This window comes from Streptomyces cylindrosporus, from assembly GCF_022698165.1.
Classification (GTDB): Bacteria; Actinomycetota; Actinomycetes; order Streptomycetales; family Streptomycetaceae; genus Streptomyces; species Streptomyces cylindrosporus.
The window spans coordinates 560,848-617,152 of record NZ_JALDAY010000007.1; the positions used below are offsets into that span (position 1 = coordinate 560,848).

General features: G+C 71.7%; 49 protein-coding genes (2 of these 49 running past the window's edge). 18 read left to right on the plus strand and 31 right to left on the minus strand.

What is annotated here, in order from left to right; genetic code table 11:
• Both MQP27_RS25305 and MQP27_RS25310 read right to left on the minus strand, forming a co-directional pair.
• Positions 1-122, minus strand: the 5' end (the start) of a protein-coding gene (locus tag MQP27_RS25305; protein WP_242767720.1) for a hypothetical protein. 832 nt of this gene lie to the left of the window's left edge; 122 of the gene's 954 nt are visible here — the first part of the coding sequence; its start codon is at positions 120-122; the stop codon falls past the left edge of the window.
• A gap of 13 nt (positions 123-135) precedes the next feature.
• On the minus strand, positions 136-1,608 hold the full coding sequence (locus MQP27_RS25310) for an FAD-binding protein (protein ID WP_242767721.1): 1,473 nt from the start codon (positions 1,606-1,608) through the stop codon (positions 136-138).
• A 185-nt stretch (positions 1,609-1,793) separates the two neighbouring features.
• Here MQP27_RS25310 and MQP27_RS25315 point away from each other — a divergent pair, with 185 nt between their 5' ends.
• The 3 genes from MQP27_RS25315 (at position 1,794) to MQP27_RS25325 (ending at position 4,526) form a co-directional block, all read left to right on the plus strand.
• Positions 1,794-3,005 (plus strand): glycosyltransferase, encoded by a 1,212-nt coding sequence (locus MQP27_RS25315; RefSeq protein ID WP_242767722.1) that lies wholly within the window; start codon positions 1,794-1,796, stop codon positions 3,003-3,005.
• 94 nt (positions 3,006-3,099) lie between these two features.
• Positions 3,100-3,678, plus strand: coding sequence for a carboxymuconolactone decarboxylase family protein (locus tag MQP27_RS25320; protein ID WP_242767723.1), 579 nt, complete (start codon positions 3,100-3,102; stop codon positions 3,676-3,678).
• Positions 3,675-4,526 carry an RNA polymerase sigma-70 factor gene (locus tag MQP27_RS25325; protein ID WP_242767724.1) on the plus strand — a complete coding sequence of 284 codons (852 nt, stop codon included), beginning with the start codon at positions 3,675-3,677 and terminating at the stop codon, positions 4,524-4,526. The genes MQP27_RS25320 and MQP27_RS25325 overlap by 4 nt, the downstream gene beginning before the upstream one ends.
• Before the next feature lie 17 nt (positions 4,527-4,543).
• Here the strand turns inward: MQP27_RS25325 and MQP27_RS25330 are convergent, their stop codons facing one another.
• Entirely contained in the window at positions 4,544-4,966 is a 423-nt protein-coding gene (locus MQP27_RS25330; RefSeq protein WP_242767725.1) for an OsmC family protein, read from the minus strand.
• Positions 4,967-5,073: 107 nt separating this feature from the next.
• On the opposite strand from MQP27_RS25330, the gene MQP27_RS25335 reads away from it, so the two are divergent.
• The 3 genes from MQP27_RS25335 to meaB are packed head-to-tail and all read left to right on the plus strand — an operon-like array spanning position 5,074 to position 10,057.
• Positions 5,074-6,882, plus strand: coding sequence for a methylmalonyl-CoA mutase family protein (locus MQP27_RS25335; RefSeq protein WP_242767726.1), 1,809 nt, complete (start codon positions 5,074-5,076; stop codon positions 6,880-6,882).
• Complete coding sequence (gene scpA / locus MQP27_RS25340) at positions 6,882-9,074, plus strand: methylmalonyl-CoA mutase (protein ID WP_242767727.1); 2,193 nt, start codon at positions 6,882-6,884, stop codon at positions 9,072-9,074. The genes MQP27_RS25335 and scpA overlap by 1 nt, the downstream gene beginning before the upstream one ends.
• A complete protein-coding gene (meaB, locus tag MQP27_RS25345; protein WP_242767728.1) occupies positions 9,071-10,057 on the plus strand; it encodes a methylmalonyl Co-A mutase-associated GTPase MeaB in 987 nt (328 codons plus the stop codon). Before scpA ends, meaB begins: the two co-directional genes overlap by 4 nt.
• A 6-nt stretch (positions 10,058-10,063) precedes the next feature.
• On the opposite strand, the gene MQP27_RS25350 is transcribed toward meaB, so the two are convergent.
• Positions 10,064-11,011 carry an MIP/aquaporin family protein gene (locus tag MQP27_RS25350; protein ID WP_242767729.1) on the minus strand — a complete coding sequence of 316 codons (948 nt, stop codon included), beginning with the start codon at positions 11,009-11,011 and terminating at the stop codon, positions 10,064-10,066.
• 176 nt (positions 11,012-11,187) lie between these two features.
• On the opposite strand from MQP27_RS25350, the gene MQP27_RS25355 reads away from it, so the two are divergent.
• From MQP27_RS25355 to MQP27_RS25370, 4 genes are all read left to right on the plus strand, one after another.
• Positions 11,188-12,426, plus strand: coding sequence for an EfeM/EfeO family lipoprotein (locus MQP27_RS25355; RefSeq protein ID WP_372511301.1), 1,239 nt, complete (start codon positions 11,188-11,190; stop codon positions 12,424-12,426).
• Positions 12,423-13,640: an iron uptake transporter deferrochelatase/peroxidase subunit gene (gene efeB / locus MQP27_RS25360; protein WP_242767730.1), complete on the plus strand. Its 1,218-nt coding sequence runs from the start codon at positions 12,423-12,425 to the stop codon at positions 13,638-13,640. The genes MQP27_RS25355 and efeB overlap by 4 nt, the downstream gene beginning before the upstream one ends.
• 209 nt (positions 13,641-13,849) lie before the next feature.
• Positions 13,850-15,727, plus strand: coding sequence for a phospholipase C (locus MQP27_RS25365; RefSeq protein ID WP_242767731.1), 1,878 nt, complete (start codon positions 13,850-13,852; stop codon positions 15,725-15,727).
• 123 nt (positions 15,728-15,850) lie between these two features.
• Positions 15,851-17,386, plus strand: coding sequence for an AMP-binding protein (locus MQP27_RS25370; RefSeq protein ID WP_242767732.1), 1,536 nt, complete (start codon positions 15,851-15,853; stop codon positions 17,384-17,386).
• Between the two features lie 11 nt (positions 17,387-17,397).
• On the opposite strand, the gene MQP27_RS25375 is transcribed toward MQP27_RS25370, so the two are convergent.
• The 3 genes from MQP27_RS25375 to MQP27_RS25385 form a co-directional block, all read right to left on the minus strand.
• On the minus strand, positions 17,398-18,087 hold the full coding sequence (locus MQP27_RS25375) for a M24 family metallopeptidase (protein ID WP_242767733.1): 690 nt from the start codon (positions 18,085-18,087) through the stop codon (positions 17,398-17,400).
• 35 nt (positions 18,088-18,122) lie between these two features.
• Entirely contained in the window at positions 18,123-19,400 is a 1,278-nt protein-coding gene (locus tag MQP27_RS25380; protein WP_242767737.1) for a methyltransferase domain-containing protein, read from the minus strand.
• A 215-nt stretch (positions 19,401-19,615) separates the two neighbouring features.
• Complete coding sequence (locus tag MQP27_RS25385; protein ID WP_242767739.1) at positions 19,616-20,995, minus strand: ABC transporter substrate-binding protein; 1,380 nt, start codon at positions 20,993-20,995, stop codon at positions 19,616-19,618.
• 392 nt (positions 20,996-21,387) lie between these two features.
• On the opposite strand from MQP27_RS25385, the gene MQP27_RS25390 reads away from it, so the two are divergent.
• The gene (locus MQP27_RS25390; RefSeq protein WP_242767740.1) at positions 21,388-22,500 is read left to right on the plus strand and encodes a PP2C family protein-serine/threonine phosphatase; all 1,113 of its coding nucleotides are present in this window, start codon (positions 21,388-21,390) and stop codon (positions 22,498-22,500) included.
• On the opposite strand, the gene MQP27_RS25395 is transcribed toward MQP27_RS25390, so the two are convergent.
• The 7 genes from MQP27_RS25395 to MQP27_RS25425 all read right to left on the minus strand — a co-directional run bounded on the left by MQP27_RS25395 (position 22,487) and on the right by MQP27_RS25425 (position 30,763).
• Complete coding sequence (locus MQP27_RS25395; protein WP_242767741.1) at positions 22,487-23,413, minus strand: GNAT family N-acetyltransferase; 927 nt, start codon at positions 23,411-23,413, stop codon at positions 22,487-22,489. The two genes, MQP27_RS25390 and MQP27_RS25395, sit on opposite strands and share 14 nt — an antisense overlap.
• A gap of 40 nt (positions 23,414-23,453) precedes the next feature.
• A complete protein-coding gene (locus MQP27_RS25400) occupies positions 23,454-25,340 on the minus strand; it encodes a DUF2264 domain-containing protein (RefSeq protein WP_242767742.1) in 1,887 nt (628 codons plus the stop codon).
• On the minus strand, positions 25,337-26,356 hold the full coding sequence (locus MQP27_RS25405; protein ID WP_242767743.1) for a hydroxyacid dehydrogenase: 1,020 nt from the start codon (positions 26,354-26,356) through the stop codon (positions 25,337-25,339). The genes MQP27_RS25400 and MQP27_RS25405 overlap by 4 nt, the downstream gene beginning before the upstream one ends.
• Positions 26,357-26,385: 29 nt before the next feature.
• Positions 26,386-27,249, minus strand: a complete 864-nt coding sequence (locus tag MQP27_RS25410) for a carbohydrate ABC transporter permease (RefSeq protein WP_242767744.1) — start codon at positions 27,247-27,249, stop codon at positions 26,386-26,388.
• The gene (locus tag MQP27_RS25415; RefSeq protein WP_242767745.1) at positions 27,246-28,226 is read right to left on the minus strand and encodes a carbohydrate ABC transporter permease; all 981 of its coding nucleotides are present in this window, start codon (positions 28,224-28,226) and stop codon (positions 27,246-27,248) included. The genes MQP27_RS25410 and MQP27_RS25415 overlap by 4 nt, the downstream gene beginning before the upstream one ends.
• A 26-nt stretch (positions 28,227-28,252) precedes the next feature.
• Positions 28,253-29,581, minus strand: coding sequence for an ABC transporter substrate-binding protein (locus MQP27_RS25420; protein ID WP_242767746.1), 1,329 nt, complete (start codon positions 29,579-29,581; stop codon positions 28,253-28,255).
• A gap of 90 nt (positions 29,582-29,671) precedes the next feature.
• A complete protein-coding gene (locus MQP27_RS25425; RefSeq protein WP_242767747.1) occupies positions 29,672-30,763 on the minus strand; it encodes a substrate-binding domain-containing protein in 1,092 nt (363 codons plus the stop codon).
• 264 nt (positions 30,764-31,027) lie between these two features.
• Between MQP27_RS25425 and MQP27_RS25430 the strand changes: the two genes are divergently transcribed.
• On the plus strand, positions 31,028-32,485 hold the full coding sequence (locus MQP27_RS25430) for an MFS transporter (protein ID WP_242767748.1): 1,458 nt from the start codon (positions 31,028-31,030) through the stop codon (positions 32,483-32,485).
• A 122-nt stretch (positions 32,486-32,607) separates the two neighbouring features.
• Here MQP27_RS25430 and MQP27_RS25435 read toward each other — a convergent pair whose 3' ends face one another.
• The 6 genes from MQP27_RS25435 to MQP27_RS25460 all read right to left on the minus strand — a co-directional run bounded on the left by MQP27_RS25435 (position 32,608) and on the right by MQP27_RS25460 (position 37,612).
• Positions 32,608-33,549, minus strand: coding sequence for an SDR family NAD(P)-dependent oxidoreductase (locus tag MQP27_RS25435; RefSeq protein ID WP_242767749.1), 942 nt, complete (start codon positions 33,547-33,549; stop codon positions 32,608-32,610).
• A gap of 82 nt (positions 33,550-33,631) precedes the next feature.
• Complete coding sequence (locus MQP27_RS25440; protein WP_242767750.1) at positions 33,632-34,867, minus strand: cytochrome P450; 1,236 nt, start codon at positions 34,865-34,867, stop codon at positions 33,632-33,634.
• A 59-nt stretch (positions 34,868-34,926) separates the two neighbouring features.
• Positions 34,927-35,121, minus strand: a complete 195-nt coding sequence (locus MQP27_RS25445; RefSeq protein WP_242767751.1) for a ferredoxin — start codon at positions 35,119-35,121, stop codon at positions 34,927-34,929.
• Between the two features lie 19 nt (positions 35,122-35,140).
• Positions 35,141-36,346: an NAD(P)/FAD-dependent oxidoreductase gene (locus tag MQP27_RS25450; protein ID WP_242767752.1), complete on the minus strand. Its 1,206-nt coding sequence runs from the start codon at positions 36,344-36,346 to the stop codon at positions 35,141-35,143.
• A 54-nt stretch (positions 36,347-36,400) separates the two neighbouring features.
• On the minus strand, positions 36,401-37,141 hold the full coding sequence (locus tag MQP27_RS25455) for an SDR family NAD(P)-dependent oxidoreductase (protein WP_242767753.1): 741 nt from the start codon (positions 37,139-37,141) through the stop codon (positions 36,401-36,403).
• Between the two features lie 75 nt (positions 37,142-37,216).
• Positions 37,217-37,612: a carboxymuconolactone decarboxylase family protein gene (locus tag MQP27_RS25460; protein WP_242767754.1), complete on the minus strand. Its 396-nt coding sequence runs from the start codon at positions 37,610-37,612 to the stop codon at positions 37,217-37,219.
• Between the two features lie 180 nt (positions 37,613-37,792).
• On the opposite strand from MQP27_RS25460, the gene MQP27_RS25465 reads away from it, so the two are divergent.
• Positions 37,793-39,430 (plus strand): flavin-containing monooxygenase, encoded by a 1,638-nt coding sequence (locus tag MQP27_RS25465; RefSeq protein WP_242767755.1) that lies wholly within the window; start codon positions 37,793-37,795, stop codon positions 39,428-39,430.
• A 64-nt stretch (positions 39,431-39,494) separates the two neighbouring features.
• On the opposite strand, the gene MQP27_RS25470 is transcribed toward MQP27_RS25465, so the two are convergent.
• Positions 39,495-39,887 (minus strand): nuclear transport factor 2 family protein, encoded by a 393-nt coding sequence (locus MQP27_RS25470; protein ID WP_242767756.1) that lies wholly within the window; start codon positions 39,885-39,887, stop codon positions 39,495-39,497.
• Between the two features lie 228 nt (positions 39,888-40,115).
• Between MQP27_RS25470 and MQP27_RS25475 the strand changes: the two genes are divergently transcribed.
• Entirely contained in the window at positions 40,116-41,162 is a 1,047-nt protein-coding gene (locus MQP27_RS25475) for a cyclase family protein (protein ID WP_242767757.1), read from the plus strand.
• 80 nt (positions 41,163-41,242) lie between these two features.
• Here MQP27_RS25475 and MQP27_RS25480 read toward each other — a convergent pair whose 3' ends face one another.
• Complete coding sequence (locus tag MQP27_RS25480; protein ID WP_242767758.1) at positions 41,243-43,237, minus strand: alpha-ketoacid dehydrogenase subunit alpha/beta; 1,995 nt, start codon at positions 43,235-43,237, stop codon at positions 41,243-41,245.
• 129 nt (positions 43,238-43,366) lie between these two features.
• On the opposite strand from MQP27_RS25480, the gene MQP27_RS25485 reads away from it, so the two are divergent.
• On the plus strand, positions 43,367-44,074 hold the full coding sequence (locus MQP27_RS25485) for a TetR/AcrR family transcriptional regulator (RefSeq protein WP_242767759.1): 708 nt from the start codon (positions 43,367-43,369) through the stop codon (positions 44,072-44,074).
• A gap of 40 nt (positions 44,075-44,114) precedes the next feature.
• Here MQP27_RS25485 and MQP27_RS25490 read toward each other — a convergent pair whose 3' ends face one another.
• The 3 genes from MQP27_RS25490 to MQP27_RS25500 form a co-directional block, all read right to left on the minus strand.
• Positions 44,115-45,269 carry an acyl-CoA dehydrogenase family protein gene (locus MQP27_RS25490; RefSeq protein WP_242767760.1) on the minus strand — a complete coding sequence of 385 codons (1,155 nt, stop codon included), beginning with the start codon at positions 45,267-45,269 and terminating at the stop codon, positions 44,115-44,117.
• A 5-nt stretch (positions 45,270-45,274) separates the two neighbouring features.
• Positions 45,275-46,330: a 2,3-butanediol dehydrogenase gene (locus tag MQP27_RS25495; protein ID WP_242767761.1), complete on the minus strand. Its 1,056-nt coding sequence runs from the start codon at positions 46,328-46,330 to the stop codon at positions 45,275-45,277.
• Between the two features lie 70 nt (positions 46,331-46,400).
• Positions 46,401-47,180, minus strand: a complete 780-nt coding sequence (locus MQP27_RS25500; RefSeq protein WP_242767762.1) for an enoyl-CoA hydratase/isomerase family protein — start codon at positions 47,178-47,180, stop codon at positions 46,401-46,403.
• A 170-nt stretch (positions 47,181-47,350) separates the two neighbouring features.
• On the opposite strand from MQP27_RS25500, the gene MQP27_RS25505 reads away from it, so the two are divergent.
• Together MQP27_RS25505 and MQP27_RS25510 are read left to right on the plus strand one after the other, a co-directional pair.
• Complete coding sequence (locus MQP27_RS25505) at positions 47,351-48,883, plus strand: acyl-CoA synthetase (protein WP_242767763.1); 1,533 nt, start codon at positions 47,351-47,353, stop codon at positions 48,881-48,883.
• Between the two features lie 3 nt (positions 48,884-48,886).
• A complete protein-coding gene (locus MQP27_RS25510; protein ID WP_242767764.1) occupies positions 48,887-49,657 on the plus strand; it encodes an SDR family NAD(P)-dependent oxidoreductase in 771 nt (256 codons plus the stop codon).
• A 49-nt stretch (positions 49,658-49,706) separates the two neighbouring features.
• Here MQP27_RS25510 and MQP27_RS25515 read toward each other — a convergent pair whose 3' ends face one another.
• The 4 genes from MQP27_RS25515 to MQP27_RS25530 form a co-directional block, all read right to left on the minus strand.
• Positions 49,707-50,507, minus strand: a complete 801-nt coding sequence (locus MQP27_RS25515; protein ID WP_242767765.1) for an IclR family transcriptional regulator — start codon at positions 50,505-50,507, stop codon at positions 49,707-49,709.
• 142 nt (positions 50,508-50,649) lie between these two features.
• A complete protein-coding gene (gene dmpG / locus MQP27_RS25520) occupies positions 50,650-51,666 on the minus strand; it encodes a 4-hydroxy-2-oxovalerate aldolase (protein ID WP_308289985.1) in 1,017 nt (338 codons plus the stop codon).
• The gene (locus tag MQP27_RS25525; RefSeq protein ID WP_242767766.1) at positions 51,663-52,625 is read right to left on the minus strand and encodes an acetaldehyde dehydrogenase (acetylating); all 963 of its coding nucleotides are present in this window, start codon (positions 52,623-52,625) and stop codon (positions 51,663-51,665) included. Before MQP27_RS25525 ends, dmpG begins: the two co-directional genes overlap by 4 nt.
• Positions 52,622-53,455 carry a 2-keto-4-pentenoate hydratase gene (locus tag MQP27_RS25530; protein WP_242767767.1) on the minus strand — a complete coding sequence of 278 codons (834 nt, stop codon included), beginning with the start codon at positions 53,453-53,455 and terminating at the stop codon, positions 52,622-52,624. The genes MQP27_RS25525 and MQP27_RS25530 overlap by 4 nt, the downstream gene beginning before the upstream one ends.
• Positions 53,456-53,725: 270 nt before the next feature.
• Here MQP27_RS25530 and MQP27_RS25535 point away from each other — a divergent pair, with 270 nt between their 5' ends.
• The gene (locus MQP27_RS25535; RefSeq protein WP_242767768.1) at positions 53,726-55,324 is read left to right on the plus strand and encodes an FAD-binding protein; all 1,599 of its coding nucleotides are present in this window, start codon (positions 53,726-53,728) and stop codon (positions 55,322-55,324) included.
• Between the two features lie 52 nt (positions 55,325-55,376).
• Here MQP27_RS25535 and MQP27_RS25540 read toward each other — a convergent pair whose 3' ends face one another.
• Both MQP27_RS25540 and MQP27_RS25545 read right to left on the minus strand, forming a co-directional pair.
• Positions 55,377-55,934 carry a TetR/AcrR family transcriptional regulator gene (locus MQP27_RS25540; RefSeq protein WP_242767769.1) on the minus strand — a complete coding sequence of 186 codons (558 nt, stop codon included), beginning with the start codon at positions 55,932-55,934 and terminating at the stop codon, positions 55,377-55,379.
• Positions 55,935-55,942: 8 nt separating this feature from the next.
• On the minus strand, positions 55,943-56,305 hold the final stretch of the coding sequence (locus MQP27_RS25545; RefSeq protein ID WP_242767770.1) for an alpha/beta fold hydrolase. 498 nt of this gene lie beyond the right edge of the window; only the last 363 of its 861 coding nucleotides appear in the window; the start codon falls outside the window, past its right edge — the gene reads right to left on this strand; its stop codon occupies positions 55,943-55,945.

The following is a 56,305-nucleotide window of genomic DNA, read 5'->3' on the forward strand; positions in this document are numbered from 1 at the left end:
GGCAGGAACCTCGGGTCGTCCGAGGAGAGGGGGCTCGGGTCGGCGGTGGGCGGGTCGTCCTGCTGTCCGCAGCCCGCGAGGACGAGGACACCGGTGGCGATCAGCAAGGCGGTTCTTCGCATCGGGCGGCCCGCCTCAGAAGATGCCCTGGCCGGGGACCAGGATCCGTCGGGGGTCGTACGTCCGTTTCGCCGCCTCCAGCCGCGGCCACTCGGCGCCGAAGTGGGCGCGCCAGTCGGCGTGGGTGAAGGGGATGCTGCCGACCGGGTACTGGGTTCCGCCGGTCGCCGCGGCCGCGTCGTAGGCCTCGCGGTTGGCCGTCAGGAGACGGTCGACCGTGGCCGTGTCCTCGGGCGGGGTCGTGCGCAGGACGGCGAAGAGGTAGGGGACGGGGTCGTCGGGGGCGCTGAAGAGCGGTGTGGTGAGGCGCTCGCGCAGGATCGGGTAGACGAGGACGACGCCGGGGCCCAGGTCGGCCGGGGTGAGATCGGCCAGCATGCGGGCCGTGAGGGCGGCGGCAGAGTCGCCGGGGAGCAGCAGGTTGAGCCACGGATGGGCGTACGTCCAGAGACCGGCCTCCTTCAACTCGGCGACCGTGGGCGCCAGTCGGTCCAGGAAGTCGTAGTAGGCGAGGTCGGTCTTCTCGACGCCCGAGGGGTCGTGGCGCAGGCCGCGCAGCAGGAGCGTGTCGTCCGGGGCGGGGCCGGCCGGCGGGCCGTAGGCCACCGCCTCCAGGGTGAAGACGCGGAACGCTCCGCCGGGGTCCGCCGAGACCAGGCCCTCGACATAGTCGAAGCGGCCCTCCTCGACCAGGGTGCGCTGGTCGGCGAGGAAGGTCTCCAGGTCGTCGTAGGGCAGGAGGTAGTGGCGTACGGTCTCCGGCGCGCGCACCAGGCGGACGGTGGCGGCGACGACGATCGCGCACTGGCCGAGACCGGCCGACACGGCGTGGAAGAGGTCGGGGTGCCGGGACGGGGAGCAGCGGACGAACTCGCCTGCTCCGGTGACGACCTGGAGTTCGGTGACGTTGTCGACCTGGGCGCCGTGCCGGTGGGTCTGGCCGCCGAGGCCGCCGACGGACAGGGTGCCGCCGACGGAGAGTTCGAGGTAGTCGGTGAACACGGGCGGGGTGCGGCCGTGGGCGAGCGCGGCCTTGGCCACCTCGCTCCACCGGGCGCCCGCCCCGACGGTGACGGTGGTGGCGTCCGGGGCCACGGGGCCGATGTCGGCCAGGGTGGCTGTCTCGATGACGAGGCCGCCCTGGACCTGTGCCTGGCCGGAGGTGGCGTGTCCCTGGCCGCGCGGCGCGACCCGCACCCGGTGCTCGTTGCAGAACCGGACCATGACGACGACGTCCCGCACCGATCCGGGGCGCAGCACGGCGACGGGGCGCCGGTGCACGATGTGGCCGTAGTCCTCGGCGGCGGCCGTGAGCGACGGGTCGTCCATGACGAGCGTGCCGTCCAGCCGGGGAATCCGCGCGAGGTCCGGGCCGCTTCCGGTGCCGGACGCGGCCCAGCCGCGGGCAGCGGGGTCGAAGCCGGTCACGGCCGCTCCGGTGACGGTGAGTCCGCGCAGGACGGTACGTCGTGACGGGGTGCGGGGCATGCGGGCGTCCACCTCACAAAGTGCCTGGAATGACCAAGTTCAGGCGACTGTAAGGGAGTTGCACTCCGCGGAGCCGCTGCTTCCCACCCTCAACGTATAGCTCACCGGGGGGCTTGCCACAAGGCCCGGGTGGTGCCGCAGAATCACCCGCCGAGGCCGTCACCTGGGGAAACGGGAGTCACTTGATGCGTGTGCTGTTGTCGACGTACGGGTCGCGCGGGGACGTCGAGCCGATGGTGGGACTCGCCGTCCGGCTGCGGGAGCTGGGCGCCGAGGTGCGGGTGTGCGCGCCGCCGGACGACGACTTCGCGCGGCTGCTCGCCGGGGTCGGTGTGCCGCTGGTGCCGGTCGGCCCGTCGGCCCGCGCGCTCACGAAGGCGGCGCTGCCGGCGTCCTCGTTGCCGCAGCGCGCGGCCCAGCTGATCGCCGGTCACCTGGAAGTCGTCACCCCGGCGGCCGAGGGGTGCGACGTTCTGGTGGCGGCTGCGGGCCTGTTGCCGGCCGCGGCGGGTGCGCTGTCGGTGGCCGAGAAGCTGGGCATCCCCGCCGTGTCGGTCGCCTTCCAGCAGGTCACCCTGCCGTCGCCGCGGCGCAGGCCGCTGGAGTATCCGGGCCGGCCGCTGCCCGCCGAGGAGACCGACAACCAGGTGCTGTGGGACTTGGACGCGCGGAACATCGACGCGCTGTTCGGCGAGGCGCTCAACGCCAACCGTGCGTCGGTCGGCCTGCCCCCGGTGGCGGGCGTCCGCGACTACGTGATCGGCGGCCGGCCGTGGCTGGCGACCGATCCGGTGCTGGACCCGTGGCTGGGGACGCCGGGCCTGGACGTCGTACAGACAGGGGCGTGGATCCGGCTGGACGAACGCCCCCTGCCGGACGACCTGTCCGCCTTTCTGGAGGCCGGTGAGCCGCCGGTGTACGTGGGCTTCGGCAGCATGCCGCTGCACGAGTCGCGGGACGCGGGCCGGGTGGCCGTCGAGGCGGTCCGCGCGCACGGGCGCCGGGTGCTGGTCGCGCGTGGCTGGGCCGACCTGGACCTGATCGACGACCGGGGCGACTGCTTCGCCGTCGGCGAGGCCAACCACCAGGCCCTGTTCCGGCGGGTGGCCGCGGTCGTGCACCACGGCGGCGCGGGCACCACGACGACGGCGGCCCGGGCGGGTACGCCCCAGGTGGTGGTGCCGCAGCTGGCGGACCAGCCGTACTGGGCGGGCCGGGTGGCCGACCTGGGCATCGGCGCGGCCCACGACGGCCCGACCCCCACCGTCGACTCCCTGTCGGCGGCGCTGGACACGGCCCTGGCCCCCGAGACCGGCGTCCGGGCGAAGGCCGTGGCCGACACCGTGCGCGGCGACGGGGCGTGGGTGGCGGCGAAGCTGCTGCTCGACCGGGCGTAGCGCCCCTCTGTCACACACGCGCGTCCGCCGGTGTCTTCATGCCGGACGGCCGGACAGGCCGACGTACGAACACTCCATGGGCGAGGAGATCACCATGACACTGCGCGTTCCCAAGGCCGAGCTCGACGCCGAGCTCCGTGACAACCTGATCCGGCAGCTCGGCGCGGTGCCCGAGCCCGTCGAAGTGCTGTGGAACCATCCCGAACTCGCCCTGGCCAACCAGGAGTTCTCGGCGAGGGTGGGGCAGTGGGACAAGGCGGACGCGGGGCTGAAGACGTTCGCGCACATGGCCGTCGCCGCTCGGGTCGGCTGCGGCTGGTGCCTGGACGTCAACTACTTCCTCGCCCTCAACCAGAACCTGGACCCGGCGAAGGCGAGCCAGGTGCCGCGGTGGCGGGAGTCGGAGGTGTTCACGCCGCTGGAGCGGGACGTCCTGGAGTACGCGGAGGCGATGACGGACACGCCGACGACCGTCACCGACGAGCTGTCGCGGCGGCTCCTCGACGCGCTCGGCCCGGCCGCGATGGTCGAGCTGACCGTGCACATCGGCTTCGCCAACTTCGCGGCCAGGTGCAACACCGCGCAGGGCATCACCTCGCAGGGCTACTCCGACGCCTGCGAGATCCCCCTCACAGCGCGCCCCGAGCCGTCCGGCGCGGCGTCGACGGCATGAGCGAGGACCCCTTCGTCGCCCACCGCGGCCTGCTGTTCACGGTCGCCTACGAGATGCTCGGCTCGGCGGCCGACGCGGAGGACGTGCTCCAGGAGTCCTGGCTGCGGTGGGCCGGCGTCGACCGGACCCGGGTGCGCGACCCGCGCGGCTACCTCGTCCGCACCGTCACCCGGCAGGCCCTCAACCGGCTGCGCACGATGGCGCGCCGCCGCGAGGAGTACGTCGGCGAATGGCTGCCGGAACCCCTGCTGACCAGCCCCGACGTCGCCGAGGACGTCGAGCTCGCGGAGAGCGTCTCGTTCGCGATGCTGACGGTGCTGGAGACCCTCGGGCCGACCGAGCGTGCGGTGTTCGTGCTGCGTGAGGTCTTCGACGTGCCGTACGAGGAGATCGCCGAGGCGGTCGGGAAGTCGGCAGCGGCGGTGCGGCAGATCGCGCGGCGGGCCCGCGAGCACGTGGCGGCCCGGCGGCCCCGGGTGGCGGTGAGCCGGGCGGAGCAGCAGGCCGTGGTGGAGCGGTTCCTGGCCGCGCTGCGCACCGGCCGGCTCCAGGAGCTGCTGGACGTGCTGGCGCCGGACGTGGTCCTGATCGCCGACGGCGGCGGGCTCGCGGGCGCCGCGCCGGCCCCGGTGCACGGGGCGGACGTGGTCGCGGCGCTGCTCGCCCGGCCGGACCGGCTGGTGTCCCCCGTGTGGCTCAACGGCGCGCTCGCGGGCCGCATCGAGCTGAACGGGCAGGTCGCCGCGGTGAGCGTGGTGGTGGCGGACGGGAAGGTCACCCGGATCCACGCGGTGGCCAACCCGCGGAAGCTGACGCGGCTCGACGAGCCGGCTCAACTCGCCCGGTAGGCAGGGCCGTTCGGGTGTCAGGCCACCGTCACGGTGACCGGCGTACCCGCCTCGACCGTGCGGCTGACGGTGCAGAGGCGGTCGTGGGAGGTCTTCACCGCCCGGGGCAGGATCGCGCGGGCGCGGTCCCCCTCGGCGCCGTCCGGGAAGGCGACGGTGAAGGTGACGGCGAGGTCGGTCATACGGTTGCCGGCCTCGTCGGCGACCTTGTTGCCGGTCACCGTGACGGTGAACTCCGTGGGCTCCACGTGCCGCGCGGTGGCGACGTCCACGTCGGCCGCGGAGCAGCCGCCGAGCGCGGCGAGCAGCAGCTCGACCGGCGTGAAGTCGCTCCCCTCGCCGGTGCCGAATTCGATCGTGCCGCCGCGGGCGTTCTCCGCGGTGAAGTGGCCGGTGGCGGTCCGCCGGACGGTGACCGAGCGCAGCGTGTCGTCTGTCATGCCACGAGCCTATTACGGCAAGGAGGCCGAGGTCACAGCCGCGGAGAGGGCAAGGTCACAACGCGTCCCCCTGCTGCTCCTTTGCGTCTCTGACCTAACATCCGGGCATGACGGTCCTGCCTGACGACGGGCTCGAGTTGGCCGGCGAGTTCCCTGACGTGTCCCACGAGCAGTGGCAGCGCCTCGTGGCGGGTGTCCTGCGCAAGTCGGGCAAGGACGTCGAGGGTGCCGCGGCCGAGGAAGCCCTGTCCACCGCGTTGGAGGACGGGTTGCGCACCCGTCCCCTGTACACCGCGCGCGATGCCGCGCCCGAGCCGGGCTTCCCGGGGTTCGCGCCGTTCGTGCGCGGCAGCCGCCCCGCGGGGAACGCCACCGGCGGCTGGGACGTACGGCAGCGGCACGCCACCGCGGAGGGCGGCTCGGTCCTCGCCGACCTGGAGAACGGCGTCACCTCGCTGTGGCTGGTCGTCGGCGAGGGCGGCATCCCCGTCTCCTCGCTCGCCCGCGCCCTCGACGGCGTCTACCTCGACCTCGCGCCGGTCGCGCTCGACGCGGGCGCCGACTTCGAGCCCGCCGCCGAGGAGTTGCTGCGGCTGTACAAGGAGCGCGGCGTCGCCAAGGAGGCGGCCCGCGGCAGCCTCGGCGCCGACCCGCTGGGGCACGAGGCCCGCACCGGGCGGCCGTACGCCTTCGCATCCGTGCTCGGGCTCGCCCGGCGGTGCGCCGAGGAGTACCCGGGGCTGCGCGCGCTGACGGTGGACGCGCTGCCGTACCACGAGGCCGGCGGCTCGGCCGCGCAGGAGCTGGGCGCCTCGCTCGCGACCGGTGTGGCGTATCTGCGGGAGCTCACCGAGGGCGGGCTCTCCGTCGAACAGGCCTGCGCCCAGCTGGAGTTCCGCTACGCGGCCACCGCCGACCAGTTCCTGACCATCGCCAAGCTGCGGGCCGCGCGCCGACTGTGGGCGCGGGTCGCCGAGGCCTGCGGGGCCCCGGACGCGGGGGCGCAGGTGCAGCACGCGGTCACCTCGCCGGTGATGATGTCGCGCCGCGACCCGTGGGTGAACATGCTCCGCACGACGATCGCCACGCTGGCGGCCGGGGCGGGCGGCGCCGACGCGGTCACCGTGCTGCCCTTCGACGACGCCCTGGGCCTGCCGGACGCGTTCGCGCGGCGCATCGCCCGCAACACCTCGACGATCCTCATCGAGGAGTCGCACCTGTCCCGGGTCATCGACCCGGCAGGCGGCTCCTGGTACGTGGAGCGGCTCACCGACGAACTCGCCCACGCGGGCTGGGAGTTCTTCCGGCGCATCGAGCGACTCGGCGGCCAGGCGGCCGCGTTGCGCTCGGGCGAGCTCGGCCGGATCCTGGCCGACACCTGGGCGGAGCGCTCCAAGAAGCTGGCCAAGCGGCGCGAACCCATCACCGGCGTCAGCGAGTTCCCGTATCTCGCGGAGAAGCCCGTGGTCCGCGAGAGGGCGCCCGAGCCGCGCTCCGGCGGGCTGCCGCGGGTGCGGCGCGACGAGGCGTTCGAGGAGCTGCGCGCCCGCTCCGACGCCCATCTGGCCGCGACCGGCTCCCGGCCGCGTGTCTTCCTGGCCGCGCTCGGCCCGGCCGCCGCGCACACCGCCCGGCTCACCTTCGCCTCGAACCTCTTCCAGGCGGGCGGCATCGAGCCCGTCACCGAGGGCACCTTCGAGGAGAGCGGGGCCGCCGAGGCCTGTCTGTGCTCCAGCGACGCCCTCTACGAGGAGCAGGCCGAGTCGGTGGCCGCCCAGCTCAAGGCAGCCGGTGCCGCGCACGTGTTCCTCGCCGGGCGCCCCGCCGAGCACGCCGGTGTCGACTCGTACGTCTTCGCGGGCTGCGACGCCGTGGCCGTCCTGTCCGCCGCCCTCGACCGCATGGGAGTGTCCTGATGACCGCCGCTTCCGGCCCCTCCGTCCCCGACTTCTCCGGGATCGAGCTGGGGACCCCGTCCGCGGCCGGCAACGCCGACGAGTGGCGCACGGCCGTCAAGCGGGCCGCCGGCGGGGACGACCTTCTGTGGGAGACCCCGGAGGGCATCCCGGTCAAGCCGCTCTACACCGGGCGTGACCTGGAGGGCCTCGACTTCTTGGACACCCGCCCGGGCGCGGCGCCGTACCTGCGCGGCCCGTACCCGACGATGTACGTCAACCAGCCGTGGACGATCCGGCAGTACGCCGGGTTCTCGACCGCCGAGGAGTCGAACGCCTTCTACCGCCGCAACCTCGCGGCCGGTCAGAAGGGCCTGTCGGTCGCCTTCGACCTGCCCACGCACCGCGGCTACGACAGCGACCATCCGCGGGTGACGGGTGACGTCGGCATGGCGGGCGTGGCCATCGACTCCATCTACGACATGCGGCAGCTCTTCGACGGCATCCCGCTGGACCGGATGACCGTGTCGATGACGATGAACGGCGCGGTGCTGCCGGTGCTCGCGCTGTACATCGTCGCCGCCGAGGAACAGGGCGTACCGCCCGAGAAGCTGGCCGGGACCATCCAGAACGACATCCTCAAGGAGTTCATGGTCCGCAACACGTACATCTATCCGCCGAAGCCGTCGATGCGGATCATCTCCGACATCTTCGCCTTCACCTCGCAGCGGATGCCCCGCTACAACTCCATCTCCATCTCCGGCTACCACATCCAGGAGGCGGGCGCGACCGCCGACCTGGAGCTGGCGTACACCCTCGCCGACGGCGTGGAGTACATCCGGGCGGGCCGCGAAGCGGGCCTGGACGTGGACGCGTTCGCGCCCCGGCTCTCCTTCTTCTGGGCGATCGGCATGAACTTCTTCATGGAGATCGCCAAGCTGCGGGCGGCGCGGCTGCTGTGGGCGAAGCTGGTGAAGCAGTTCGATCCGCAGAACACCAAGTCCCTTTCGCTGCGCACCCATTCGCAGACCTCGGGCTGGTCGCTGACCGCGCAGGACGTCTTCAACAACGTCACGCGTACGTGTGTCGAGGCGATGGCGGCGACCCAGGGCCACACCCAGTCGCTGCACACCAACGCCCTCGACGAGGCGCTCGCGCTGCCCACCGACTTCTCCGCGCGCATCGCCCGCAACACCCAGCTGCTGATCCAGCAGGAGTCCGGCACCACCCGGGTCATCGACCCGTGGGGCGGCAGCGCGTACGTGGAGAAGCTGACGTACGACCTCGCTCGCAAGGCCTGGCAGCACATCCAGGAGGTGGAGGCGGCGGGCGGCATGGCCAAGGCGATCGACGCCGGCATCCCCAAGCTGCGCATCGAGGAGGCCGCGGCCCGCACCCAGGCCCGCATCGACTCCGGCCGCCAACCGGTCATCGGCGTGAACAAGTACCGCGTGGAGAACGACGAGGCGATCGACGTCCTCAAGGTCGACAACTCCTCCGTACGCGCCCAGCAGATCGAGAAGCTGCGGCGGCTGCGCGCGGAGCGCGACGAGAGCGCCTGCCAGGACGCGCTGGACGCGCTGACGCGGGCGGCCGGCGGCGAGGGCAACCTGCTGGAGCTGGCGGTGGACGCGGCCCGCGCCAAGGCCACCGTCGGTGAGATCTCCGACGCCCTGGAGAAGGTGTACGGACGGCACGCGAGCCAGATCCGTACGATCTCCGGCGTGTACCGCAACGAAGCAGGCGAGTCCCCGACCGTGGACCGCACCCGTGCCCTGGTGGACGCCTTCGACGAGGCCGAGGGCCGCCGGCCGCGCATCCTGGTCGCCAAGATGGGCCAGGACGGCCACGACCGCGGCCAGAAGGTGATCGCCACCGCCTTCGCCGACCTGGGCTTCGACGTGGACGTCGGCCCGCTGTTCCAGACCCCCGCCGAGGTGGCCCGGCAGGCCGTCGAGGCGGACGTGCACATCGTCGGGGTGTCGTCACTGGCCGCCGGACACCTCACCCTCGTACCGGCGCTCAAGGAGGCGCTGGCCGAGGAGGACCGCGCCGACATCATGATCGTGGTCGGCGGGGTCATCCCGCCGCAGGACGTGCCCACACTCCTGGAGATGGGCGCCGCGGCCGTGTTCCCGCCCGGGACGGTGATCCCGGACGCGGCGTACGACCTGGTCCAGCGGCTGGCGGCCGAGCTCGGGCACGACCTGTGATCGATGTCGACGCGTACGTGAAGGGCGTACTCGACGGGAAGCGGTCGGTGATCGCCCGCGCGATCACCCTCGTCGAGTCGACGCGCCCTCAACACCGGGCGCTGGCACAGGAGTTGCTCACCGAACTGCTGCCGCACAGCGGACGCGCGCGGCGGATCGGCGTCAGCGGGGTGCCGGGCGTGGGCAAGTCCACGTTCATCGACGCGTTCGGCACCATGCTGACCTCGCTGGGGCACCGGGTGGCGGTGCTCGCCGTCGACCCGTCCTCCAGCCGGACCGGCGGGTCGATCCTCGGCGACAAGACCCGTATGGAGCGGCTGGCGGTGGACCCGGCGGCGTTCGTCCGCCCCTCCCCCACCTCGGGCACGCTCGGCGGGGTCGCCAAGGCGACCCGTGAGTCGATGGTGGTGATGGAGGCGGCCGGCTACGACGTGGTCCTCGTGGAGACGGTCGGCGTCGGCCAGTCCGAGACCACCGTCGCCAACATGGTCGACTCCTTCCTGCTGCTGACCCTCGCCCGCACCGGCGACCAGCTCCAGGGCATCAAGAAGGGTGTCCTGGAACTGGCCGACGTGATCGCCGTCAACAAGGCGGACGGCCCGCACCAGCGGGACGCCCAGGCGGCCGCGCGCGAACTGGCGGGCGCCCTGCGGCTGATGCACGGCAAGGACCCGGTCTGGACCCCGCCGGTGCTCAGCTGCAGCGGCCGTGAGTCGGCCGGCCTGGACACCGTCTGGGAGCGCCTCGAACAGCATCGCGCGCTCCTCGACTCCACGGGCCGCCTCACCGCGAAGCGCCGCGACCAGCAGGTCGACTGGACCTGGGCGATGGTCCGCGACGAGCTACTCGGCCGCCTGCACGCCGACCCGGCCGTACGGGCCCTGGCCCCGGGCCTGGAGCAGGAGGTCAGGGAGGGCCGGCTGACGGCCACGCTGGCGGCCGAGCGGATCCTCGGAGCGCTCGGCGGCTCCGAGTCCGGCTGACCGCCGCTACTCCTCGTCCGCGGAGGTCACCGGGCGTGTCCGGCCGGGCTCCGGCAGCTCGGCCTGCTGCGCCCGGATGTGCAGCACGTCGCCGATGAACAGGTCGTACACCAGCACCCCGATCACCCCGCCGACCAGCGGCCCGACGATCGGGATCCAGAAGTAGTCGCTGAAGGCACCCGAGAGGGTGCCGGGCATCGCAAGGTCCTGCCACCCCGCAGCCCAGGTGAACAGGCGCGGACCGAGGTCGCGCGCGGGGTTGATGGCGTAGCCGGCGTTGGCCCCGAAGGACATGCCGATGGCGGCGACCGCGAAGCCGACGAGGAGCGGGCCGAGGTTCGCCTTCACGGCGGTGTTGCGCAGGTCGATCAGGGCGACGACCAGCATCACCAGGAAGGCGGTGCCGACGATCTGGTCGATCAGCGGCCCCCAGATCCCGCCGTGGAAGTAGGGCGCGGGGAAGGTGGCGAAGATGGAGAACGAGGCGAGCGTGTGGCCGTTCGTCTTCGGGCCCTTCATCGCGTCGTCGAAGGTGTTGATGGCGTCGTGGTAGACGGCGTAGACCAGCGCGGCCCCGGCGAACGCGCCGAGCAGCTGGGAGATCCAATACGGCACGACCTTGGCCCAGGCGAACTTGCGGCGCACGGCGAACGCCAGCGTCACCGCCGGGTTGAGGTGCGCGCCGCTGACCCCGCCGGCCACGTACACGCCGAAGACCACGGCCATCGCCCAGCCCCAGCTGATCAGCAGCCAGTCGCCGGCGCCCAGGAAGAACGTCGTGGGCCCGGCTGTGCGGCCGGATCCGGGCAGTGCGGCGACCGCCATGGCCACCACACCGCAACCGAAGGAGATGAGGACGAAGGTCCCCAGGAACTCGGACAGGCATTCGCCCCACAGTCCGCACCGGCGCCTGAGCCGGGAGGGCTTCACCAGGGGAGGTATTTCCACGGCCATGACGGCCCCCTAGAGAGTGAGTCCGATCGGCACTCCCATGGTCCCTCGTGGGTGAACCGCTGACGAACTCTGGCTTTTCGTCTGGTCAGGAGCAGGTCAGATGGCCCGATGCGGCTCCTTCGGGTGCTTAGGATCGGCTGCGCCGCCTCGTTCGTACGACCTTCAGGAGGCCCGGCGTGCCCGAAGCCGCGGTCGGTCACACACCGCCCTCGTCGTCCACCCGCCGCAGGCGCACCGCTCTGATCACCGGTGCCGCCCTCGCGGTGGCGGTCGCGACGGTCGCCGGGGTGCTGGTGGCCAGGGGCTCCGGCGGGAGCGCGCACCGGACGGTGGCCGCCGACGGGCTGCGGCACACCACCGTGGGCGTCACGTCCGCCGACTGCGGTCGCGGCTGGACCCGGCCCGAGCCCGGCCGCCAGGTCTTCGACCTGCGCAACACCTCGGGTGCGCCCGCCGAGGTGTATCTGACCGACCCGAGGACGGGCGCGGTCTACGGCGAGGTCGAGGGGCTCGCGCCGGGCACCGTCCGTCCGCTGCGGGTGACGCTCGGCGACGGCACGTACGCCTTCAAGTGCTTGCCCGACGACGCGGACGCCGTCACCGGCCCGACCGTCCGCATCACCGGCGCCAAGGTGAAGAGCGGTCCGGCCGCCGTGCCGGTGACCCAGCAGGACCTCATCCCGCCGACCCTCGCGTACCAGAAGTGGATCCAGGGCCGCACGGTCGAGCTCGTGCGGAGGACCGACGTGCTGCGCGCCGCCGTCGACCGCGGTGACCTGGCCGCCGCCCGCAGGGCCTGGCTGCCGGCCCATCTCGTGTACGAGCGGATGGGCGCCGCCTACGGCACCTTCGGGGACGCCGACTCGGCGATCAACGGGACGACCGCCGGGCTGTCGGGCGGTGTCCACGACCCGGGGTTCGCCGGGTTCCACCAGGTCGAGTACGGCCTGTGGCACGGCGGGTCGGCGAGCGGTCTGCGCGGTCCGGCCGACCGTCTCGACAAGGCCGTACGGGCCCTGCGCGACAGCTGGCCGGGCGAGCGGATGGACCCGGCCGACGTCGGTCTGCGCGCGCACGAGATCCTGGAGAACACCGTGCAGTTCGAGCTGACCGGCCGCACCGACTACGGCAGCGGCACCAACCTGGCCACCGCCCGCGCCAACCTGGAGGGCACCCGGGTGCTCCTCGGCTACCTGCGCCCCCTGCTGAAGACCCGCGACACCGGCCTCACCGGGCTCGACTCCTGGCTGGACCGCGCGCAGCACACCCTCGACTCCTTCCACCACGGCGACACGTGGACGCCGCTCGCCCGACTCACCCGTACGCGGCGGGAGAGGGTCGACGCCGACCTGGGCGAGCTGGTGGAGCGGCTGGCCGACGTGGCCGCCCTGACCGACGTACGGAGGACCGCGTGAAGCCCGCAGGAGTCGGCCGCCGGGGGTTCCTCACGGGTGCGGCAGCGGTCGCCGGGGCCGGGCTGGTGGCCGCCGATCACGGTGCCGCCTCCGCCGCGCCCGCCCAGGAGAGCACCCGGGTCCCCTTCCACGGCGCCCACCAGGCCGGGATCGTCACACCGGCGCCGCGGGCCACCGCCTTCGTCTCCTTCGACACGACCGCCGAGAACCGCGCCGAGCTGACCGAGCTGCTGCGCACGCTCACCGACCGGGCCCGGTTCCTCACCACCGGCGGCAGCCCGGACGAGCTCGGCATCACTGCCCCGCCCGCCGACTCCGGCACCCTCGGCCCGGACCTGCCCGCCGACCGGCTCACCGTCACGGTCGGCGCCGGCGCCTCCCTCTTCGACGACCGCTACGGACTCGCCGCACGCAAGCCGCGCAGGCTCACCGCGATGCCGTCCTTCCCCGACGACGACCTGGACGGCGCCTGGTGCCACGGCGACCTCAGCGTGCAGTTGTGCGCCGGGACCTCGGACACCGTGCTGCACGCCGTGCGCGACATCGCCCGGCACACCCGGGGCGGCATGCAGGTCCGGTGGCGCATGGACGGCTTCATCAGCCCGCCACGCCCCTCCGGAACTCCGCGCAACCACATGGGATTCAAGGACGGCATCGCCAATCCGGACGTCACCAGCAGCCGTGAGATGGACCGGTTGGTGTGGGTGGGCGCGGGCGCAGGCGAGCCCGCGTGGGCGACCGGGGGCAGTTATCAGGTCGTACGGCTGATACGGATGCTGGTGGAGTTCTGGGACCGGGTCTCCATCACCGAGCAGGAGCGGATGTTCGGGCGGGCCCGGGACACCGGCGCGCCGCTGGACGGCCGCCACGAGAAGGACACCCCGCAGTACACGCAGGACCCCAAGGGCGACGTCATCCCGCTGGACAGCCACATCCGGCTGGCCAACCCGCGGACGTCCGCCACCGCGGAGCAGCGCATCCTGCGCCGCGGCTACAACTACGACCGGGGCACGGACGCCAACGGCAACCTCGACATGGGGCTGCTGTTCTGCTGCTACCAGCAGGACCTGGCCCGGCAGTTCGAGACCGTGCAGAAGCGGCTCGCCGGGGAGCCGCTGGTCGACTACATCTCCCCGTTCGGCGGCGGCTACTTCTTCGCGCTGCCCGGCGTACGGGACGGCTCCGACTGGCTCGGGCGCACGCTGCTGACCTGAGCCCGGCGGGCTTCGGTCAAGGGCACCTCAAAGGACCATGAGAATCTCCTGACCCTGGATGAGGATCTCCTGACCGAACATTCGCACCCGCGTCACTGCCATTCCCACGCACCGCCGCGAGCATTGCGAAGGATCCGACGTGGCTGCCCGGCCGGTGAGCCGTGGCGGCGGAACGCAGAGTTCGCAGTGTTCTCGGAAGGCGAGACAGCATGATCGGCACAGGAAGAACCCCCAGTGTGCGGCGCGGTCTGAGTCGTGTGGGCGCCCTGCTCGGCGCGGCCGCGCTGGCCGCGGCGGGCGGCGCGGTCCCCGCGTCGGCGGCCCCGGCGCACGGCCACCCCGGCACCCGTACCACGACTCCGATCAAGCACCTGGTGGTGATCTACGACGAGAACGTCTCGTTCGACCACTACTTCGCCACCTACCCCAAGGCCGCCAACACCGACGGCACCACGTTCAAGGCGGCGGCCCGCACCCCGAAGGCCGACAACCTCCTCAACGCCGGGCTGCTGACCAAGAACCCGAACCTGTACACACCCAAGCGGCTGGCCAGTTCGCAGGCGATGACCTGCGACCAGAACCACTCCTACGGCCCCGAGCAGTACGCGGCCGACGGCGGCAAGGCCGACAAGTACGTCGAGAACACCGAGGTCAGCAAGTGCAGCGGCGGGCTGTTCGGCGAGCCCGGCCTGGTGATGGACTACTACGACGGCAACACCGTCACCGGCCTGTGGAACTACGCCCAGCAGTACGCGCTCAACGACCACTCCTTCAGCTCGGTCTACGGCCCCTCCACGCCCGGCGCGCTCAACCTGATCTCGGGTCAGACGCACGGCGTCATCTCGGTGGACCCGGCCTCCGGCACCGAGAACCCGAAGCAGACGTCGACGCCGGACTCGTACACCGTGCTGTCCCCGAACGCCAAGGGCGTCGGCACGGTCGTCAACGACCCGGACCCGGCCTTCGACGACTGCTCGGACAAGGACCACACCGCCACCAGCGCGCTCGCGGTGATGCAGGGCAAGAACATCGGTGACCTGCTCAACTCCAAGGGCGTGAGCTGGGGTTGGTTCCAGGGCGGCTTCCGGCCCTCCACCGCGTGGGACGGCAAGAGCGGCGACTACGCGAAGTGCGACACCGCGCACACCAACGTCGGCGGCGCCTCGGCGCTCGACTACAGCCCGCACCACTCGCCGTTCGAGTACTACAAGTCGACGTCGAACCCGCACCACCTGGCGCCGAAGAACGTCGCCGAGATCGGCCACGCCGGCCGCGCGAACCACAACTACGACCTGACCGACTTCGACGCGGCCCTCAAGGCCGGCAACCTCCCCGCGGTCAGCTTCCTCAAGGCCGCCGAGTACCAGGACGGGCACGCCGGTTACTCCGACCCGACCGACGAGCAGCACTTCCTGGTCAAGGAGATCAACGCGCTGCAGCAGTCCCCGGAGTGGAAGTCCACCGCGGTCGTGGTCGCCTACGACGACTCCGACGGCTGGTACGACCACGTCACCTCGAAGGTCCTGAACGGCTCGAAGGACTCGACGCTCGGCTCCAACAACAAGGCCCTGGACAGCACCGCCTGCCAGGCCGGCCCGGCCGCCAAGGGCGGCTACGCGGACCGCTGCGGCCCCGGCACCCGCCAGCCGCTGCTGGTCATCTCCCCCTACAGCAAGGTCAATTCGGTCGACCACACCGCGACCGAGCAGGCGTCGATCACCCGGTTCATCGAGAACAACTGGCGCACCGGCCGCATCGGCGACGCCTCCTTCGACCAGCGGGCGGGCAGCCTGACCGGCATGTTCGACTTCAAGCACCCCAACGACAAGCAGGTGCTGCTGAACTCGGACGGCTCGGTCAGGTCCGTGAAGCCGATCCCGCACCACTACGCGCAGACCGCGTCGTCGGCCTCCACGCACACCCCGTACCCGGCGTACGTCCAGGACCTCAAGGCCCAGAACGTCGCCGCCGGCACCTCGGCCTCCCCGGCCGTGCCGATCGCCCTGACCGCCGGTGCGGTCACCGCGGGCGCGGTCGCCACGGCCTTCGCCCTGCGCCGCCGCAGGGCGCACACCACGGCCGGCTGACGACCGGCGAACGAAGAACATCGTCGGCCCCGGCCTGGTGAAGGCCGGGGCCGTCGACTGTCTCGGCCAGGATGGGGGTACGACCCACCGAGCAGCGCCACCGCGTGACGCAGGGAGGCATCGATGTTCGTTCCTTTCGGAGCCCGCGATTTCCTGGACCGGGCCGCCATCGTCTACCCGGACCGCGTCGGCGTCGTCGACGAGCCGGACCAGCCGGCCGCCCCCTGGCAGGGGCTGACCTACCGCCGCGTCGCCGAGCTCGCCCGCGCCCAGGCGGCGGGGCTCGACGCGCTCGGTGTGCCGCACGGGGCGCGGGTCGGGGTGGTGTCGCACAACAGCGCGCGGCTGCTGACCTCGTTCTTCGGCGTGTCCGGGTACGGGCGGGTGCTGGTGCCGGTGAACTTCCGGCTGTCGCGCGCCGAGGTGGAGTACATCGTCGGGCACTCCGGGTGCAGTGTGCTCCTGCTCGACCCGGAGGTGGCCGACGGCCTGGCCGGGATCGACTGCGAGCACACCTTCGTGATGGGTGCGGAGTCCGACGAGCGGCTGTACGCCTTCGACGCCGAGCCGGTGCCGTGGAAGGCCGCGGAGGACGCCACCGCCACCATCAACTACACCAGCGGAACGACCGCTCGCCCCAAGGGCGTGCAGATCACGCACCGCAACATCTGGGTGAACGCGGTGACCTTCGCCCTGCACGCCGGCGTCACCGACCGGGACGTCTATCTGCACACCCTGCCGATGTTCCACGCGAACGGCTGGGGCATGCCCTTCGCGATGACTGCGCTCGGCGTGCGGCACATCGTCCTGCGCAAGGTGGACGGCGCGGAGATCCTGCGCCGGGTCGCCGAGCACGGCGTCACGGTGATGTGCGCGGCCCCCGCGGTCGTCAACGCCGTACTGGCCGCCGCGGAGAGCTGGCAGGGCGAGATCCCGGGCCGGGACCGGGTGCGGATCATCTGCGCGGGAGCGCCGCCGCCGACCCGGACCATCGCACGGGTGGAGGAGGAGCTCGGCTGGGAGTTCATCCAGATCTACGGCCTGACCGAGACCTCACCGCTGCTCACGATCAACCGCGGCCGCGAGGAGTGGGACGGGCTGGACACCTGGGAGCGCGCGGAGAAGCTCGGCCTGGCCGGGGCGCCCGCCTTCGGCGCCACCCTGCGGGTCTCCGGCTCCGGCGAGGTGCTCGCCCGCTCCAACGTCGTGATGGAGGGCTACTGGCAGCAGCCCGAGGAGTCGGCCGAGGCGCTGGCGGACGGCTGGTTCCACACCGGGGACGGCGGGACGATCGCCGACGACGGCTATCTCACGATCAGCGACCGCAAGAAGGACGTCATCATCACCGGCGGCGAGAACGTCTCCTCGATCGAGGTCGAGGACGTGCTGTTCAGCCACCCCGGGGTCGCCGAGGTCGCCGTGATCGGCGTCCCGGACGAGAAGTGGGGCGAGACGATCAAGGCCCTGGTCGTGCTCGCCCCGGGCGCCGAGGTCACCGAGCCCGAGCTCATCGCGTACTGCAAGGAGCGCCTCGCCGGTTTCAAGGCGCCGACCTCGGTCGAGTTCCGCACCGCCCTGGAGCGCACGGCGACCGGCAAACTCCAGAAGTACAAGCTGCGCGAGCCCTATTGGCAGGGGCATGAGCGCAAGGTGAACTGACGGAACGCCGGTCAGAGGGTGAGCAGTTCCTCGTGGAAGCCGCCGAACTGCCGTTCCCGGTCCACGAGATGGATCTCCAGGATCCAGTGGCAGCGGCGCCCGGCCTTGTCGGTGCGCCGCAGCGGGGTGTCGTTGGCGGGCGTGATGTACGACTCGACGTCCGCGCCGTCGATCCACTCGTGCGGGAACTCCCCCACCAGGTGCCCGGCGTGCCAGCCGCCCAGTTCCCAGCCCGCCTCCGCGGCCAGCCGCTCGACCTCGGCGTACAGGCGCTCGCCCGTGATGTCGGGGTCGCTCTCGAAGAAGCCGCGGCCCGCCGCGAACACCTTGGGCAGGTCGGCGCGCAGCCGGTGCTTGACCGGGTCGTCGCCGAGGACGAAGGTGCGGCCGAAGTCGGCCTCGTACTCCTCGAAGATCGGCCCGAAGTCGGCGAAGACGATGTCGTCCGCGCCGATGACCCGGTCCGGCGGGTTCTCCCGGTACGGAGCCAGGGTGTTGGGGCCGGAGCGCACGATCCGCTTGTGCCAGTGCCGGGTCGTGCCGAACAGCTCGTTCGCCAGGTCGCGGATGCGGTCGCTCACCGCGCGCTCGCCCTCGCCGGGCGCCACGAGTCCGCGGTGTTCGATCTCGGAGAAGAGCCGGGCGGCCTTGGCCTGGGCGTCCAACAGGCGCGCGGCGCGGGTGGGTTCGTCGTCGGTCATGGCCGCATCCTGTCAAATGTGGTGGTACGTCGAACTCATCGGCCGACCCGGATCGCCCGGGCCAGGAAGTGGTGCGGGGCGTCCTCGTAGCGGGCCAGGTCCCAGCCGGCCGCGTCCAGCGCGGGCCGCAGGTTCTCCTCGGCCAGCGGGTCGGCGGGGTCGAGGGGGCGGCCGTGGCGGGCGGCGCGTTCGGCGCGGCCGGAGGGGTGGTAGAGGAGCAGGACGCCGTCGGGGGAGGTCACCCGGGCCCATTCGCGCAGGGCGGTGGCGGGGTCGGGGACGTGGTTGATCAGGCCCGCGCTGAAGATGCCGTGCACCGTGCCGGTGGGCAGCGGCAGCCGGCAGGCGTCGGCCAGCAGCAGCTGCCCGTCCCCGGCCCGGCCTTCACGCAGCGCCGCCGTGAGCATCGCGGGCGTGAGGTCGACGCCGGCGACGACGCCCTCGGCGCCGACCTGCGCGCGCAGTGCGGGAAGCGCGCGGCCGGTGCCGCAGCCCAGGTCGAGGACGCGCTGCCCGGGGCGCAGGCCCATCCGCTCGACCGCCTCCGCGTACCGCGGTCCGTCGTCGGCGAACCTCTCCTCCCAGGTGGCCGCCCGCCGGGTGAAGAAGGCGCGGGTCGCGGTCTGCTCGGCGCGGGTCGCGACGAAGGCGGCGAACCGCTTGAACACGCCGTCGCCGTGCCGGGCGAGCACGGCGAGCTCCGCGGGCGCGGACTCCACCAGTCCGGGCGCGGTGGCGGCCTCCTCAGGGAAGGCGCGGGCGAACGCCTCGACCGTCTCCTGGACCGCCTCCAGATGGAACTGGACACCCCACGCCGAGCCCCCGACCCGGAACGCCTGCACCGGGTAGCGGTCGCAGGACGCGAGCAGCGTGGCCCCGGCCGGCAGATCCATGGTGTCGCTGTGCCAGTGCAGCACCCGCAACCGCTCGGGCACGGCGGCGAGGACGGGGTCGTCGTGCGCGGCCTCCGTCATCCGTACGTCGCCCCAGCCGACCTGCGTCCCGGTGCCGGGCTTGGCGGCGCCGCCCGCGGCGATCGCCAGCAGCTGTGCGCCGAGGCAGATGCCGAGCACCGGGACCTCGGCCTCCAGCGCGGCCCCGAGCAGTGCCAGCTCCGCCGTACGGCCGGGAAAGTCCTCGTAGGCGGTCATGGCCCCGCCCATCACCACGAGGGCCACGATGTCGTCGGCCGTCTCCGGCACCGGGTCGCCCGCCCAGGTACGGCACACCCGGATCGGCAGCCCGGCAGCCGCGAGCGCGGTGCCGAGGGCGTAGGGCCCTTCGTGCGGTGCGTGCTCCACGATCTGGATCACCGGCGACCACCTCCCGGACGACCGTACCCGGACGGCGGTCCAGAGGAAACGCAGATACGACACAGGTGCCACATCTCATGCCGTATCTGCCAGTCACATTCTCCGTCAAGCTCGCACATGCGATCACCCCGGGTCGTACCTCGGCGCGTCGGGCGCCCAAGCCCAGCATCGCGGCAAGGGCGACCGGCGGCAGCACGACGCCCGGCCCGACGGCCTCAGGTGACGTCGGACATCGACTTGCCGACGGCCTTGAGGGTGAGGGGTTTTCCGTAGTCGCCCCGGTACTTGTACGTCGGGGCGTCGCAGCGGTAGGGGCCCTGGTCGGCGCCGAAGTCGGCCGCCTTCCAGCCGTCGGCCGTCGTCTCGACGATGGAGTAGCACTTGGGCGGAATGTCGTTCCGGCTCAGGTCGGTGGGGGCCTGGAGTCCGCCGCCGGTCCACTCGGTCTGTTTGACCGCGTTGTCGTAGACGCACTTGCGGGTGAGGGTGGCGCAGTCGCGGGCCGACACGGCGAACAGCAGCCAGGCGGAGAAGGCGCGCAGTACCGGGTAGGTGACGGCCGCGTCGGGGGCGTACTTCTTGAAGAGGTCGACGACCTGCTGGGTGGCCGGGTTGGCGGAGGCGCTCTCCAGCGGGGCGGTGGCGGAGAGTTCGGCGTAGTTGTGCTGTTTCGCCAGGGCGGGGCCCGCGAGCTGGACGAACGCCGGACCGTAGGCGTTGCTGTTGGCGTCGATCCAGTCGGGGGCGTAGCCGAGGTTGGTGAGCGCCTGCTCCAGCTTGGCCAGGCTCGCCAAGTCGCCCAGGAATACCAGGCCCTTGACCCCCTTGTTCTTGATGGCCTGGGCGTACGGCGTCCAGTCGGAGACGCCGGCGACCGGGTACAGGTCGCTGTAGGAGACCTTGCCGCCGAGGCCGCCGATGCCCTCCTCGTACTGCGCGCCGAAGGTCTTGCTGACCGGGCTGTCGCCGACGATCATGCCGACCTTCCGCGCGGAGTCCGGGTACTTCTCCCTGAGCAGCCAGCTGTAGTAGCCAGCGTAGGGGAAGTAGCCGACGCCCGCGCCGGTGGCCAGGACCTGGAGGTCGGAGCCGACGGCCTGGGTGGACTGGGCCGGGAAGTCGGGCAGCAGGCACTTCAGGCGGTCGGCCACGCCGAGGCCGTCGAGTCCGGCACCGCCGCCGACCAGCGCGAAGTCGGACTTGCAGGCGGCCAGCACCTGCTCGCGTACCTGCATGAGCCTGGTGTCACGGGTGACGGGGGCGAGCTTGCGGCCGTTGATGCCGCCGGCCGCGTTGCACCAGGCGGTGAACACCTTGGCGGCGTCCGGGAATTCGGAGTTCTTGGTGAACCCGATGTCGGACAGCACGCCGAGTCGGACGGACTTGTCGGTGACTCCTTGGACCTCGGAGGACTTGGCGGTCCCGGGGCCGCAGACGTTCTTGAGTGTGCCGAAGTCCGCCGGCTTCGCGGCGGCGCCCGCGGCCGGGCTCGCGCTCGCGTCCTTCGCGTTGTCGTCGCCGGAACCGGAGTGACCGGAGCAGCCGGCCAGCACTACCGCGGCCGCGGTGACCGCGCCTATGAGCAGCCTGCGCAAGGTGCCTCCTCGGGGAGGTCGGACGTCGTCGTCCGAGGGAGGTGGGAGGGAAGTGCTCTGCTCGTCGGGCGGAAAGTACATTCTCTCCATCAGCGAAGCAAGCCCTCACGCAGGAGAACAGGATACTCAATGGTGCTCCGGGCACCGGCGAACCGACCGGGCGCGCGCGGACCGACGCAGGGGTGTATGCCTGGGGTATGCCTAAGCGGTCCTGGGGAAGTCGGCTGCGGTCGGGCAGCGCCGCCAAGGGGCGCGGGGCTGTGTTGCAGGTGCGGCTACCGCCGCGCGGGCGCGACCAGCCACGACAGCGCCGCAGCCAACCGACGACCCATCGCCGCCCATCCCGCGGAGCGCTTGGCTTCGGCCGGTGGCGGTGGCCGAGCCGGGGTCTCGTGGCCATCCCCGTCGCGCTCATCGTCGCGATCACGGTCGCCGACGTCCTCTCGCCCGAGAGCGTGCATCTCGGGCCGCTGCTCGTGGTGGCGCCGGCCCTCACCGCCTCCTTCGGCAGCTCCAGGCTCACCGCGCTCGTCGGCGGCCTCGCCGTGGCGGCGCTGGTCGCGATCTCCGTGATCCGCAACAGCGTCCTGACCCTGAACCACGAGAGCCAGGTCGCCGCGCTGCTGATCGTCTCCGCCTTCACCGTGCTCTTCTGCCGCCTGCGCGAACGGCACCTCGCGGAGCTGGCCCAGGTGCGCTCGGTGGCCGAGGCGGCCCAGCGGGTCCTGCTGCGTCCGCTGCCCGAGCTGATCGGCGACGTGCGCATCGCGAGCGCGTACCGGGCGGCCACCGACCAGGCCCGCATCGGCGGCGACCTGTACGCGGCCCTGCGCACCCCGCGCGGCACCCGACTGCTGATCGGGGACGTCCGCGGCAAGGGGCTGCCCGCGATCGAGGAGGCGGCGCTGGTCCTCGGCGCGTTCCGCAGCGCGGCCCACCGCGAGCCCACCCTGCCCGAGCTGCGCACCGAACTGGAGGACACGGTCTGCTGGAACCTGCTCCAGCCGCCCGCCGATCCGACCGCCGCCGACGAGTCGTTCATCACGGCCGTTCTGGTCGACATCCCGGACGACGGTTCCGCGATCGAGGTCCTCAACTGCGGCCATCCGCCCCCGCTGTTCGTCCACGCCGGCCGGGTCACCGCCCTGGCACCCCGGCAGTACGCCACCCCCATCGGCATGTGCCTGCCCCAGGCCCCGAACGGAGACGTCGACACCTTCCCCTTCGCTCCCGGCGACACGCTGGTGCTCTACACGGACGGCGTCTCCGAGGCCCGCGACCCGGCGGGCCGTTTCTATCCCCTCGCCGACCGCCTGGACGCCTGGACGGACACGGAGAGCCCCGAGGAGCTGCTCGCCCATGTCCGCGGCGACCTCAACGGCTTCTGCAAGGGCACCTTCGACGACGACGCCGCGATCGTCGTGCTCCGCCGCGAGGGCGTCACCGGGGACCGGAACCCGACCGCGCTCGAGGCCGACCGCCCGTCGCCGGTCAGTCCAGGGTGATCTCCCAGGTGTCGACGGCGTAGTGCACGGTCATCCCGTTACGGCCGTACAAGCGGGGCGCTCCCGTGGTGTTCGCGGTGTCCACGCCGAGGCCCACCTCGGTGCGGCCCCGGGCGGCGAAGGCCGCGAAGGCGTGCCGCAGCAGGAATCCGCCCAGGCCCCGGCCGCGGGCCTCGCGCAGGACGCCCAGGCTGCGGATCCACCCCATGGCCTCACGGTCGTCGCGGGCCAGCAGGAACCCGGCGTCGCCCAGGTCGTCGGTGCGGGCGATCCAGACCGTCGACCAGTCGAGCCCGTCGGCGTCGATGTCGTTGAGCCACTGCCCGTAACCGCGGGGCCGGAAGTCGAAGTGGTCGGCGAAACCGGCCTGGTACAGGGCGTACACCGTCTCCCGGTCCGTCTCTGTCGCACACGCCCGCACCCGCACCCCGGCCGGCGCCTCCGGCACTGCGTCGCGCTCCGGGTCCAGTGGCCGGCGCAGCACGTGATAGCGCCGTACGATCTGCCATCCCCGGGCCGTGAGCAGGCGGGTGTCGAGGGTGGGTTCGGCGTTGAGGTGCAGGTGGACGACGGCCCGCCGGGCGCCGTTCTCCCGGGCCTTCTCCAGCGCCCGGGTCTCCAGCGCGCCGATGATGTGCTCGCCCGCCTCCTGATGGTCGGGCAGCACATAGAGGTCGGCGTCGATGCGCTCGCCTCCGGACTGGTCCCACAGCAGCCCGTAGGCCGTCAGCCGGTCCGCCTCGAACGCCAGCCAGGTGTCACGCGCGAGGTCGGTGTCGGGGTTCTTCAGGTCGGCCTCGACCGTGTGCGGATCGGTCTCCGGGCGGCCGATCTCGATCGTGTCGATCTCGTTGAGCAGAGCCGTGACGGCGGGCGCGTCGCCGAGGGCCGCGGGGCGCAGACGAGGAGGCATGGCCTCAGCGTCCGTGCCCCGCCCACGGGCCGCAACGGATTTACCCGTGCCACGGGACGAGCGACACCGCGAGCGGCGCCCACTCGATCCGTGTCCGCGCCCCGTCCGAGGCCCAGGTCACCTCGACGGCGTCGTCGTCGGCCGCCACCCCCGAGACGGCCTCGGCCGGCGCGACGGGCTCGGCGCCGAGGACGGCCAGGGACACGTGCGTGGTCGTGCCGCCCGCGGGCCCGGCGAGCCGCGGCACCTGGGCCCAGCGGGTGTACGCCGTTCCCTGGGGCGCGCGGACCAGGGCGTCCTCGTCCCAGCCGAGCAGACCGTGCAGGGCGGAGACGAGGGGCTGCTCGGGCCCGGTCGCCCAACCGGTCTGGGTGACACGGGAGTCGGCGGGCGCGCCGGTCACCCGATGGACCCGCAGTTCGTACGGTCCCCGGGCCACCGTCACGCTCTCCACCCGCAGCCCCGGCACCATCGGCGGACCCGCGGCGAACACCGGCCGGTGCCAGGATGCGGCCCACCCCCAGCCGTCCCCCTGGCCCGCACCCAGGGGACGGACACGGCAGCGCGCACTCCCCCGCCCGCCGACCTCGACCGACAGGTGGTTGTCCGCGACGTTCGCCTTCGCCGTGGGTCCCGTGTGCGTGGAGTACGCCTGCCGCCCGTAGTGCGGGTCCTCCGCCGCCGCGGACTCGCCTTCGTGCGGGCGCACATGGTCGCTGCCGTGGTTGTGCAGTCGTACGATCCCGTCCGCGCGGGTCGACTGGATCAGCAGCCCGGGTGCGGGCAGCGCGAGGACGTGGTCGGCCGTCTCGGCCGGCGCGAGCTCCTCGCGGGCCGTCCACAGCGGATGCTCGGGCGGGGCGAGCAGGGCGACGAACGCCTTCGAGGCCCAGTACGGGGAGGACGGGCCGGAGTAGGTCTGCAGGGTCGCGTCGTGCGGGCCGTGCCAGCCCAGGCTCAGCAGACCGTCCTCGGTCAGGGCGCCGCGGTCCAGGAAGTACCGCAGGCTACCGCTGATCAGCCGCCGGGAGGTGCCCGGGGGCAGCGGGGTGTGGCCGGTGACGGCGCCCAGGGCGACGGCCGAGGCGGCGGCGAAGCGGTACGTCAGCGAGCGGCCGAAGTGCAGGGGCGCGCCGTCGCCGCCGAACAACAGCGAGAAACCGTCGAGGTGTCGGCGCAGCCGGGAGCCGTACGGTTCCCGGTCCGTCCCGGCGAGATGCGCGTCCAGGACCGGATACAGGTGCAGGGCCCAGCCGTTGTAGTGGTCGAAGGCGCGTCCGTCGCCGTCGGCGTACCAGCCGTCGCCGACGTACCAGCCCTCCAGCAGTTCGCGGGCGCGCTGCCGGACGGCTGCCGTCTCCGCGTCGCCGCGGCCCACAGACTCCAGGAAACCGGCGACGGTGTACGGGAACAGGTACCAGTTGTTGGGCGCCGGGGTGTGGCGCAGGGCTCCGCGCAGCCATTCCTCGGCGCGGTCCTGGACGTCGGCGTCGAGGTTCTTCCACAGCCAGGGCGCGGTCAGCCGCAGGCCGAGGGCGACGGACGCCGACTCGACCATGGGCTGGCCCTGGACGTGGTGGTCCAGGATCAGCGGCCAGGACTCGGTGTCGTCGCGGCCGGGGGTGCGGGTGCCGGCGGTGAGGCCGCTCGCGTAGCGGTCGAGCCAGCCGTGCGGGTCGGCGCCGCCGGCGCCCGCGACGCGGAAGGCCGCGGCGAGGAACGTACGGGCGTAGCCCTCCAGGCCGTCGGAGCGCACTCCGGAACGGGAGGGGCGGCCCGGCAGGTCGAGCAGGGCGCACTCGGGGGTGGACCAGCGCCAGGCGGCGGCCAGCAGCCCGTCGGCCACGGCCTCCCAGTGGGCCCTGGTGTATCCGGTGTGCGGGCTCGACTCCCGGTCCTCCGGAGGCAGTTCGAAGGGTACGGTCATGCCGTGTACGCCAGCCTTTCGCGTCGGACGGGGTGCAGGAAGCCGACACCGGAGGCCCAGCGGGCGGTCTCGGCGACGGCGTGTTCGGCCAGCCGGCGCCACTCGTTGCCCTGCGAGCCGGCCAGGTGCGGGGTGAGGAGCACGTTGTCGCAGTCCCACAACGGGTGCTCGGGCGGCAGGACTTCGGGGTCGGTGACGTCGAGGACGGCGCGGATCCGGCCGGCGCGGGCGGCGTCGGCGATCGCGTCCTGGTCGACGACCGCACCGCGTGCGGTGTTGATGAGCACGGCGTCGGGGCGCATCGACCGGATCAGGGTGCGGCCGACCAGTCCTCGGGTGGCGGGCAGCAGAGGGGTGTGCACGCTGACGGTGTCGCTGCGCGTGAACAGCTCCTTCAACTCGACCCGGGTGGCGCCGAGTTCGGCGGCCTCGGCGTCGGTGACGAACGGGTCGTGCAGGAGGATCTCGACGTCGTACGGGTGCAGCAGTTCCATGACGCGGCGGCCGGTGAGGGAGGCCGAGAGGATGCCGACCGTGCGGTGGTGGTTGCCGACGGTGCGCGGGGTGCCCAGCCAGGGGGCGCGGGTGCGGGTGGCCTGGAACTCACGGGCGCGTTCGAGGACTTGCTTGCCGGTGAGCAGGATCATGGCCACGGTGTACTCGGCGACCGGGAGGGCGTTGGCCGCGGCGGCCGAGGAGACCTCGATGCCGCGCTCCCAGCAGGCCTCGGTGATGTGCGCGCGCACGCTGCCCGCGGTGTGCACGACCGCGCGCAGCCGCGGCGCCGCCGCCAGCACGGCCGCGTCCAGGGGTGGGCAGCCCCAGCCGGTCACCAACAGGTCGACGTCGGCGAGGACTTGGCGGGCCCGGGGTGAGGTGAGGTCGTCGAGGGCCGGTGGCGGGGCGAGGTGGCAGATGGCGGCCAGGGCTTCGAGGGACTCGGGGTCGAGGACGGCCGCCGCCGCGTCCTGGGACATGGCGAGGGCGGCTCGGGGGCGAGGCGTCGCTTCGGTCATCTGGTGCGTGAACTCCTCAACGGGCCGGGCTACTTGACGGACCCCGCGGTCAGGCCGCTGCGCCAGAAGCGCTGGAGCAGGGCGAAGGCGAGGATGAGCGGGAGGACGGCCAGCAGCGAGCCCATGATCACCACCGGGTAGTAGTCGGGGGTGACGGTGGCCGAGCTGTTCCACGTGTACAGGCCGAGGCTGACGGGATACAGGTCCTGGTCGGACAGCATCACCATCGGCAGGAAGAAGTTGTTCCAGATCGCGGTGAGCTGGAACAGGAACACGGTGACCAGGCCGGGGCCGAGCATGCGCAGCGCCACCCGGGCGTACGTGGTCAGCTCGCCCGCGCCGTCGATGCGCGCGGCCTCCAGTACCTCGTCGGGGACGTATCCCTGGCTGAAGATCCGGCCCAGGTACACGCCGAAGGGGTTGAAGAGGACCGGGATGAACACCGCCCAGAAGGTGTTGACCAGGCCGGTGCCGGAGGCCATCAGGTACAGCGGCAGGGCGAGGACGGTCTGCGGGACCATCACGGCCGCCAGGACCAGTCCGAAGAGCTTCTCCTTGTGCCGGAAGCGGTACTTGTCGAAGGCGTAGCCGCAGGCCACGCTCACCAGCGCGCCGATCGCCGCGCCGAGGACGGCGTACAGCAGGCTGTTGAGGTACCAGCGGCCGTACTGGCCGCCGTCCATCGCGAACAGGTCGTGCAGGTTCTGTCCGAAGGCGAAGTCCTTGAAGGACAGGATGTCGCTGCTGAACAGGGCGTCCCGGGTCTTGCCAGCGGCCAGGACCAGCCACAGCACCGGCAGCAGGGTGTAGAGCACGGAGAGGGCGACCACCACGTTGACGGTGGCCCGGCCGAGGAGCCGCGGGCGCGGGAGGGTGCTGTCGGCGGTGCTCATCGGGAGGCCTCCTCGGCGCGGTCGAGCCGGCTGGTCCAGCGGGTGACGCCGTAGGACAGGGCGATGGTGAACAGCAGCAGGACGACCGAGGCGGCCGCCGCCAGGCTGTAGTTGTTGCGGGTGAAGGCGGCGTCGTAGATGTACATGCTGGGCGAGAAGCGGGAGTTGATCATCGGGGAGGACTGGCTGAGCAGCATCGGCTCGGTGAACAGCTGCAGCCCCCAGACGAGGGTGAACATGGCGACCGTGACGATCGAGGCCCGCACCAGCGGGGTCTTGACCTGGAGCGCCGTGCGCACGGGTCCGGCGCCGTCGACGACCGCGGCCTCGATCACCTCGCGGGGCACGGCCTGGAGGGCGGCGTAGAAGACCACCATGTTGTAGCCGAGGTTGCTCCACAGGGCGATATTCACGATCGACGGGAGCACGGTGTGCAGGCCCAGGAAGTCGATGGTGATGTCGGCCTTGGCGAACAGCTCGATGACCGGGCTGATGCCGGGTGTGTAGAGGTAGAGCCAGATCAGGGCGGCGATGATGCCGGGCACGGCGTGCGGCAGGAAGAGGCCGAGCTGCGCGGAGGCCCGCAGCCGTACGACGCCCGAGTCGAGGAGCAGGGCCAGGGCGAGCGAGCCCAGCACCATGAGCGGGATGTAGATCAGGCAGTACAGGGCGACCGTGCCGAGCCCGGACAGGAAGGTCGGGTCGGTCAGGACGGCCGTGTAGCTGCGCACTCCGACGAAGACCGTGCGGGCGTTGCCGAAGCCGAGGCCGGGGTGGTCGTCGCTGTGGAAGCTGAGGTAGACGGCGGTGCCGACCGGGATCAGGAAGACGGTGACGAGGAGCGCGAAGAAGGGGGCCATCAGGGCGCCGCAGGCGCCGAGTCGGCGGCGCCGGGCCGCCTTGCGGGTGCGGTGGGCGGAGGCCGGGGCGGTGGCGGGGAGGGCGGCGGGCGGGGCGTGCTGGGTGGTCGCGGTCATGGGGGTTCACCTGCCTTTCGGGCGGCTCAGCTGCTGCGCTGCGTGGTGGACAGACCGAGGGCCTTCAGGTCGGGCATGGTGCCGTCCTGGGCCGCGCGCACCGATCCGATGAGGGTGCCCTGGCCGCCGCTCACCCGGGCGAAGCCGTCCTGCATCACCTTTCCGGTGGCGGTCATGCGCGGCCCCCACACCCAGCCGTCGCGGATCTTGTGGGCCTCCTCGTCGAAGAGGGTGTAGATGTCCTGGCCGCCGTAGTAGGAGGCGTCGAAGGCCTTGCGGTCGACGGGGACGAGTCCGGGGACGGCCGGGTACTGGCTGCTGGCGCCGCTGGACAGGCGGGCGCGCAGCGCGTCAGGGTGGGAGACCTGCCACTCGATGAACTCCATGGCGGCCTCGGGGTGACTGCTGTCCTTGGTGACGGCGAAGGTGGAGCCGCCGTGCGTGCCGACGTAGGGGCGGCCCTCGTCCCACTGCGGCAGCGGCGCGATCCGCCACTTGCCCTTCAGCCCGGGCTGCGCCCGCATCTGCGCACCGGCGTCCCAGGCCCCGCTGAGCCGGGTCAGCACCAGCCCGTTCGCGATCTGCGCGTCGGACTGCCGGCTCTCGACGCCGTTCATGAAGACCACGTCGTCGTCGACGAGCTTCTGCCAGTACGCCGCCACGCGGCGGGTCGGCGCGTCCGCGAGGGACACGTTCCAGGCGCCCTCGGAGGTGTCGAACCACTGGGCGCCGGCCTGCCAGCTGTAGGCGGCGAACTGCATCGCGCCGTCCGTGGGGAACAGCACCAGCCGCCGCTTCGGCGCCTTGCGCCGGACCGTATGCGCGAGTTCGGCGAACTCGTCCCAGGTGCGCGGGACCTGGAGGCCGTACTGGTCGAAGAGGTCGGTGCGGTAGTGCATGACCATCGGTTCGACGTCGAGCGGGACGCTGTAGGTGCGGCCCTGGAAGGTGGTCAGGCCGAGGGCCTGGGGCAGGAGCTTGGCCTTGAGGGTGTCGCCGACCATGTCGGTGATGTCGCGGGCGACGCCGTCGATGGCGAAGCCCGGCACCTGCGGGTACTCGATGGTGGCGACGTCGGGCGCGTTGCCGGCCCGGGCCGCGTTGCTGAGTTTGGCGTAGCCGCCCTGGTTGCCGGACGGGATCTGCTGGAAGTCGACCTGGATGCGGTCGTGCGTGCGGTTGAACTCGTCGACCACCTCCTGGCTGCCGCGCAGGGCGGACCAGAAGGTGATGCGTGTGGTTCCACCGGTGCCGCTCGCGGTGGACGCGCCCTTGCCGCAGGCGCTCACGGCGCCCGCGAGCGGCAGGGCGGCCATCGCGGCGAGCACGGATCGACGGCTCTGTCGACCAGGCATGGCTCCTCCCTGTTCGAGTCACGGGAATCCTCCGCGGCCGACAAGAAACGGTCAATAGAGCGATCAGAAGAAAATAAAGCGGTCAAACGCTCATTGCGCTAAAAGGGGCCTCGTCGAGCCGCGCACCTTCAGCGTCGGCAACAGCTCGACGCGCTGCACCGAACGCGCCCCCTCCGCCGGCACTCCGTCGAGCCGCCGCAGCATCAACTCCGCCGCGACCCGGCCGACTTCGCCCTTGGGCGGTGACACGGCGGTCAGCGGCGGGCTGGCGAGTCCGGCCACCACGTCGTCGTAGGCGACCACCGAGCAGTCCTCGGGCACCCGCACCCCGTGCTCGGCGAGCTGCTGCACCAGCATCAGCGCGTCCACGTCGCCGTGCAGGACGGCGGCGGTGGCGCCCGCCTTGCGCAGCAGCGCGGCCAGGTCCGGCACGTCGGTGGGCTCGTGGTCGAGGCCGCCGCGCGACGAGCTGAGCGCCCACGTCCACTCCTCGACGAGCGGGTGGGCGCCGGCGATCTCGGCGAAGGCGGCGCGCAGGGTGCGGGCGGTAGGGCTGTCGTCGCGGGTCGCGAACACCAGCCGCCGGTGGCCGAGGCCGACCAGGTGCTCGACGGCGAGATGGGCGCCGTACCAGTGGTCGGAGCAGACCGAGTCCATGGCGTGCAGGGCGCTGCCCTTCGGCGGCCGGCGCTCCATCAGCACGGTCGGCACGTCCAGTTCGGCGAGCCAGCGGTGGTCGGCCTCCTCGGCGGCGGGGTCCCGCCAGCGCGGCGCGAGCAGCACGCCCCGGGCGCCGTCGGCCAACGCCCGCTCCACCTGCGGGCGTTCGGCGCCCGGTACCTGGGGCGCGATGTGCAGGGCGACGCGCAGGCCGGCCGCGTCGAGGACGGTGCGGGCGCCGTGCAGGGTCTCGTAGAGATACGAGTGCCGCTCGGGCACCACCACGGCCACCGTGTCCCCGTCGGCCATGGTGTGCTCGGGCAACTCCTGTGCGGGCAGGGGCGAGCGCACGACCCCGTGCCCGCGCCGCAGCTTGCCCTCCCGCATCAGCTCCTCGACGTCCCGGCGCACGGTCACCACGGACACCTGGAGCTCGGCGGCGAGGTCCCGCACCCGAGCCGTGCCACGCGCCTGCACCGCGGCGAGAATCCGCCGCCGTCTGAGATCGACCGGCTCCCGCATCAGGACACCGCCCCCGGAATGTTCGTTTGAGCGATCGGGTCGCCATCATACGATCGCCGCTCCCAGCGGACATCCCCAGGGCTTCGTCGAGGCACAAGCAGGCCGCCGACGTGCGCGGATGCCCCACTCAGCGGGATCCGTCCGGATTTCTGCCCATCTCATTGATTGTACCGACCGTTGGGTCTATCTTTCCCGCATCTCATCCCGGACCGGAGCCGCTCTCTCCGGCTCACCGCTCACCGCTCACCCATTGGAAGGCCCGCGATGTCCCAGACCCGCACCGCCGCCCCACCGGCCGAAGAGTCCTCCCTCTCCACCGCGCGCAACGTCCTCGTGGTCGTCGCGCTGCTGTGGACCGTCCAACTGGTCGCGCTGGTGGCCGCGTTGTCCGGCATCGCACAGGCCGACGTCGCCATCCACTTCCGGACCACGGAAATCGCCTGGTTCACCCTGATGACCCTGCTGACCGGCACGTTCTTCCTGCCGTTCGCGGTCAAGGCCGCGGCGCTGTTCGGCAAGAAGAAGGTCCTGCTGGTGGCCACCGGGCTCGGTTTCGTCGGCGACCTGGTGGCCGCCGTCGCCACCGACTACCGGACCCTGCTGATCGGCCGCGGCATCGCGGGCATCTACGCGGCGACCGCGCCGATCGCCTACGCGATCACCCGCGACATCTTCCCGCGCCGCTGGGTCGGCCTGGCCAGCGGCATCATGGCCGGCGGTGTCGGTCTCGTCGCCTTCGGCGGGCCGTTCCTGGCCGGCTGGCTGCTGGACGACTACGGCTTCCGGGGCGTGCTGTGGTTCATGGCCATCAGCACCTGCGTGAGCTTCGTCCTGGTGGCCCTCTGCGTGCCCGAGAGCCCGGTCACCGGCGGCGGCGGGCGGATGGACTGGATCGGCGGTCTGCTCCTCGGCGGCGGCATCACCGCCCTCGTCTACGCGGTCGGCGAGGGATCGCAGTGGGGCTGGAGCAGCGGCAAGTTCCTCGCGTACATCGTCGGTTCGGCCATCGCCCTGGTCGTCTTCCTCCTGGTCCAGCGCAGAGTCGCCGAACCGCTGTTCCCGCCCGCCATGACCCGGCGCCGGCCGGTGTGGACGGTCCTGCTGGCCACCTCCGTGGCGGCCGGCTCGCTCAACGCGGTCGGTGTGGTCGTCCAGTTGCTGGTGCTGATGCCGGCCATCCCCACCGTCTCCGACGGCCTCGGCTGGTCCGGCGAGCACAACGCCATCGTCAGCAGCCCGATCAGCGCCATGATCATCGTGGGCGCGGTCGGCACCGGCTGGCTCGCCCGCCGGGTGGACGCCCGGATCCTGCTGGGCATCGGCGCCGCCTGCGCCGTCGTCGGATACGCGATCGGCACCCATCTGCACCACACCGCGGGACAGATCATCGAGATGGGTCTGATCGCCGGCCTGGGCACGGGCATGGTTGTCGCCATCGCCCCCATCATGATCATCGAGGTGGTCACCCCCGAGGAGCAGGCGCTGGCCAACGGCGCCCAGACCCTCGGCCTGGGCGTCGCCCAGATCATCGTCTCCCAGCTGGCCTTCGTGGTGATGGCCCAGCACGGCGCGATCCTGAAGGGCACCCAGTTCTACCTCGACCAGGGCTTCACCAACGGCCTGTGGCTGGTGGTCGGTTGCGTCGCGTTCGGCGCGCTGCTCGTCCCGCTGATCCCCCGGCCCAAGCGCCTCGCGGAGGCCGAGGTGGGCCAGGCGGTCTGACCCGCGGGGACGCGCACAGCACGAAGGGCCGGGCGGCACGCCCGGCCCTTCTCGCCGTCCGCTCTCGCCGTCGGCGGTACGGGGACGGCGACACGCCCCCTCCGCGTGTCGCCGCCGTCCGCCTACGCCTTCTCGGAACCGCCGAGCGCGGTCAGCTGGTGTTGCAGGAACGCGCCCGACCAGGCCATCAGGTCCGCGGGCACGTAGTAGCCCTTCTCGTCGTTGATGGCGTCCCAGTGGGCGGCCACGTCCTCGACGGTGGCGGCGCCGCCCTCGTGGGCGTACCCCTCGGTCGAGGCGATGAAGAGGCGGGCGAAGCGGCCCGCGCCGGCCGTGTAGATCTCGCCGCTGACCGGGCAGCTCTCGTGGGCGAGGTAGGCCACCATCGGCGCCACCGCGTCGGAGGGCATGTACGGCATGCCGGGGGCGGCCTCCGCGGGCTCCTCCTCGGGGCCGCCGCCCATCCGGGTCATGGCGGCCGGCGCGATCAGGTTGACCTTGATGTTGTGCGGCGCACCGGCCAGCTTCGCGCTGCGCGCCATGCCCACCGTGCCGGCCTTGGCCGCCGCGTACGACAGGTTGTTGTCCATGCCGAACATGCCGCTGGAGGTGGTGTGCACGATCCGTCCGTACCGCTGCTCCACGAAGTGCGGCCAGGCCGCGCGCATCGTGTTGAAGGAGCCGAGCAGGTGCACCGCGAGGTGGCGCTCCAGGTTCTCCGCGTCGATGTCGGGCAGGCCCGCGTACCGGATGATCCCGGCGTTGTTGACGAGGATGTCGATGCGGCCGAAGTTCTCGATGGCGGTGTCGACGATGGCCTGGCCGCCGGCCGGCGTGGAGACGTCGTGGGTGTCGGCGACGGCCGTACCGCCCGCCGCGGTGATCAGGTCGACGACCTTCTGCGCGGGGCCGGCGTCCGAACCGTCGCCCTCCATGGATCCGCCCAGGTCGTTGACGACGACCTGCGCGCCCCGCTCCGCCAGGAGACGGGCATGGGCCCGGCCGATTCCGCGGCCCGCGCCGGTGACGACCGCTACGCGTCCTTCGAAGCTGAACTCGCTCATGCCTGACTCCTGTTGTACTGCGGATGCGGGTGCCGGCCCCGCCCTGTCGGGCGGGACCGGCCGTGGAGAGGTGGTTGTCCGGCTACCAGGTGACCGGCAGCTCGGGGATGGCGAAGGCGAGCGCGTCGGCCGGGCGGAACGCCAGTTCGTCACGGTCGACGGCGAGCCGGAGGGTGGGCACGCGACGGTAGAGGGTGCCGTAGACGACCTGGAGCTCGATCCGGGCCAGCTGCTGGCCGAGGCACTGGTGGATGCCCCAGCCGAACGCGTGGTGGTGGGTCGCCTTGCGGGTCAGGTCGAGCTTCTCGGGCTCCGGGAACGCCTCCGGGTCCCAGTTGCCGGCGGGCAGCGGGACGATGATGCCGTCGCCCCTCTTGATCTGCACGCCCTCGAACTCGAAGTCCTCAGCGGCGATACGGCGCTGGCCGAACTGCGCGATGGTCAGATAGCGCAGGATCTCCTCGACCGCGTTCTGGGCGTCCTTGGTGTCGTCGATCTCGCGCAGCCGAGCGAGCTCGTCGGGGTTCTCCAGCAGCAGCGCGGTGCCCATGGTGATCATGCTGGCGCTTGTCTCGTGACCGGCGATCAGCAGGATCATGGACAGCAGGGTGGCCTCGGGGAGGGTGAGGTCGCCGTCCTTGATCCGGGCGGCGAAGTCCGAGAGCACGTCCTCCTCCGGCTCCTCCATCTTCTTCTGGAGCAGCCTGGCGAGATAGCCGCCGAGCGCCTCGTTCGCCGCGTTCTGCTCCTCGGTCGTCTTGTCGCTCCGCGTGGCCAGGCCCGCGTGCTCCTGGAAGAACTCGTGGTCCTCGTAAGGCACTCCGAGCAGTGCGCAGATCATCAGCGAGGGCAGCGGCAGCGACAGCGAGGTGACCAGGTCCGCGGGCTTGGGGCCGTCGAGCATCTTGTCGATGAGCTCGTCGGTGAACTGCTGGATCTTCGGCCGCAGCGCCTCCATCCGGGGGCGGGTGAAGGGCCGGGTCATCATGCGGCGGATCCGGGTGTGGTCGGCGCCGTCGGCGTTGAAGATGGTCAGCGGGTGGAGGTGAGCGGTGTCCGCCATGGGCTTGTTCGGATACGGGAAGCCCGGCTGCTTGTCGTCGGAGCTGACCCGGGGGTCGGAAAGGATCGCGCGCTGCGCGGCATGGCCGGTGACCAGCCAGTGGTCGCTGCCGTCCCAGATCCGGGCCCGGGAGACGGGAGCCGTCTCGTTCAGGGCGCGCAGCTTGGGCGGCGGGGCGAACGGGCACTTGGGGTCCCGGTCGTCCTGGTAGTGGTAGATCTGCTCGTCGGGGGCGAGGGTGTCTGCCTCGGCCATGGGGGTTCCTCCGGTGGTGGGGGTGGGGGAGAACGCGGGAAAGTTCAGGGGGTCGGGGGCTATTCCTCGATGCGGATGGCCAGCGCGGGGCACACCGCGGCAGCGGTCCGCACGTCGTCGGCCAGGTCGTCCGAGGGGTTCTCGTCGAGCAGGACGACGATGCCGTCCTCCTCACGCTGGTCGAACACGTCCATGGCGGCGTTCACGCACTGTCCTGCGGCGACGCACTTCTCCTCGTCGACGACAACCTTCATGGGGATCTCTCCTGATCGTTCAGTGGGTGGGGGCGGGAGCGTCGAGACCGTCGACGATCTCCTGACGGCGCAGGCGGGCCTGCTTGGGCATGTTCCAGCCGAGAACGCCGGTGACCCGGCCCTCGCTGCGGTACCGGGCGACGAACCGACGGGCCGTCAGATCGCCTTCCACGACGTCGACTTCGGCGTCGGCCGGCAGAAAGCCGTGGACCTGGAGCTTGGCGTCGTACTGATCGGTCCAGAAGTACGGCACCGGCGTGTACGGCCGCCCCTCGCCGAGGATCTCCGCGGCGACCGCCATGGCCTGCTCGGTGGCGTTGGTGCGGTTCTCCAGCCGGACCAGCCGGCCGAGGCCCTCGTGGTGCCAGCGGGCCACGTCGCCGACGGCGTAGATCCCCTCCTCCGCCCGGCAACGGGAGTCGCACACCACGCCGTTGTCGAGCTCCAGGCCGCTGTCGGCGAGCCACTCCGTCGCCGGGATCGCGCCGATCGCCACGACCACCACGTCGGCCGGCAGCACCTCGTCCGTGGCCAGCCGGACGCCGGTGACCCGGCCGCCCTCGCCGGTGAGGCCCACGACACCGGTGCCGAGCCTGAGCTTCACCCCGCGCTCGGTGTGCAGTTCGGCCAGGACGCCGGAGACCAGTGGGCCCACCTGAAGCGCCATCGGCGCCGCCAGGGGTCCGGTCAGGGTGACGTCCAGGCCGAGCGTGCGGGCGGTGGCCGCGATCTCGGAGCCGAGCACGCCCTCGCCGACGACGACCAGCCGTGAGCCGGCCAGCAGGTCCCCGCGCAGGGCCAGGCAGTCGTCCAGCGTGCGCAGCACGTGCACACCGGCCAGGTCCTGCTGCCCGGGCAGCTGCCGGGGGCGCACCCCGGTGGCGATGACGATCGCGTCCGCCGGCAGCTCACGGCCGGACTCGGTACGGACGCTCCGCCCGACGACGTCCAGGGCGACCGCCGGATCGCCGAACACGAACTCCGCGTCCAGCGCCGCCAGCACGTCCCGGGTGCGCAGCGCGGCCCGCTCCGGTTCCCAGGCCCCGGAGAGCACCTGCTTGGACAGGGGCGGCCGGTCGTAGGGGGCGTGCGGTTCGTCGCCGAGCACCGTGATCGGGCCCGCATGGCCCTTGCGGCGCAGCGCCTCCACGGTGGTCAGTCCGGACGCGGAGGCGCCCACTACCAGGACGCGGGCGGGGCCTCCGGCGTCGTCGTCGATGCTCATTCGGTGCTCCAGTGCAGCGTTTCGTGCGGTCTCCGGTGCGGAAAAGCCGGCTGATCAGTAGACGTAGCGCCCGCCGTTGACCCCGAAGGTCTGGCCGGTCACGTAACCCGCCTCCTCCGAGACGAGGTAGGCGACCGCGTGGGCCACGTCCTCGGGGCTGCCGGCCCGCTTCATCGGCATCGTCGCCGCGGCCGCCTCCACGTCGATGGGGCCCTGGCGGACCAGCGGGGTGTCGATGAACCCCGGCGGGACGTGGTTGACGGTGATCCCCTTCTCGATGTACTCGACCGCGAGCGCGCGGGTCAGGGCGATCACACCGCCCTTGGAGGAGGCGTAGTGCGCCATGGCCGGTGCGCCGGTCTGGGCGGACGAGGAGGAGATGTTGACGATCCGGCCCCAGCCCGCCTCGACCATGTCGGGGATGAGCTCCCGGGTGACCAGGAACGGGCCCTTGAGGTTGATCGCGATCATGCGGTCCCAGGAGGCCTCGCTGATGCTGGTGAAGGGCTCGTAGGCGGTCGTACCGGCGTTGTTGACCAGGATGGTGACCGGCCCGAGTTCCTCGCGGGTGCGTGCCGCGGACCGGGCGACGGCCTCGGCGTCGGCGGCGTCACCGCCCACCGCGACCGCCGTGCCGCCGGCCGCCTGGATCTCGGCGGCGGCCTTCTCGGCGCCCTCGGTGTTCAGGTCCCAGACCGCCACCGCGGCCCCCTTGGCCGCGAGGACGGTCGCGATCCCGCGGCCTATCCCCCGGGCACCGCCGGTGACGACGGCGACCTTTCCCTGAAGTGACATACGTGCTCCTTGTGTACGTGCTGTGGGATGCCGGCGGCAGGCGAACCGCGCCGTCGGCGGGGCCTCGGGACCGGCCTAGGGCTCCAGCGCCTCGCGGGCGGCGGTGCGGGCCGCGACCGCCCGGGGGAAGCCCGCGTAACCGGCGGAGTGGTAGATGACCTCGGCGATCTCGTCCTGGGTCAGTCCGTTCGTGATGCCGATACGGACATGGGTCTTGAGCTCGGTCTCGGCTCCCAGGGCGATGAGGAGCGCGATCGTGACCAGGCTGCGATCGCGCGGACCGAGTCCCTCACGTGCCCACAGCGTTCCGAAGACGCTGGTCAGGCCGATGTCGACGAGATCCTCACCCAGGCGTCCGTCCCTGAGGTCGACATCGCCCTCGGGGAACACGCCAGGCATCAGGGCCCGCATGGCCTTCCAGCCCCTGGCCCGCAGATCGGCGGTTTCCTCGACGCCGTTCTTCTCGCTCATGTCAGACTCCCGTCGCGCTTCTTCGCGTCCCTGGCGGGAAATTTAGACCAGACGGTCGGTACAATCAATCTCTCGGGCGAGATTCACATCCATTGAACGAATCCGACCCCTCCTCTACTCTCAGCCTCATTATTCGACTGACCGGTCGAAACATCAAACCAGGCTCACGCGGGAGAGCACATGAGCGAAACGACGAAGACGGGCCCGGCGGACCAGGGCCTCGTGGACGTACTGGTCATCGGCGCCGGTGTCACCGGCATCTACCAGCTGTACCGGGCCCAGGAGGAGGGCTTCTCGGCGAAGCTCCTGGAAGCGGGCAGCGGCGTGGGCGGCACCTGGTACTGGAACCGCTACCCCCAGGCGCGCTTCGACTCCGAGAGCTACACCTACGGCTACCTGTTCTCCAAGGAGCTGTGGGAGGAGTGGGAGTGGTCGGAGCACTTCGCCGGCCAGCCGGAGATCGAGCGGTACTTCAACTACGTCGTCGACCGCTTCGACCTGCGTCGGCTCATCGACTTCGGCGCGAAGGTCTCCTCGGTCGTGTGGGACGAGACGGCCGCCGCCTGGACCGTGACCACCGAGGCCGGCACCGAGTACCGGGCCCGCCACGTCGTCGCGGCGACCGGCATCCTCTCCGTGCCGTTCGTGCCGGAGATCCCGGGCCGCGCGGACTTCCGCGGCGAGCAGCACCACACGGGCCGCTGGCCCAAGACCCCGGTGGACTTCACCGGCAAGCGCGTGGCCCAGATCGGCACCGGCTCCAGCGGTGTGCAGATCGTGCCCGCGATCGCCGACGACGTGGCGCACCTGACGGTGTACCAGAAGGTCGCCGACTGGCTCACCCCGCTGAACAACCGGCCGATCACCGCCGAGGAACAGGCCGAGCTCAAGGGCAACTTCGAGTCCATCCGGGACACCCTCAACACCTCGCCCAGCGGCTTCCTGCACCAGATCACCATGCGCTCGGGCCTGGAGGACACCCCGGAGCAGCGCCAGGAGTTCTACGAGCAGAAGTGGAACAGCCCCGGCTTCACCAAGCTCTCCGAGCACTACTACGACATGACCACCAACCCCACGGTCAACGAGGAGTTCTGCGAGTTCATCGCGGGCAAGATCCGCTCGATCGTCAAGGACCCGGCGACGGCCGAGAAGCTGATCCCCAAGGGCCACGGCTACGGCGGCCGCAGGCCCCCGTTCGGCACCGGCTACTACGAGGCGTACAACAAGCCGAACGTCGAGCTGGTCGACATCAACGAGACGCCGATCGTCCGCATCACCGAGACCGGGATCGAGACCTCCGAGGGCCACCAGGAGTTCGACATCATCATCTGGGCGACCGGCTACGACTTCGGCACCGGCGCGCTCAACCGCCTGGGCGTGCGGGGCCGGCAGGGTCGCGAGCTCAAGGAGTACTGGGCGGACGGCCCGTCCACCTACCTCGGGGTCGTGACCGCGGGCTTCCCCAACTTCTACTTCCCCGGCGGCCCGCACGGCGCCCTGGGCAACAACCCGCGCTACTCCGGCGACCAGGTCGACTATGTGATGGACCTGCTCGTCCACGCCCGCGACCACGGCCACGAGGTCGTCGCGGTCACGGACGCGGCCGAGCAGGAGTGGACCGACCTCGTCAACGGCAACGAGGCCCAGCTGTCCTTCCTCAAGAGCAGCTACTTCTACGGCGCCAACATCCCCGGCAAGGCCGTCAAGCAGCTGCTGAACCCCATGGGGCGGTACAAGCTCCAGGAGCTGATCCACGAGTCCGTCGAGAACGGCTTCCCGGCCTTCGAGTTCGCCAAGGCGGCGGAGCAGGAGGCCTGAGCAGGCGGAACGCCGGTGCCGCCCGTGGATCGGGGGCACCGGCGTCCGGTCGTTCGGGGCGCTGTCAGAGGAACTTCGTGACGCGCCGGCGGAACTTCCACTCGCCGTCCACCAGGACCGCCGTGTCCTCGTAGGTGCCGACGAGCTGGATGCCCCAGCCCTCCTCGCCGCGCGCGAAGAACACCAGGTTGCTGGTGGCCGTAACCTCCTCGCCGGGCTCGGAGGTGAGCACGGTGTTGCCGACGAGGTGCAGCTGCGGGGTCTGCGGCGAGAACTGCCCGTAGACCTTGCGAATGGTCTCGCGGCCCTCGAAGGTGTCCTGGCCCTCGATCTCGGCGACCCCGTCCTCGGTGAACAGGTCGGCGACGACGTCGGTGTTCCCGGCGTCGATGTTCTGGGCGTAGGTCGCGATGATCCTCTGGACTCCGGCCAGGGCGGATTCGGCGGTGACGGTCATGGGTCTTGTCTCCCGGTGGGCTCGATGGGGTACGGCAGGGCGGGGTGCGGATCAGGTCTCGTAGAAGTTCCCGGTGGCAGGTGTTTCGACCAGTCAGTCTATTGATTCCGGAGCGCAATATGAAGGCCCGAATGGAAAGCCGTCCGAGTTGTTGACCGCTCGGTACATTAGAAATAGCATGCGGGCACGACCGTCGACGGGGACCGTCGTCCAAGGAGGAGTTCTATCGTGACGAAGCGTTGGAAGCAGCGGCCGCCCGGTTCGACCTGGGGCGAGTGGGGCGACGACGACGAGCTGGGCCGCATCAACCTGCTGACGGCCGAGAAGGTGCTGCAGGGCGTGCGCGAGGTCGAGCACGGGGTCACCTTCAGCCTGAGCCTGCCGCTCGACTATCCGGGCGGCACGGCCCTCAACCAGCGCCGTTACCCGCCCATCCTGCGGCCCACCGAGGACCTCCAGCACAAGCAGGACGTCTTCTACAACGTCGTGGCCCGCGACCAGATCGATCCCGCCCTGATCGACGTCTGGTCCGACGACGTGGTGACCCTCTGGCTGCAGTACTCGACCCAATGGGACTCCCTCGCCCACCAGGGCGCCGAGTTCGACGCCGACGGCGACGGCGAGGCGGAGCCCGTCTACTACAACGGTTACCGGCCCGGCGCGGACGTGGTGGGTCCGCAGGAGGACGCCAAGGGCGACGGCAGCGGAAGCGTCAGCTTCGCCCGCCATCTCGGCCTGGAGCACATGGCGCAGCACGGCGTCCAGGGCCGGGGTGTCCTCATCGACATCGCCCACCACCTGGGCACCGGCTACCAGCCGGTGAGCTTCAGGCAGCTCCAGGAGATCATGGCCGCGGACAACGTGACCGTGGAGCCCGGCGACATGGTCCTGCTGCACACCGGTTTCGCCACCCAGGTGCTCGCCTGGAACAAGAACCCGGACCCGGTGGCCATCCACCAGACCGCCGCCTACCTCGACGCGGACGACCCGGAGATCCTGAACTGGATCGCCGAGTCGCAGATGTCGGCGCTCATCGCGGACAACTACGCGGTCGAGGGCGTGGCCACCACGAAGGCCCAGGGCCGCCACACCCTGCTCCCGATCCACCACCTGTGCCTGTTCAAGCTGGGCGTCCCGCTCGGCGAGCTGTGGTACCTGCACGACCTGGCGGCCTGGCTGCGCGAGCACGACCGCAGCCGCTTCCTGCTCACGGCTCCCCCGCTGAACCTGCCCGGCACCCAGGGCAGCCCGCTGACCCCGGTCGCGACCGTCTGATCCACGGCCACGCTCGGAGACCACGAAGGGGTGCTCCCCAGGAGGACGTCCTGGGGAGCACCCTTTCGTCATGTCGGCGTTCACACAGCCGCGATACGGCGGACCGTGTCGGCGATGGTGTCCCGCGAGGGCAGCCACAGCCGCTCCAGCGAGGGCGCGTAGGGAGCAGGCGTCGGGGGCGCCGCGACCCGGGTGACGGGCGCGTCCAGGTGCCAGAAGCCCTCGTCGACGGCGAGCGCGGACAGTTCGGCGCCGACGCCGAAGTCCCGTACCGCCTCATGGGCGATGACCAGGCGGTTGGTCTTGGCGAGGGAGGCGAGGACCGTCTCGCGGTCCAGCGGGGCGATCGTGCGCAGGTCGATCACCTCGACGCTCACGCCCTCCGCGGCCAGCGACTCGGCGGCGGCCAGGGCGTCCTGGACCATCCGCGACCAGGAGACGAGCGTGACGTCGGTGCCCTCGCGGACGACCTTCGCCTTTCCCAGCGGGATCAGGTGGTCGGCCGGCGGCTTCGGCCCCTTGAGGCCGTACTGCAGCCGGTTCTCGACGAAGACCACCGGGTTCGGGTCCTGGATGGCCGCCCGCAACAGGCCATAGGTGTCGGCCGGGTTGGACGGCATCACCACGGTCAGCCCGGGGATGTGCGCGAGGAGCGCCTCCAGGCTCTGCGAGTGCTGGCTGCCGGAGGAGCGGCCCGCGCCGAACTGCGTGCGCACCACCAGCGGCATGGAGGCCCGGCCGCCGGTCATGAAGCGCAGCTTGGCGGCCTGGTTGAGCAGCATGTCGAGGCAGACGCCGATGAAGTCCATGTACATCACCTCGACGACCGGCTTCATGCCGGCCATGGCCGCCCCGACCGCCGTACCGATGATGGCGCTCTCGCTGATCGGAGTGTCGCGCACCCGGCCCGGGAACGCCTGGGCGAGACCGCGGGTGAGCCCGAAGACGTTGCCGCCCGCGCCGACGTCGATGCCGGCGACGAACACGCCGGGGTCGGCGGCCAGTTCGTGCTCCAGGGCCAGGCGTACGGCGTCCATGGACCGGAAGACCTCGCCCGCCGCGGGTGCGGGCTCGGGCAGGGCGGGGCGCGGGGCCGAGACGAAGTCGTACAGGGTCTCCGGGGCCGGCTCGGGCAGGCTCCTGGCCCACTGCACCGCCGCCTCGATCTCCTTGTCGATCTCCTCGTCGACCGCGTCGGCCTGCGCGGCCGGCACCCCGGCGGCGGCCAGATGGCGGCGGGCCACCAGCAGCGGGTCGCGCTCCTTGGCCTCGGCGACCTCCTCGGCGCTGCGGTAGCGCTCCGGGTCGCCCTCGTAGTGGCCGTGCCAGCGGTAGGTCTCCGCCTCCACCAGGACCGGACCGCCGCCCGCCCGCAGCCGCGCCACCACGTCGGTCATCAGACCGGCCACCGCGAGTACGTCGTTGCCGTCGACGTGCGCGTACCCGATGCCGTAACCGGCCGCGCGGGCGGACAGGGCGGCCCGGTGCTGCTCGGCGGCGGGCGAGAACTCCGAGTAGTGGTTGTTCTCGCACAGGAAGACGACCGGCAGGTCCCATACGGCGGCCAGGTTGACCGCCTCGTGGAACATGCCCTGCGCGACCGCGCCGTCGCCGAAGAAGGCCACCACCACGTCGCCCGCGTCGCGCAGCTTGGCCGCGGTGGCCACGCCCGCGGCGATGGGGAGCCCGGCGCCGACGATGCCGTTGGCGCCGTAGATGCCGAGACCCGGGTCGGCGATGTGCATCGAGCCGCCGCGGCCGTGGCAGGTGCCCGCCTCCTTGCCCATCAGCTCGGCCATCATCGGCGCCACGTCCAGGCCCTTGGCCAGCACATGGCCGTGGCCGCGGTGGGTGGAGGTGATGCCGTCCCGCGGACCGAGGGGCCAGCAGGCGCCCACGGCGCTCGCCTCCTGACCGATCGACAGATGGAGAAAGCCGGGAATCTCGGTCGCCTTGTACAGCTCGGAGGCCCGCTCCTCGAAACGCCGGACACGACGCATCCGGCGGTACATCTCCAGAAGCTGATCCGTGTGCCCGGATGCGGGCCCCGCCTGCACTGCTGCATCGGTCGTCATGCGCGTCCTCGCATTGCTCGCGCGGGCGGCGCACAGCCGCACCGCCTGAGTCCTGTTTTTAATGTACCGTCTGGTCTAGCAAACTTCTTGGGACAGAGCGGAAAACGAAGTCGGGCGGGGAGCGAAGCAATGCCCAGACCACCGGGCCACGGGCCGGACTACCAGGTCCGGCGCCAGAAGATCATCGACACGGCCGCCGAGCTGTTCGCCCGCCAGGGCTACGCGGCGACCTCGGTCAACGACCTGGGCCGCGCGGTAGGGCTCGCGAAGGGGGCGCTGTACTACTACATCGGCTCCAAGGAGAATCTGCTGATCGAGATCCAGTCCCGGGTGATGTCCCCGCTGCTGTCCAGGGCGCGGGAGATCGTCGCGCTCGACGCGGATCCGCTGGTGCGGCTGCGCCTGCTGTCCGAGTCGCTGCTGACGACCATCTTCCACAGGCTCGACCACATCTGGGTCTACGAGCACGACTACCGCAGTCTCACCGGCGACGCCCTGCACACCCTGCTCGGCCAGCGCGCCGAGTTCGAGCGGCTGGTGCGCGGGCTGCTCACGGAGGCCGTCGAGCGGGGCGCCTTCCGCGCGATGCCGCCGCGGCTGGCCACGCTGCAGTTCCTCAACCTCCACAACCACACCTACCAGTGGGCGAAGCCGGGCGGCCGCTGGGACGCCGCACAGCTCTCGCGCGAGTACTGCGACACCCTGCTGCGCGGTTTCGGCGCGCCGGGGGCCGTCCTGCCGGACCTGGAGGAGAAGGCGGCGGCGTTCAAGCGGGAGCGCCCGGACCTGCCGCTGGACCCCGAGGCCGAGTGGCAGGTCGATCCGCCGGCCGCCTGAGCCGGGGGCCCGCGGTGCACACCGCGAGCCCCTGCGCCCGTCATGCCTGCTTCACCAGGGCCCGGGCGATGACGTCCCGCTGGATCTCGTTGGTGCCCTCGCCGATCTCCAGGATCTTGGCGTCGGCGTAGAACCGCGAGATCTCCGACTCCCGGACATAGCCGTAGCCGCCGTGGATCTGCACCGCCTGGGAGGCGGCCCGGTTGGCGACCTCGGAGGCGTACAGCTTGGCCATGGCGGCCTCCTTGCTGTACGACCGTCCCTGGTCGGCGAGCCAGGCGGCGCGGTAGACCATCCAGCGGGCGGCCTCGAACTCCGTGCCGATGTCGGCGATCTTGTGCGCGACCGCCTGGAACGACGAGAGCGGCCGGCCGAACTGGTGCCGTTCCGTGGCGTGTTTGACGGCGAGGGCGAGTGCGGCCTTGGCCAGCGACAGGCCGAGGGCGGCGACGCTGATGCGGCCCTTGTCGAGGACGGAGAGGAACTGGCGCAGCCCGCCGCCCTCCTCGCCGACGAGGTGGTCGTCGGAGATCCGGCAGTCGTCGAAGACCAGTTCCCGGGTGTCCATGGCGTGCCAGCCGAGCTTCTTCAGCTTGGCGCCACAGGTGTAACCGGGGGTGCCGGTCGGGACGTAGAAGGTGGCGAACCGTTTCCGTCCGTCCTCGTCCTTGCCGGTGGTGGCGAGCAGGGTGACGCCCTGGCTGATGTCGGTGCCGGCGTTGGTGATGAACATCTTGGTGCCGTTGATCACCCAACTCCCGTCCTCCCGGCGGGCGGTGGTGGTGATCCCGGCCGCGTCGGACCCGGCGCCGGGCTCGGTCAGGCCGAACGCGCCGATGGCCTCGCCACGGGCCAGCGGGGCGAGCCAGCGCTGCTTCTGCTCCTCGGTGCCGTAGGCGAGGAGCGGCAGGGTCGCGATGGTGGAGTGGGCGTTCCAGGAGGAGGCCACCGACTGGTCGGCGGCGCCGAGTTCCTCCATGACGGCCACGTAGGACACCATGTCGGAGCCCGCGCCGCCGTACTGCTCGGGCACGAGCATGCCCATCAGGCCGAGTTCGCCGAGCTTGGTGAAGACATGCGTCGGGAACTCCTCGTTCTCCGACCACTCGGCCGCGTTCGGGGTGATCTCCTTGGCCGCGAACTCCCGGACCATGTCCTGAAGGTCCCGCGTCTCCTCCGGCAGGTCGAAATCCATGTCACTTATCCCTTCGGGGTCAGCAGCACCTTCAGGTGCCTTGCGCGGTCGGCCGCCAGGTCCGCGAAGACCCCGGCTCCTTCCGAGAGCGAGAAACGTCCGGTGATCAGTGGCGAGGCGTCCAGCCGCCCGGTGCTCATCAGGTCGATCACACGGGGGATGTCGAAGTTGTAGCCGAGCGTGCCGAGCACGGAACGCTCGTAGAAGACGAGCTGCCCCATGTCGAACTCGACGCTGCCGTGGCCGACTCCGGCGAGCACGACGCGTCCGCCGCGCCGGACGGTCGCCACCGCCTGGGCGGCGAGCGCGGGGACGCCGGTCGCGTCGATGACGACGTCCGGGCCGATGCGGTTCGTCCTGAGGAACACCTCCCGGCGTACGTCGGTCTCGCGCGGGTCGAAGGCCTCGGTGACGCCGAGGTTCAGCAGCAACTCGCGGCGCCCCGCGAGGGGTTCGCTCACGTAGAGCGCGGCGGCGCCGGCGATGCGGGCCGCGAGGACCACGGCGACGCCGATCGGGCCGCCGCCGACGACGAGGACGTTGTCGCCGGGGCGGACGCCGGCCCGGGTGACGGCGTGCAGGCCGACCGCGAGGGGTTCGGCGGCGGCCGCCATCTCGTCGCTCACGTTGTCGGGGAGCCGGGTCAGGCCCGCGATCGGGACGGTGACGCGATCCGCGAAGGCGCCGGGTGAGGCGAGGCCCACGGAGCCGCTCTTGGGGCAGATGTGGTACTCGCCGCGGGTACACCAGAAGCAGAGGCCGCATCGCCAGACGGGGTCGGCGGTCACCCTGTCGCCGATCGTGATGCCGGGGACCTCGGTGCCCAACGCGACGACCGTGCCGCTCAGTTCGTGGCCGAGGGCGAGGGGCGGGGCCTCGCCGGTGAGGGGGTGCGGGCCCTCGCGGATCATGTGCGGGCCTTCGAGGAACTCGTGCAGGTCCGTGCCGCAGACTCCGCACCAGGAGACCTCGACGACTGCCTCGTGCGGTTGCGGGGTCGGGGGGTCGGGGACCTCTTCGAGTCGGAGGTCGTGTGCGGCGTGCCAGCGCAGGGCCTTCATGTTCTCCCCCTTCTGTGTCGTCGTTCGGGTGCGGGTTCGTTGTGGCTGGTCGCGCAGTTCCCCGCGCCCCTTACGGGGCGCTGCTGAAACGGGCCTTGCCCGGGCCGTGTTCCAGGAAGGACTGGATGCCCGTCGTCGCGTCTGCCGTGCCGAACACCCCTGTGAACAGGGAGCGTTCGAGGGCCAGGCCGGTGGACAGGGACGTGTCGGCGCCGTGGTCCACGGCCTCCTTGATCGCCTCCAGGGCCGCGGCCGGGCCCTCGGCCAGGCGGCGGGCGTAGCGCACGGCCGTCTCGTACACCTCTGCCGTGGGGACCACCTCGTCCACCAGGCCCAGCCGCATGGCCTCCTCGGCGCCCACCCGGCGGCCTGTCATCAGGAGGTTCTTCGCTCGTGACGGGCCGATCAGGCGGGTGAGCCGCTGGGTGCCGCCCGAGCCGGGCATGATGCCGAGCTGGACCTCCGGCTGGCCGAGGACCGCGTCGTCGGCGGCCACCCGGTAGTCGGCGGCGAGGGCCAGTTCGAGGCCGCCGCCGAGCGCGTATCCGGTGATGGCCGCGACGACCGGTACCGGGAGGCGGGCCACCTCGTCGAAGGTGCGTTGCAGCGCCCGGTTCCAGCCCCGGACCTCCTCGGGGTCCATCGCGGCCAGCGCCTTGACGTCCGCCCCGGCGGCGAACAGCCGCTCCCCGCCGTACAGCACCACCGCCCGCACCGCGGGGTCCTCCGCGAGCCTGCGCACACCGGTGGCCAGCTCGCGGCGCTGCGCGGTGTCGAAGGCGTTCATCGGCGGATGGGCGAGTCGGACCGTGACCACGGGTCCGTCGGTCTCGAGGCGGATACGAGGCAAGGGGCCCTCCTCCGGGTGGAAGCGACTCGGGGCCGCCTGGATGGTTGTCGACCAGTGGGCTCCGTCGTAAAGTGCGGCTCAATGTTTTATAGACCAAGAGGTACACTAAATCTTGGTAGCGGGCAACCGACCGGTCGGGACATTCCCGGCCGCCGAGCCGGAGAGTCGCCGTGCACAATTTTTCGAGCATCCTCGATTACCACCTGGCCCAGCGGCCCGACGCCGTGGCCGTGACGCAGGACGACCGCCGCCTGACGGTGCGCGAGCTCCATGAGCGGGTGAACCGGCTGGCCGCCGGTCTGACGGAGCTGGGCGTCGGGCGCGGCGACGTCGTGGCCCTGCTGCTGTACAACCGGCCGGAGTTCATCGAGCTGGTGTACGCGGCCAATCGCGTCGGGGCCGTGTTCCTGCCGTTGAACTACCGCCTGTCCGAGGAGGAATGGGCGTACATCCTGGACCACGCCGAGGCGAAGGCGATCGTCACCGAGCCGGAGTTCCTGCGCGCGACGGACCGCATCGCCGCCAGGGCCGCCGGCCTGGAGCACCGGATCCTGGTGGACGGAGAGGCTCCCGCGCCCGGGTGGACCGGCTACGAGGCGCTGCTGGACCGGCACCAGGCAGCGGAGGTCGCCGCCGTGGACGTCGGCCCCGACGACCTCCAGCGCCTGATGTACACCTCGGGCACCACCTCGCGGCCCAAGGGCGTGCGCATCACGTACGGGAACGTGCAGGCCAAGAACCTGGCGCACATCGTCCACTTCGGGCTGACCGCGGCCGACACCACACTGGTCTGCGGCCCGCTCTATCACGTGGGCGGCCTGGACATGCCGGCCCTCGGCGTCCTGTACGCGGGCGGCGCAGTGGTGCTCCAGCGGAAGTTCGACCCGCAGGGCGTCCTGCGGTCGATACAGGAGCACCGGGTCACCAACGCCTGGCTCGCGCCCGCCATGGTCAACGCGGTGCTGGAGGTCCCGGACCGGGAGTCCTACGACACCTCCTCGGTCCGCTTCGTCCTCGGCGGCGGCGAGAAGACCCCCGAGCCGGTGCTGCGCCGCATCATGAACGCCTTCCCCAACGCCTGGTTCGCCGACGCCTACGGGCTGACCGAGACGGTCTCCGGCGACACCTTCCTCGACCGCGAGCACGCGCTGTCCAAGCTGGGCTCGGTCGGGCGTCCGGTGCCGCACACGCGCGTGCGGATCGTCGACGACACCGGCAAGGAGCTGCCGGCGGGCGAGCTGGGCGAGATCACGCTGCGCGGCCCGAAGGTCTTCGCCGGCTACTGGCGCGACGAGAAGGCCACGGCCGCGGCCCTGCAGAACGGCTGGTTCCACACCGGGGACATCGGGCACGTCGACGAGGACGGCTTCCTCTACATCGACGACCGCAAGAAGGACATGATCGTCTCGGGCGGGGAGAACATCGCGACTCCCGAGGTGGAGCGGGTGCTGTACGAGCACCCCGCTGTCCTCGAGGCCGCGGTGGTCGGGCTGACGCATCCCCGCTGGGGCGAGGTCCCGCGCGCCTTCGTGGTGTTCCGGCCGGGCGCGGACGCCGGGCCGGACGAGCTGCGGGAGTTCTGCGCGGGACACCTCGCCAAGTTCAAGGTGCCGGTCCGCTTCGACGTCGTCGGCGAACTCCCCCGCACTCCTTCCGGCAAGGTCCTCAAGCGGACCCTGCGCGACATCCCCGTGGAGGACTGAGGCATGGCCGACGTCAACACCGAGCTGCGCCTCGACGGCCGTACCGCCTGGGTCACCGGCGCGGGCAAGGGGCTCGGGCGGGCGATCGCGGTCGCGCTGTCCCAGGCCGGAGCGGACGTGGCGGTGACCGCCCGGACCGCCGCGGACCTGGAGAGCCTGGAGGCCGAACTCGCCGGGCACGGGGGCAAGGTGCTGGTGCTGCCCGGTTCCGTGGCCGACTCGGACGTGGTGCGTACGACGGTCGAGCGGATCACCGGCGCGACCGGGCGGCTGGACGCGGTCGTCAACTGCGCCGGGATCAGCCCGCACTTCACGCGCACCGAGTTCGTCACCGACGAGGACTTCGGGCGGGTGCTCGACATCAATCTCCGGGGCACCTTCTACTGCTGCCGCGAGGCCGGGAAGGTGATGCTGGAGCAGGGGTCCGGGTCGATCGTCAACGTCTCGTCGGTGCACGCGCGCACCGGCTTCGAGCGGATCGCCGCGTACGCGGCCAGCAAGGGCGGCGTCGAGGCGCTCACCAGGGCGCTCGCCGTGGAGTGGGCCGACCGCGGGGTGCGGGTCAACTCCCTGGCACCCGGCTACTTCCGTACGGACCTCAGCTCCGGGCTGCTGGACAGCCGCTGGGGCGAGCGGATCGTGCGGAGCACTCCCCTGGGCCGGGTGGGCGACGCCGGTGAACTGGGCGGCGCCGCGGTGTTCCTGGCCTCGGACGCCTCCCGCTATGTCACGGGTACGACGGTCACGGTCGACGGGGGCTGGACCGCCCGGTGATTCCGGGACAGAGAGCCGCCCCAGGTGCCCCCTGGGGCGGCTTTCCTCGTCAGGCGATGACGTCCGGGACTTCCCGGCGGTGCGGTTCCGGTGTGCCGTAGAGGTCGTCCGCGACGGCCCGCACGGCGTTCACCACCAGCGGGGCCACGAGTTCCAGGGACGAACGGCCGTCGCCGACCACCGAGATCGCGCCGACCGGGCCCTCCGGTCCGCGCAGGGCGAGGCCGACACAGCCGAGGCCGGGGAAGCACTCCCCGCGGTCGATCGCCAGCCCGCCCCGGCGGCGCACCTGGCCCAGCTCGCGGTGCAGCTGGTCGAGCCGGCCGATGCTGTGGTGGGTCCGGCGCTCCATGCTCTGCGTGTACCGCGCGTCGATCTCCTCCGGGCTCAGCCAGGCCAGCATGGCCTTGCCGAGCCCGGTGCAGTGCGCGACCGCCCGGCCGCCGACCCGCGAGGGGATGTCGACGGCGGCCCGGCCGCCCACCTTGTCCAGGTAGTAGATCTCCGGCCCGTCGAGCACGGCCAGATGGACGACCATCCTGGTGCGGACGGCCAGATCCAGCAGATGCGGCGCGGCGGCTGCCCGCAGCGCGCTGTGCCCGATCTCCCGGCCGCCCAGCCCGAGCGCTCTGTTGCCCAGGGTGTATCCGGCCACCGTGTGCCGCAGCCAGTCGAGCCGGACCAGCTGGTCGAGGATCCGGTGCGTGGTCGACCGGGGCAGCTGGGTCCGGCGGGAGACCGTCTCAAGGGTCAGGTGGGTCTGTGGACTCTCGAAGAGGTCCATGATGAGCGTCACTCGCTCCATCATCGACGGAGGCAGCGCAACGCTCAGCTCAGGGGCAGACGTCATCGTCGGTGCCTCTCTGCTCAACCTGAAATCAATTCTGGTCCGGCGCCGGCGTCAAGGTATCAATGACGCCGACCGCAGAGAAAGAGCCGTGCACCGATTAATTGGGGCGACCGGTCTATTAATTGTCGGGGGCAATCCCGCGTCAGCCCCGTGTCGTCAGGTCCAGGGCGATGTCCACGATCATGTCCTCCTGGCCACCGACCAGGCCGCGCCTGCCGACCTCCTCCAGGATGGTGCGGGCGTCGAGGCCGTACTGCTCGGCCGCGGTCTCGGCGTGCCGCAGGAAGCTGGAGTAGGCGCCCGCGTAGCCGAGCGTGAGGGTCTCGCGGTCCACGCGCACCGGGCGGTCCTGCAGCGGCCGTACCAGGTCCTCGGCGGCGTCCTGGAGGGCGTACAGGTCGCAGTCGTGCTTCCAGCCGTGCAGGTTGGCGACGGCGACGAAGGGCTCGATCGGGCAGTTGCCCGCGCCCGCGCCCTGTCCGGCGAGGGAGGCGTCGACCCGGGTGACCCCTTCCTCCACGGCGACCACGGAGTTGGCGACGGAGAGGGAGAGGTTCTCGTGGGCGTGGATGCCGATCTGGGTGCCGGGGTCGAGGACGTCCCGGTAGGCGCGGATGCGGTCGCGGACGCCGTCCATGGTGAGCCGGCCGCCGGAGTCGGTGACGTACACGCAGTGGGCACCGTACGACTCCATCAACCTGGCCTGTCCGGCGAGGACTTCGGGGGACGCCATGTGGGCCATCATCAGGAAGCCCGAGACGTCCATGCCGAGTTCGCGGGCGGTGGAGATGTGCTGGGCGGCGACGTCGGCCTCGGTGCAGTGGGTGGCGATGCGCACCGAGCGGACGCCCATGGCGTAGGCCCGCTTCAGTTCCACGATGGTGCCGATGCCGGGAAGCAGCAGGGAGGTGAGGACCGCGCGGTCGATGGCGTCGGCGGCCGCCTCGATCCACTCCCAGTCGGTGTTGCTGCCGGGCCCGTAGTTGAGGCTGCCGCCGGCCAGTCCGTCGCCGTGCGCGACCTCGATGGCGTCGACGCCCGCCCGGTCGAGCGCGGCGGAGATCCTCGCCACGAACTCCGGGGTGATCCGGTGCCGGATGGCGTGCATGCCGTCCCGGAGGGTGACGTCCTGCACGTAGAGCCTGGGGGTCTCGGTCACTTGGTCACCTCGGTGGTCTCGCGCCCGGCGATGCGCTCGGCGACGCGCAGGGCGGCCGAGGTCATGATGTCGAGGTTGCCGGCGTAGGCGGGCAGGTAGTGGGCGGCGCCCTCGACCTCCAGGAAGACCGACACCTTGGTGGTCGGCTTCTCCTCGACGCCGTCGGGCAGCAGTGTGTGGACCGGGTCGCCGGCCGGCACCGGGGTGAACTGGACCTCCTGCTTGAGCCGGTAGCCGGGCACGTACTCGGCGACCGCGGCCACCATCTCCTCGACGGAGGCCCGGACCGCGTCGTGGTCGGCGTCGCCGATCAGGCAGTACACCGTGTCCCGCATGATCAGCGGCGGTTCGGCCGGGTTGAGGACGATGATCGCCTTGCCCCGGCGGGCGCCGCCCACCTTCTCGATGGCGCCGGAGGTGGTCTCGGTGAACTCGTCGATGTTGGCCCGGGTGCCGGGTCCGGCCGACTTCGAGGCGATGGACGCGACGATCTCGGCGTAGGGCACCGGGGTGATCCGGCTGACCGCGTGCACGATCGGGATGGTCGCCTGGCCGCCGCAGGTGACCATGTTGAAGTTGTCGACAGCGTTGTCCCCGCCCGACAGGTGCTCGTCGAGGTTGACCGGCGGCACCACGTAGGGGCCGATGGCCGCCGGGGTGAGGTCCACGAGCCGCTTGCCGTACGGGGCGAGCTTCTTGGCGTTCTCGACATGGGCCTTGGCGGAGGTGGCGTCGAAGACGATGCCGATGTCGTCGAAGCCGTCCATGCGGATCAGGCCGTCGACGCCCTCGTGGGTGGTGGGGACCTTGAGGCGGGCGGCGCGCGACAGGCCGTCCGAGTCCGGGTCGATGCCCACCATCGCGGCCATCTCCAGGGTCTCGGACAGGCGCAGGACCTTGATCATCAGGTCGGTGCCGATGTTGCCGGAGCCGATTACGGCCACCTTGGTCTTCGTCATCCTTTGTGTTCCTCGGGTGAGAAGGTCGCGGTCACCGAACCCAGGGCCGACATCTCGGCCCGTACGGTGATGCCTGGCGGGGTGGGGACGAGCGGGCCGAGGGCGCCGGAGAGCACGATCTGCCCGGCGCGCAGCGGGTCGCCGAACTCGCGGGCGGTGCGGGCCAGCCAGAGCAGCGCCGCAAGGGGGTCGCCGAGGCAGGCGGCGCCGTCGCCCTCGGAGGCGAGCTCCCCGTCGGCGTACAGCCGCATGGTCACGTCCTTCGGCTCGAACTCGTCGATGCCGAGGGGCTGTCGGCCCAGGACGAACAGACCGCTTGAGGCGTTGTCGGCGACCGTGTCGGTGATCGCGATGTCCCAGTCGGCGACCCTGCTGTCCACGATCTCCAGCGCGGCCACGGCGTGTCCGACCGCAGCCCGGACCCGGTCGACGTCGAGGTCGCCCTCGTCGAGGTCCTCGGCGAGGACGAACGCGATCTCCGCCTCGACCCTGGGCTGGAGCAGCCGGTCGCTCGGGACGGCCGGGAGTCCGGTGACGTCCATGTCGTCGAGCAGGACGCCGAAGTCGGGCCGTTCGACGCCCACTTGGCGCTGCACCGACTCGGACGTCAGCCCGATCTTGCGGCCGACGACCCGTGCCCCGGCGGCGATCCGCTCGCCGACGACGCGCCGCTGGACGGCGTACGCGAGGCTGATGTCCTTCGCTCCCAGCAGGTCCCGTACGGGCGTGCAGGGCTTGTGGTCGCGGGCCGCGCGGGTGAGTCGTACGGCCGCTTCCGCAACGGCGGTCTCACGGTCCGCGACGGCCGCCGGTTCCCAGAGGTCTGTCATCGCCATCCTCAACTCGTGCCGGCCTTCAGCCTGTGCCGCGGAGCCCGAGGGGAGCCCCGGACGTTCCGCTCACCGGGACTGCCGGGCCGGGTCTCGCTGAGCGAGATGGCTCGACGGCGGGCTTCCGCGGCCTCGTTACCGTCGTCCGGCGAACTGCCGAACGGCCGGTGGCGGCATGCCACAGAGCGCCCCGCGACCTCCGACCGCAGGCGCGTTCCGCAGCGGTCCCCACCCCCCACGCAGAACGTCGGCACTCATGAGGAGGTTCGGATGAGCATCAACGAGGATGCCTACGACGTGGTCGTCGTGGGGTCGGGCGGAGGCCTGGTCGGTGCGTACGTCGCCGCGTCGCGCGGACTGCGTACGCTCGTCGTCGAGAAGGCCGACCGGGTGGGCGGCACCATGGCCTACTCCGGCGCCGGTATCTGGTACCCCGGTTCCGCCCCGCTGGCCCGCGCGGGCCTCGCGGACGACGTCGAGGCCGTCCGGGCCTATCTGCGCGAGATCGTCGCCGACCCCTCGCGGGAGGCGCGGCAGGACGCCTATCTGGCGGCCGGGCCCCGGCTGATCGACGAGCTGGAGCAGAACCCCTGGTTCCAGTCGTTCGTGCACGGTCCGGTGCCGGACTACTTCGGCTGGGTCGACGGGGCCTCGCCCACCGGGCACACCATCTTCCCGCCGCCGCTCGAACTGGCGGAGATCGGGGAACACGCCGGCATCGTCCGCAGGTCGATCCCGACCGAGCGGTTCGGCTTCGACGAGGGCCCGGTCGTCTCCGGCGGGCGCGCGCTGGTCGGCCGTGCCCTGGCCGCGTTCCTGGAGACGGGCAACGGCACACTGCTGCTGAACACCGCGCTCACCGACCTGATCGTCGAGGACGGCAGGGTCGTCGGGATCGAGGCCGTCCACGACGGGGAGCCGGTCTCGTTCCGGGCCGCACGGGGTGTGCTGCTGGCAGCCGGCGGCTTCGAGCGCGATCGTGAGCTGCGCGAGAAGAACCAGGCGCCGCTCACCGGTGAGTGGTCCAACGGCGTCCACACCAACACGGGCGACGCGCTGCGGGCGGGCATCGCCGCGGGCGCGGACACCGACCTGCTCGACGAGGCCTGGTTCGTGGCGGGACTGATCCAGCCCGACGGGCTGCCGATCTTCCACACCGGCACCCGGGGCGGCATCTGGGTCAACGCGGCGGGCGAGCGCTTCGTCAACGAGAGCCGGCCCTACGACCAGGTCGGGCACGAGATCATGCGCCTGCACCACAGCACGGGCGTCAGTCACATCCCGGCGTACTGGATCTTCGACCAGCGGCAGCTGGACCGCGACAGCTTCGGCGGCCCGCCGGACGAGCCGCTGCGCCCGGAATGGCTGGAGTCCGGCGCGCTGCGCAGGGCCGACACCCTGGAGGAGCTGGCGAAGCTGATCGACGTGCCGTTCGACGCGCTGAGCCGCACCGTCGAGGAGTTCAACGGCTACGCGGCGACCGGTGTGGACGAGAAGTTCGACCGGGGTACGAGCGTGTGGGACCAGATGTTCCACCACATCGTCCCGTTCGCGGCCGACCCCCGGCAGAACTTCCCGGCGGCGCCCGAGACCGAGTACCCCAACCCGCTGGTGGTGCCGATCTCCACGCCGCCCTTCTACGTGGCGACCATCGTGCCGTCCGACATCGGCACCAAGGGCGGCCTGAGGACCGACGAGCATGCGCGCGTGCTGCGGCCGGACGGCAGTCCGATCGAGGGGCTGTACGCGAGCGGGAACACCATGGCCGCGATGTCGGGGCGGGTCTACCCGGGTGCGGGGACCCCGATCGGGTCCAGCGTCGCCTTCGCCTACCTCGCCGTGCTGGACATGGCCGGGGCGACGGACTGAGCTCACACCGGTGCCCGGGACACCGCGGGTGTCCCGGGCGCCTTTCGCGTGTTCAGACCGCGGCGATCAGCCGCGCGGCCAGCCGCAGGTCCGCCTCGCCCCGCTCGGGGGTGATCTCCTTGGTCAGCATGCCCACGAACAGGCCCCACCAGGTGTAGACGAGCAGCCGTACCCGGCTGCGGGCGTCCGCACGGTCGCCGAGAAGCCGCAACAGGCGTTGTCCCAGCGGTCGTTCGATGATGTCGATCGGGGTGGGGACGGCGCTCGCGTACTCCGTGAACGACGCCAGCGCCACCGCCGAGGCCAGCTGCCGGTTGCCGAGCAGCTTGCCGCTGAGGGCGACGAGGGTGTCCCCGATGTCGGCGGCGAGGGTGCACTCGCCGTCCCCGAGGAACTGCTCGATGTGCCACTCCATGACGGCCAGGAACAGGAAGGGCTTGGACGGGAAGTAGCGGTACAGGGTGGCGATCGCGACGCCCGCCTCCTTGGCGACGTCCTGCATCTGCACGCCGGCCAGCCCCTCGCGGGAGCCGAGGTCGGAGGCGGCGCGCAGGATGCGGACGCGACGGGCGGCCTGGCGGGCGGAGGTGGGGGCGGCGGGCGGACGCACGGGCGCCCTCAGGAGGCGTCCGGGCGGGTCAGGAAGGCCAGGACCGCGCTCTCCCAGGCCTGCTTCTGCTCGATCATCGCCCAGTGCCCGCAGTCCGGCAGCACATGCAGTTCGGCCTTGGGGATGGTGCGCATCGGCAGCAGCGCGTTCTCCAGCGGGGTGACCCGGTCGTCCCGGCCCCAGGTCAGCAGGGTGGGTGCGGTGATCTTGTGGAGTGCGGCCCAGACGGGCTGGTCGGACTGGGACTGGGCGGCCTGCATCGCGGCCATCGCCTGGCGGCCGTAGATCCGCCGGGACGCCTCCAGCGTGGCCGGCTCGGTGGCGCTCGCCCAGCGCTCCTCGATCAGCTCCTCGGTGAGCAGGGCCGGGTC

What these genes read in the sequence shown, in the direction of transcription:
- MQP27_RS25310 (WP_242767721.1), bottom strand. Translation starts at nt 1,608, where the DNA reads ATGCCCCGCACCCCGTCACGACGTACCGTCCTGCGCGGACTCACCGTC.
- MQP27_RS25315 (WP_242767722.1), top strand. Translation starts at nt 1,794, where the DNA reads ATGCGTGTGCTGTTGTCGACGTACGGGTCGCGCGGGGACGTCGAGCCG.
- MQP27_RS25320 (WP_242767723.1), top strand. Translation starts at nt 3,100, where the DNA reads ATGACACTGCGCGTTCCCAAGGCCGAGCTCGACGCCGAGCTCCGTGAC.
- MQP27_RS25325 (WP_242767724.1), top strand. Translation starts at nt 3,675, where the DNA reads ATGAGCGAGGACCCCTTCGTCGCCCACCGCGGCCTGCTGTTCACGGTC.
- MQP27_RS25330 (WP_242767725.1), bottom strand. Translation starts at nt 4,966, where the DNA reads ATGACAGACGACACGCTGCGCTCGGTCACCGTCCGGCGGACCGCCACC.
- MQP27_RS25335 (WP_242767726.1), top strand. Translation starts at nt 5,074, where the DNA reads ATGACGGTCCTGCCTGACGACGGGCTCGAGTTGGCCGGCGAGTTCCCT.
- scpA (WP_242767727.1), top strand. Translation starts at nt 6,882, where the DNA reads ATGACCGCCGCTTCCGGCCCCTCCGTCCCCGACTTCTCCGGGATCGAG.
- MQP27_RS25350 (WP_242767729.1), bottom strand. Translation starts at nt 11,011, where the DNA reads ATGGCCGTGGAAATACCTCCCCTGGTGAAGCCCTCCCGGCTCAGGCGC.
- MQP27_RS25365 (WP_242767731.1), top strand. Translation starts at nt 13,850, where the DNA reads ATGATCGGCACAGGAAGAACCCCCAGTGTGCGGCGCGGTCTGAGTCGT.
- MQP27_RS25370 (WP_242767732.1), top strand. Translation starts at nt 15,851, where the DNA reads ATGTTCGTTCCTTTCGGAGCCCGCGATTTCCTGGACCGGGCCGCCATC.
- MQP27_RS25375 (WP_242767733.1), bottom strand. Translation starts at nt 18,087, where the DNA reads ATGACCGACGACGAACCCACCCGCGCCGCGCGCCTGTTGGACGCCCAG.
- MQP27_RS25395 (WP_242767741.1), bottom strand. Translation starts at nt 23,413, where the DNA reads ATGCCTCCTCGTCTGCGCCCCGCGGCCCTCGGCGACGCGCCCGCCGTC.
- MQP27_RS25400 (WP_242767742.1), bottom strand. Translation starts at nt 25,340, where the DNA reads ATGACCGTACCCTTCGAACTGCCTCCGGAGGACCGGGAGTCGAGCCCG.
- MQP27_RS25405 (WP_242767743.1), bottom strand. Translation starts at nt 26,356, where the DNA reads ATGACCGAAGCGACGCCTCGCCCCCGAGCCGCCCTCGCCATGTCCCAG.
- MQP27_RS25410 (WP_242767744.1), bottom strand. Translation starts at nt 27,249, where the DNA reads ATGAGCACCGCCGACAGCACCCTCCCGCGCCCGCGGCTCCTCGGCCGG.
- MQP27_RS25415 (WP_242767745.1), bottom strand. Translation starts at nt 28,226, where the DNA reads ATGACCGCGACCACCCAGCACGCCCCGCCCGCCGCCCTCCCCGCCACC.
- MQP27_RS25420 (WP_242767746.1), bottom strand. Translation starts at nt 29,581, where the DNA reads ATGCCTGGTCGACAGAGCCGTCGATCCGTGCTCGCCGCGATGGCCGCC.
- MQP27_RS25425 (WP_242767747.1), bottom strand. Translation starts at nt 30,763, where the DNA reads ATGCGGGAGCCGGTCGATCTCAGACGGCGGCGGATTCTCGCCGCGGTG.
- MQP27_RS25430 (WP_242767748.1), top strand. Translation starts at nt 31,028, where the DNA reads ATGTCCCAGACCCGCACCGCCGCCCCACCGGCCGAAGAGTCCTCCCTC.
- MQP27_RS25435 (WP_242767749.1), bottom strand. Translation starts at nt 33,549, where the DNA reads ATGAGCGAGTTCAGCTTCGAAGGACGCGTAGCGGTCGTCACCGGCGCG.
- MQP27_RS25440 (WP_242767750.1), bottom strand. Translation starts at nt 34,867, where the DNA reads ATGGCCGAGGCAGACACCCTCGCCCCCGACGAGCAGATCTACCACTAC.
- MQP27_RS25445 (WP_242767751.1), bottom strand. Translation starts at nt 35,121, where the DNA reads ATGAAGGTTGTCGTCGACGAGGAGAAGTGCGTCGCCGCAGGACAGTGC.
- MQP27_RS25450 (WP_242767752.1), bottom strand. Translation starts at nt 36,346, where the DNA reads ATGAGCATCGACGACGACGCCGGAGGCCCCGCCCGCGTCCTGGTAGTG.
- MQP27_RS25455 (WP_242767753.1), bottom strand. Translation starts at nt 37,141, where the DNA reads ATGTCACTTCAGGGAAAGGTCGCCGTCGTCACCGGCGGTGCCCGGGGG.
- MQP27_RS25460 (WP_242767754.1), bottom strand. Translation starts at nt 37,612, where the DNA reads ATGAGCGAGAAGAACGGCGTCGAGGAAACCGCCGATCTGCGGGCCAGG.
- MQP27_RS25465 (WP_242767755.1), top strand. Translation starts at nt 37,793, where the DNA reads ATGAGCGAAACGACGAAGACGGGCCCGGCGGACCAGGGCCTCGTGGAC.
- MQP27_RS25470 (WP_242767756.1), bottom strand. Translation starts at nt 39,887, where the DNA reads ATGACCGTCACCGCCGAATCCGCCCTGGCCGGAGTCCAGAGGATCATC.
- MQP27_RS25480 (WP_242767758.1), bottom strand. Translation starts at nt 43,237, where the DNA reads ATGACGACCGATGCAGCAGTGCAGGCGGGGCCCGCATCCGGGCACACG.
- MQP27_RS25485 (WP_242767759.1), top strand. Translation starts at nt 43,367, where the DNA reads ATGCCCAGACCACCGGGCCACGGGCCGGACTACCAGGTCCGGCGCCAG.
- MQP27_RS25490 (WP_242767760.1), bottom strand. Translation starts at nt 45,269, where the DNA reads ATGGATTTCGACCTGCCGGAGGAGACGCGGGACCTTCAGGACATGGTC.
- MQP27_RS25495 (WP_242767761.1), bottom strand. Translation starts at nt 46,330, where the DNA reads ATGAAGGCCCTGCGCTGGCACGCCGCACACGACCTCCGACTCGAAGAG.
- MQP27_RS25510 (WP_242767764.1), top strand. Translation starts at nt 48,887, where the DNA reads ATGGCCGACGTCAACACCGAGCTGCGCCTCGACGGCCGTACCGCCTGG.
- MQP27_RS25515 (WP_242767765.1), bottom strand. Translation starts at nt 50,507, where the DNA reads ATGACGTCTGCCCCTGAGCTGAGCGTTGCGCTGCCTCCGTCGATGATG.
- MQP27_RS25525 (WP_242767766.1), bottom strand. Translation starts at nt 52,625, where the DNA reads ATGACGAAGACCAAGGTGGCCGTAATCGGCTCCGGCAACATCGGCACC.
- MQP27_RS25530 (WP_242767767.1), bottom strand. Translation starts at nt 53,455, where the DNA reads ATGACAGACCTCTGGGAACCGGCGGCCGTCGCGGACCGTGAGACCGCC.
- MQP27_RS25535 (WP_242767768.1), top strand. Translation starts at nt 53,726, where the DNA reads ATGAGCATCAACGAGGATGCCTACGACGTGGTCGTCGTGGGGTCGGGC.